Annotated in this window: 59 protein-coding genes (2 of these 59 running past the window's edge); 48 read left to right on the plus strand and 11 right to left on the minus strand. The window is 68.8% G+C overall.

The window, feature by feature from the left end; translation table 11 throughout:
- The 5 genes from MRBLWH11_RS09660 to MRBLWH11_RS09680 all read left to right on the plus strand — a co-directional run.
- Positions 1–625: the 3' end of a TOMM precursor leader peptide-binding protein gene (locus MRBLWH11_RS09660; RefSeq protein WP_341947725.1), read on the plus strand. Its footprint begins 1691 nt before the window's first position; the window shows 625 of its 2316 coding nt (coding positions 1692–2316); its start codon lies beyond the left edge, outside the window; the stop codon is at positions 623–625.
- Complete coding sequence (locus MRBLWH11_RS09665; RefSeq protein WP_341947726.1) at positions 622–2004, plus strand: SagB family peptide dehydrogenase; 1383 nt, start codon at positions 622–624, stop codon at positions 2002–2004. Before MRBLWH11_RS09660 ends, MRBLWH11_RS09665 begins: the two co-directional genes overlap by 4 nt.
- A 106-nt stretch (positions 2005–2110) precedes the next feature.
- A complete protein-coding gene (locus MRBLWH11_RS09670) occupies positions 2111–2929 on the plus strand; it encodes an HlyD family efflux transporter periplasmic adaptor subunit (RefSeq protein WP_341947727.1) in 819 nt (272 codons plus the stop codon).
- The gene (locus MRBLWH11_RS09675; RefSeq protein WP_341947728.1) at positions 2926–5124 is read left to right on the plus strand and encodes an NHLP family bacteriocin export ABC transporter peptidase/permease/ATPase subunit; all 2199 of its coding nucleotides are present in this window, start codon (positions 2926–2928) and stop codon (positions 5122–5124) included. Before MRBLWH11_RS09670 ends, MRBLWH11_RS09675 begins: the two co-directional genes overlap by 4 nt.
- Positions 5121–7736: an NHLP bacteriocin export ABC transporter permease/ATPase subunit gene (locus tag MRBLWH11_RS09680; RefSeq protein WP_341947730.1), complete on the plus strand. Its 2616-nt coding sequence runs from the start codon at positions 5121–5123 to the stop codon at positions 7734–7736. Before MRBLWH11_RS09675 ends, MRBLWH11_RS09680 begins: the two co-directional genes overlap by 4 nt.
- A gap of 47 nt (positions 7737–7783) precedes the next feature.
- Here MRBLWH11_RS09680 and MRBLWH11_RS09685 read toward each other — a convergent pair whose 3' ends face one another.
- Positions 7784–8449: a response regulator transcription factor gene (locus MRBLWH11_RS09685; protein ID WP_116635647.1), complete on the minus strand. Its 666-nt coding sequence runs from the start codon at positions 8447–8449 to the stop codon at positions 7784–7786.
- On the minus strand, positions 8437–10185 hold the full coding sequence (locus tag MRBLWH11_RS09690) for an ATP-binding protein (protein ID WP_341947731.1): 1749 nt from the start codon (positions 10183–10185) through the stop codon (positions 8437–8439). The genes MRBLWH11_RS09685 and MRBLWH11_RS09690 overlap by 13 nt, the downstream gene beginning before the upstream one ends.
- 247 nt (positions 10186–10432) lie before the next feature.
- On the opposite strand from MRBLWH11_RS09690, the gene MRBLWH11_RS09695 reads away from it, so the two are divergent.
- Positions 10433–12403 carry an LPXTG cell wall anchor domain-containing protein gene (locus tag MRBLWH11_RS09695; protein ID WP_341947732.1) on the plus strand — a complete coding sequence of 657 codons (1971 nt, stop codon included), beginning with the start codon at positions 10433–10435 and terminating at the stop codon, positions 12401–12403.
- 70 nt (positions 12404–12473) lie between these two features.
- On the opposite strand, the gene dacB is transcribed toward MRBLWH11_RS09695, so the two are convergent.
- Together dacB and MRBLWH11_RS09705 are read right to left on the minus strand one after the other, a co-directional pair.
- Complete coding sequence (gene dacB, locus MRBLWH11_RS09700; protein ID WP_116635649.1) at positions 12474–14051, minus strand: D-alanyl-D-alanine carboxypeptidase/D-alanyl-D-alanine-endopeptidase; 1578 nt, start codon at positions 14049–14051, stop codon at positions 12474–12476.
- The gene (locus tag MRBLWH11_RS09705) at positions 14048–15286 is read right to left on the minus strand and encodes a serine hydrolase domain-containing protein (protein WP_341947734.1); all 1239 of its coding nucleotides are present in this window, start codon (positions 15284–15286) and stop codon (positions 14048–14050) included. Before MRBLWH11_RS09705 ends, dacB begins: the two co-directional genes overlap by 4 nt.
- 191 nt (positions 15287–15477) lie before the next feature.
- On the opposite strand from MRBLWH11_RS09705, the gene MRBLWH11_RS09710 reads away from it, so the two are divergent.
- Positions 15478–16722, plus strand: coding sequence for a serine hydrolase domain-containing protein (locus MRBLWH11_RS09710; RefSeq protein ID WP_341947736.1), 1245 nt, complete (start codon positions 15478–15480; stop codon positions 16720–16722).
- Positions 16723–16755: 33 nt separating this feature from the next.
- Here MRBLWH11_RS09710 and MRBLWH11_RS09715 read toward each other — a convergent pair whose 3' ends face one another.
- The 3 genes from MRBLWH11_RS09715 to MRBLWH11_RS09725 form a co-directional block, all read right to left on the minus strand.
- Complete coding sequence (locus MRBLWH11_RS09715; protein WP_341947738.1) at positions 16756–17421, minus strand: response regulator transcription factor; 666 nt, start codon at positions 17419–17421, stop codon at positions 16756–16758.
- Positions 17409–19097, minus strand: coding sequence for an ATP-binding protein (locus MRBLWH11_RS09720; RefSeq protein WP_341947740.1), 1689 nt, complete (start codon positions 19095–19097; stop codon positions 17409–17411). Before MRBLWH11_RS09720 ends, MRBLWH11_RS09715 begins: the two co-directional genes overlap by 13 nt.
- A 138-nt stretch (positions 19098–19235) precedes the next feature.
- Entirely contained in the window at positions 19236–19862 is a 627-nt protein-coding gene (locus MRBLWH11_RS09725; RefSeq protein WP_341947741.1) for a TetR/AcrR family transcriptional regulator, read from the minus strand.
- Between the two features lie 70 nt (positions 19863–19932).
- On the opposite strand from MRBLWH11_RS09725, the gene MRBLWH11_RS09730 reads away from it, so the two are divergent.
- Complete coding sequence (locus MRBLWH11_RS09730; RefSeq protein WP_341947742.1) at positions 19933–21204, plus strand: MFS transporter; 1272 nt, start codon at positions 19933–19935, stop codon at positions 21202–21204.
- 55 nt (positions 21205–21259) lie between these two features.
- Positions 21260–21700 carry an alternative ribosome rescue aminoacyl-tRNA hydrolase ArfB gene (gene arfB, locus MRBLWH11_RS09735; protein ID WP_116635656.1) on the plus strand — a complete coding sequence of 147 codons (441 nt, stop codon included), beginning with the start codon at positions 21260–21262 and terminating at the stop codon, positions 21698–21700.
- Between the two features lie 29 nt (positions 21701–21729).
- Here the strand turns inward: arfB and MRBLWH11_RS09740 are convergent, their stop codons facing one another.
- Positions 21730–22482: a hypothetical protein gene (locus MRBLWH11_RS09740; RefSeq protein ID WP_116635657.1), complete on the minus strand. Its 753-nt coding sequence runs from the start codon at positions 22480–22482 to the stop codon at positions 21730–21732.
- A 99-nt stretch (positions 22483–22581) separates the two neighbouring features.
- On the opposite strand from MRBLWH11_RS09740, the gene MRBLWH11_RS09745 reads away from it, so the two are divergent.
- Genes MRBLWH11_RS09745 through MRBLWH11_RS09755 form a run of 3 tightly spaced genes read left to right on the plus strand, consistent with a single transcriptional unit; the run spans position 22582 to position 25455 of the window.
- The gene (locus tag MRBLWH11_RS09745; protein ID WP_116635658.1) at positions 22582–22932 is read left to right on the plus strand and encodes a PLD nuclease N-terminal domain-containing protein; all 351 of its coding nucleotides are present in this window, start codon (positions 22582–22584) and stop codon (positions 22930–22932) included.
- Positions 22929–24596, plus strand: a complete 1668-nt coding sequence (menD, locus tag MRBLWH11_RS09750; protein ID WP_341947744.1) for a 2-succinyl-5-enolpyruvyl-6-hydroxy-3-cyclohexene-1-carboxylic-acid synthase — start codon at positions 22929–22931, stop codon at positions 24594–24596. The genes MRBLWH11_RS09745 and menD overlap by 4 nt, the downstream gene beginning before the upstream one ends.
- A 16-nt stretch (positions 24597–24612) precedes the next feature.
- On the plus strand, positions 24613–25455 hold the full coding sequence (locus MRBLWH11_RS09755) for a polyphosphate kinase 2 family protein (RefSeq protein ID WP_341947745.1): 843 nt from the start codon (positions 24613–24615) through the stop codon (positions 25453–25455).
- Between the two features lie 47 nt (positions 25456–25502).
- On the opposite strand, the gene MRBLWH11_RS09760 is transcribed toward MRBLWH11_RS09755, so the two are convergent.
- Positions 25503–26753, minus strand: a complete 1251-nt coding sequence (locus MRBLWH11_RS09760) for an isochorismate synthase (RefSeq protein WP_341947746.1) — start codon at positions 26751–26753, stop codon at positions 25503–25505.
- Positions 26754–26808: 55 nt separating this feature from the next.
- On the opposite strand from MRBLWH11_RS09760, the gene MRBLWH11_RS09765 reads away from it, so the two are divergent.
- The 6 genes from MRBLWH11_RS09765 (at position 26809) to MRBLWH11_RS09790 (ending at position 32793) form a co-directional block, all read left to right on the plus strand.
- Positions 26809–27372, plus strand: coding sequence for a hypothetical protein (locus MRBLWH11_RS09765; protein ID WP_341947747.1), 564 nt, complete (start codon positions 26809–26811; stop codon positions 27370–27372).
- Positions 27369–28088: a class I SAM-dependent methyltransferase gene (locus MRBLWH11_RS09770; RefSeq protein WP_116635663.1), complete on the plus strand. Its 720-nt coding sequence runs from the start codon at positions 27369–27371 to the stop codon at positions 28086–28088. Before MRBLWH11_RS09765 ends, MRBLWH11_RS09770 begins: the two co-directional genes overlap by 4 nt.
- Positions 28089–28135: 47 nt before the next feature.
- A complete protein-coding gene (locus MRBLWH11_RS09775) occupies positions 28136–29197 on the plus strand; it encodes a polyprenyl synthetase family protein (protein WP_116635664.1) in 1062 nt (353 codons plus the stop codon).
- Between the two features lie 61 nt (positions 29198–29258).
- Entirely contained in the window at positions 29259–30632 is a 1374-nt protein-coding gene (locus MRBLWH11_RS09780) for an FAD-dependent oxidoreductase (protein WP_116635665.1), read from the plus strand.
- Between the two features lie 64 nt (positions 30633–30696).
- The gene (locus MRBLWH11_RS09785) at positions 30697–31734 is read left to right on the plus strand and encodes a hypothetical protein (protein WP_341947749.1); all 1038 of its coding nucleotides are present in this window, start codon (positions 30697–30699) and stop codon (positions 31732–31734) included.
- 36 nt (positions 31735–31770) lie between these two features.
- Positions 31771–32793: an alpha/beta hydrolase gene (locus MRBLWH11_RS09790; protein ID WP_341947750.1), complete on the plus strand. Its 1023-nt coding sequence runs from the start codon at positions 31771–31773 to the stop codon at positions 32791–32793.
- On the opposite strand, the gene MRBLWH11_RS09795 is transcribed toward MRBLWH11_RS09790, so the two are convergent.
- Positions 32784–33407 (minus strand): GntR family transcriptional regulator, encoded by a 624-nt coding sequence (locus MRBLWH11_RS09795; RefSeq protein WP_341947752.1) that lies wholly within the window; start codon positions 33405–33407, stop codon positions 32784–32786. The genes MRBLWH11_RS09790 and MRBLWH11_RS09795 overlap by 10 nt on opposite strands.
- Before the next feature lie 478 nt (positions 33408–33885).
- Positions 33886–34374 carry a YajQ family cyclic di-GMP-binding protein gene (locus tag MRBLWH11_RS09800; protein WP_116635669.1) on the minus strand — a complete coding sequence of 163 codons (489 nt, stop codon included), beginning with the start codon at positions 34372–34374 and terminating at the stop codon, positions 33886–33888.
- Positions 34375–34561: 187 nt separating this feature from the next.
- Here MRBLWH11_RS09800 and MRBLWH11_RS09805 point away from each other — a divergent pair, with 187 nt between their 5' ends.
- The 30 genes from MRBLWH11_RS09805 to rpsE all read left to right on the plus strand — a co-directional run.
- Positions 34562–35770 carry a maltose ABC transporter substrate-binding protein gene (locus MRBLWH11_RS09805; RefSeq protein ID WP_116635670.1) on the plus strand — a complete coding sequence of 403 codons (1209 nt, stop codon included), beginning with the start codon at positions 34562–34564 and terminating at the stop codon, positions 35768–35770.
- 69 nt (positions 35771–35839) lie between these two features.
- Positions 35840–37444: an ABC transporter permease subunit gene (locus MRBLWH11_RS09810; RefSeq protein WP_341947753.1), complete on the plus strand. Its 1605-nt coding sequence runs from the start codon at positions 35840–35842 to the stop codon at positions 37442–37444.
- Positions 37444–38331 (plus strand): sugar ABC transporter permease, encoded by an 888-nt coding sequence (locus MRBLWH11_RS09815; protein WP_341947754.1) that lies wholly within the window; start codon positions 37444–37446, stop codon positions 38329–38331. The genes MRBLWH11_RS09810 and MRBLWH11_RS09815 overlap by 1 nt, the downstream gene beginning before the upstream one ends.
- 75 nt (positions 38332–38406) lie before the next feature.
- Positions 38407–38559, plus strand: coding sequence for a hypothetical protein (locus tag MRBLWH11_RS09820; protein WP_165808066.1), 153 nt, complete (start codon positions 38407–38409; stop codon positions 38557–38559).
- A gap of 120 nt (positions 38560–38679) precedes the next feature.
- A complete protein-coding gene (locus MRBLWH11_RS09825) occupies positions 38680–39696 on the plus strand; it encodes an ABC transporter (RefSeq protein ID WP_341947755.1) in 1017 nt (338 codons plus the stop codon).
- Positions 39697–39815: 119 nt separating this feature from the next.
- Positions 39816–40196: a hypothetical protein gene (locus MRBLWH11_RS09830; RefSeq protein WP_341947756.1), complete on the plus strand. Its 381-nt coding sequence runs from the start codon at positions 39816–39818 to the stop codon at positions 40194–40196.
- 60 nt (positions 40197–40256) lie between these two features.
- Entirely contained in the window at positions 40257–40904 is a 648-nt protein-coding gene (locus MRBLWH11_RS09835) for a spermidine/putrescine ABC transporter substrate-binding protein (protein ID WP_207769970.1), read from the plus strand.
- A 213-nt stretch (positions 40905–41117) separates the two neighbouring features.
- Positions 41118–41486: a 30S ribosomal protein S12 gene (gene rpsL / locus MRBLWH11_RS09840; RefSeq protein WP_017201609.1), complete on the plus strand. Its 369-nt coding sequence runs from the start codon at positions 41118–41120 to the stop codon at positions 41484–41486.
- A gap of 5 nt (positions 41487–41491) precedes the next feature.
- Positions 41492–41965 carry a 30S ribosomal protein S7 gene (gene rpsG / locus MRBLWH11_RS09845; RefSeq protein WP_116635676.1) on the plus strand — a complete coding sequence of 158 codons (474 nt, stop codon included), beginning with the start codon at positions 41492–41494 and terminating at the stop codon, positions 41963–41965.
- Positions 41966–42056: 91 nt separating this feature from the next.
- A complete protein-coding gene (gene fusA / locus MRBLWH11_RS09850) occupies positions 42057–44174 on the plus strand; it encodes an elongation factor G (RefSeq protein ID WP_116635677.1) in 2118 nt (705 codons plus the stop codon).
- 148 nt (positions 44175–44322) lie between these two features.
- Positions 44323–45513, plus strand: a complete 1191-nt coding sequence (gene tuf, locus MRBLWH11_RS09855; RefSeq protein WP_116635678.1) for an elongation factor Tu — start codon at positions 44323–44325, stop codon at positions 45511–45513.
- Positions 45514–45663: 150 nt separating this feature from the next.
- Positions 45664–45876, plus strand: a complete 213-nt coding sequence (locus MRBLWH11_RS09860; RefSeq protein ID WP_116635679.1) for a hypothetical protein — start codon at positions 45664–45666, stop codon at positions 45874–45876.
- An 864-nt stretch (positions 45877–46740) separates the two neighbouring features.
- Positions 46741–47049, plus strand: a complete 309-nt coding sequence (gene rpsJ / locus MRBLWH11_RS09865) for a 30S ribosomal protein S10 (protein ID WP_017201594.1) — start codon at positions 46741–46743, stop codon at positions 47047–47049.
- A gap of 8 nt (positions 47050–47057) precedes the next feature.
- A complete protein-coding gene (gene rplC, locus MRBLWH11_RS09870) occupies positions 47058–47717 on the plus strand; it encodes a 50S ribosomal protein L3 (protein ID WP_341947758.1) in 660 nt (219 codons plus the stop codon).
- 2 nt (positions 47718–47719) lie between these two features.
- Positions 47720–48382: a 50S ribosomal protein L4 gene (gene rplD / locus MRBLWH11_RS09875; protein ID WP_116635681.1), complete on the plus strand. Its 663-nt coding sequence runs from the start codon at positions 47720–47722 to the stop codon at positions 48380–48382.
- Positions 48379–48702 (plus strand): 50S ribosomal protein L23, encoded by a 324-nt coding sequence (gene rplW / locus MRBLWH11_RS09880; RefSeq protein WP_017829206.1) that lies wholly within the window; start codon positions 48379–48381, stop codon positions 48700–48702. Before rplD ends, rplW begins: the two co-directional genes overlap by 4 nt.
- 20 nt (positions 48703–48722) lie before the next feature.
- A complete protein-coding gene (gene rplB / locus MRBLWH11_RS09885) occupies positions 48723–49562 on the plus strand; it encodes a 50S ribosomal protein L2 (RefSeq protein WP_116635682.1) in 840 nt (279 codons plus the stop codon).
- 12 nt (positions 49563–49574) lie between these two features.
- On the plus strand, positions 49575–49856 hold the full coding sequence (gene rpsS, locus MRBLWH11_RS09890) for a 30S ribosomal protein S19 (RefSeq protein ID WP_116635683.1): 282 nt from the start codon (positions 49575–49577) through the stop codon (positions 49854–49856).
- Positions 49856–50254 carry a 50S ribosomal protein L22 gene (gene rplV / locus MRBLWH11_RS09895; RefSeq protein WP_116635684.1) on the plus strand — a complete coding sequence of 133 codons (399 nt, stop codon included), beginning with the start codon at positions 49856–49858 and terminating at the stop codon, positions 50252–50254. Before rpsS ends, rplV begins: the two co-directional genes overlap by 1 nt.
- Positions 50254–51009, plus strand: a complete 756-nt coding sequence (gene rpsC, locus MRBLWH11_RS09900; RefSeq protein ID WP_017201587.1) for a 30S ribosomal protein S3 — start codon at positions 50254–50256, stop codon at positions 51007–51009. Before rplV ends, rpsC begins: the two co-directional genes overlap by 1 nt.
- Entirely contained in the window at positions 51009–51428 is a 420-nt protein-coding gene (gene rplP / locus MRBLWH11_RS09905) for a 50S ribosomal protein L16 (protein ID WP_045278748.1), read from the plus strand. Before rpsC ends, rplP begins: the two co-directional genes overlap by 1 nt.
- Positions 51428–51745 carry a 50S ribosomal protein L29 gene (gene rpmC, locus MRBLWH11_RS09910; protein ID WP_017829202.1) on the plus strand — a complete coding sequence of 106 codons (318 nt, stop codon included), beginning with the start codon at positions 51428–51430 and terminating at the stop codon, positions 51743–51745. The genes rplP and rpmC overlap by 1 nt, the downstream gene beginning before the upstream one ends.
- Complete coding sequence (rpsQ, locus tag MRBLWH11_RS09915) at positions 51745–52077, plus strand: 30S ribosomal protein S17 (protein WP_116635685.1); 333 nt, start codon at positions 51745–51747, stop codon at positions 52075–52077. Before rpmC ends, rpsQ begins: the two co-directional genes overlap by 1 nt.
- Positions 52074–52442: a 50S ribosomal protein L14 gene (rplN, locus tag MRBLWH11_RS09920; protein WP_116635686.1), complete on the plus strand. Its 369-nt coding sequence runs from the start codon at positions 52074–52076 to the stop codon at positions 52440–52442. Before rpsQ ends, rplN begins: the two co-directional genes overlap by 4 nt.
- Before the next feature lie 2 nt (positions 52443–52444).
- Complete coding sequence (gene rplX / locus MRBLWH11_RS09925; RefSeq protein WP_116635687.1) at positions 52445–52804, plus strand: 50S ribosomal protein L24; 360 nt, start codon at positions 52445–52447, stop codon at positions 52802–52804.
- Entirely contained in the window at positions 52804–53394 is a 591-nt protein-coding gene (gene rplE / locus MRBLWH11_RS09930) for a 50S ribosomal protein L5 (protein WP_116635688.1), read from the plus strand. The genes rplX and rplE overlap by 1 nt, the downstream gene beginning before the upstream one ends.
- Positions 53395–53525: 131 nt before the next feature.
- Positions 53526–53924, plus strand: a complete 399-nt coding sequence (gene rpsH / locus MRBLWH11_RS09935) for a 30S ribosomal protein S8 (RefSeq protein WP_046013414.1) — start codon at positions 53526–53528, stop codon at positions 53922–53924.
- A gap of 6 nt (positions 53925–53930) precedes the next feature.
- Entirely contained in the window at positions 53931–54467 is a 537-nt protein-coding gene (gene rplF / locus MRBLWH11_RS09940) for a 50S ribosomal protein L6 (protein WP_116635689.1), read from the plus strand.
- Between the two features lie 2 nt (positions 54468–54469).
- Positions 54470–54829 (plus strand): 50S ribosomal protein L18, encoded by a 360-nt coding sequence (gene rplR, locus MRBLWH11_RS09945; RefSeq protein WP_029260926.1) that lies wholly within the window; start codon positions 54470–54472, stop codon positions 54827–54829.
- Positions 54830–54849: 20 nt separating this feature from the next.
- On the plus strand, positions 54850–55151 hold the 5' portion of the coding sequence (gene rpsE, locus MRBLWH11_RS09950) for a 30S ribosomal protein S5 (RefSeq protein WP_279303210.1). Its footprint extends 376 nt past the window's final position; 302 of the gene's 678 nt are visible here — the first part of the coding sequence; it begins with the start codon at positions 54850–54852; the stop codon falls past the right edge of the window.

Genomic DNA, 55151 nt, shown 5'->3' on the forward strand with positions numbered 1-55151 from the left:
GAGCTTCGGGGATCCGTGGATCGACGGCGTGGTGCGCGAGTACGCCGGAAAGGGACGCGAGATCTGGGCCATCGACGTCACGACGGATCTCGGCATCCCGACCTTCGCAGCGATCTCGCGCCGCACCGCCGGCTCACCGGAGGCGCTGCTCATGGGGTTCGGCGCCCATCTCGATCCGCTGGTCGCGATCACGCGGGCGCTCGGTGAGATCGGGCAGATGTCGACGACCGACGAGCACCTCGAGGATGCCGCCTTCCTGGATGCCGATGAGGAGCTCGTCGCGTGGCTGCGGACGGCGACCATCGAGGATCAGCCGCACTTCGTGCCGGACCCGGGCGCGCCGCCCTGGCGGCTCGTGGACCATCCGAGTCTGATGGGCCCCGATCTCGCGGAGGACGTGCGCCTCTGCCGCGAGCGGGTCGAGCGCGCCGGGCTCTCGCTGCTCGTGCTCGATCAGACCCGACCCGACATCGGACTCCCGGTCGCGCGCGTGATCGTGCCGGGACTGCGGCCCTTCTGGTCGCGTCTCGCCGAGGGGCGGCTCTACGACGTTCCCGTCCAGCTGGGCTGGCTCGACCGGCCGAGGACCCCCGCCGAGCTCAACCCGATCCCCTTCTTCCTGTGAACGCGCGGGCGCTTCTCGCTGTGCGCGGCGAGGTGGTCGAGGTTCCGGCTGCGCACGGATCGGCATCCGTCCTCCGAGGATCGCGGTCCGCCCTCGCCGTGCCGCGGTCGGGGACGCCGGAACGCCGCGCATTCGATCGCCTCCGGGCAGGCCCGGCCGATGCGGCCGCGCTCGACGCCGTGGCGGAGGCCGGTGACCCGCTCGGACGGGCGCGGTGGCTGCTGTGGAGCCGACGGGCGATCGCTCAGGGGCTGATCGAGTTCCGCCACCTCGCCGCCGACGGGTCGCTCCTCGCGGTGTTCGTGCCGGTACACGCCGACGCTCCTGATCTCGCCCGCGAACCGCCGGCTCCCTGGGCGCGAGTGCGTCTGTCGCGTTTCGCCCACCTGGCTCGCCGGGGTGACGCTCTCGTGCTGGAATCGCCGATCGCGTCGATGCGCGTCGAGCTCTCGGCCGCGGCGGGGGCGACGGTCCTGTCCTTCGCCCACAGCCCGGTCGCGCGAGGCGATGACGATCCCCGGCTCGTGGCCGACCTGTGCGCCGCAGGCCTCCTCGTCGAGGTCGATCAGGACGGTACCGCGCGAGAGGATCGCGATCCCGCTATCGCGCCATGGGAGCCGCACGACCTGCAGCTGCACGCGCGCTCGAGAGGCGGCAGGGGGGACCATGCTCGCGGGGGCACCTTCCGCTTCGCGGAGCGGCGTCCGGCGCCGGCCGCCCTGCGGCATGCTGCGGGGCGGACGGGGATCGCCCTGCCCCGCCCCGATCTGGAGCGGCTCCTGGTCGATGACGTGCCGCTCGCGCGAGCCATGGAGGAGCGCGTATCCCGACGAGAGCTCGCACCGCTCGATCTCGCGCGACTGGGCGAGTTCCTCTTCCGCACGGTCCGGGTGCGCCGCGAGCTCGCCGCCGGAGCGGGTGCGCACGGATACCCGCGACTGGATCGCCCGCACGCCGCGGCGGGCGGGATCAGCGAGCTCATCACGTACCTCGCGATCTCGGCCTGCGACGGGGTCGGCGGCGGTCTCTACCGCTACGATCCGATCGGGCATCGGCTGGAGCTCGTGGCTCCCGACGGCCCCCTCGTCTCCCATCTCCTCGAGGAGGCCCGCCGCGCATCCGGCGCCGTCGCTGTCCCGCCCGTGCTCGTGATCCTCGCCGCTGACTTCGCCCGACTGTCGTGGAAGTACGAGAGCATCGCGTATGCGCTCCTCCTGAAGGACGTCGGCGTCGTCTACCAGACCATGCAGCTCGCGGCCACCGCGATGGGCCTCGGCAGCTGCCCGCTCGGCGGAGGCGACAGCGAGGCGTTCTCCCGCGCCGCCGGCACCGATCCGCTCGCGGAGACATCGGTCGGCGAGTTGATGCTCGGATCGTGAGCACCCAGGGGACCTGGGTCTATGGCTCCCGAACGCACCCGGTGCCATCGTGGGGGCTTCGGGGAGAGCGCGCCGGCAGGATCGGGGCGCAGGACAGGAGGCCATGGTGAGTTCGCCGGTGTACCGCGCGAGCGCAATGGCGCACCTCTCCAGTCCGGAGCAGCTCGACACCGAGGTGCGGCTGGTGCGGCCTGCCGGGTGGCTGGCGCTCGCCGCCGTCGGGCTCGTGCTGGTGGCCTTCATCGTGTGGTGCTTCCTCGGCACGGTCCTGACCACGATGCCGGCGGCCGGAGTGCTGGCCACGCAGTACGGCAGCTCGAACAGCCTGTCGCCCGAGGAGGGCGTGGTCGCCGAGATGCTCGTGTCGCCGGGAGACCAGGTGTCGCGGGGCGAGCCGGTCGCCGTGGTCGAGACCCCGTCCGGTGAGGTCGAGATCCCGGCGAGCGCGAGCGGTGAGGTGGTGGAGGTGCTCGCGTATCCCACCGATGCGGTGGCAGCGGGCGGGACCGTCGTCTCGATCCAGCCCGAGGATGAGCTCCGGTCGTTCGTGTACATCCCGGTGGCGGGCAGTCAGCCCATCAAGCCGGGGATGTCGGTGCAGATCGCGGTGACGACGGTCGCACCGGAGGACTACGGTCTGCTGCTCGGCACGGTGACGAGGGTCGGATCCCATCCGGCCACGCGCGCAGGCGTCGGAGCGCTCCTGAACAACGACGACATCACCAGCATCGTCGTCGGCGGCGCTCCGGTGTTCCAGGTCGAGGTGGCGCTGACTCCGGCGGATACGCCCAGCGGCTACGCCTGGACATCCGGTCAGGGCCCTGACGAACCGCTGAGCGCCGGAACGCTCGTCAACTCGACGGTGACGATCGCCGCGCAGACTCCGATCACCCTCCTGTTCCCGGCCGATCGCGCCGCAGGATGACCTCGAGCGCTCCGCCGACCGTGCGCACCGCGACGCTCATCCCGCGGGCGCGGCGCGAGCGCGTGCCCACCGTCATCCAGATGGAGGCCGCCGAGTGCGGAGCGGCGTCGCTGCGGATGGTCCTCGCCCATCACGGGCGCTGGGTCCCCCTCGACGAGCTCCGCGAGACGAGCGGTGTCTCGCGGGACGGGGTCAAGGCGAGCAACATCGTCAAGGCCGCGCGGCGATACGGCATGACGGCGACCGGCCACCGCCAGGAGCCGGACGAGCTCCGTGTCGGGGCGCTGCCGGCGATCGTGTTCTGGAACTTCAATCACTTCCTCGTGGTGGAGGGGTACGCGCCGGGCCGGTGGTTCCTGAAGGATCCGGCCGTCGGTTCGCGCACCGTCACGGAGGAGGAGTTCGACAAGAGCTTCACCGGAGTCGTCCTGCGCCTCGAGCCGGGCGAGGAGTTCGCGAAGGGCGGGAAGCCGCCACCGCTCCTGACGAGTCTCGGGCGGCGCCTCGGACACTCGCTCTCCGGACTGCTCTACGTGGTGCTGGCCGGACTCGCCCTGGTGATCCCGGGATTGGCGACAGCCGTGTTGATGAAGGCGTTCGTCGACCAGGTGCTCGTCGCCGAGACGCCGGGGGCGATCTGGCCGATCCTCGGCCTTCTCGCCGGAGCCGCCGCGACCATCGGCCTGCTCACGGCCCTTCGGCAGCATTACCTCCTCGCGCTCGAGACGAAGCTCTCGCTGCACAGTTCGAGCGCCTTCCTCTGGCATGTCCTGCGGCTGCCGATCCCGTTCCACGCCGCGCGCTCGCCCGGGGAGATCTCCGGGCGTGTTCCCCGCAACGACCGCGTCGCCGTGCTGTTGTCGAGCGAGGTGGCCACCGCGCTCATCGACTCGGTCGTCGTCATCTTCTACTTCGTCGTCATGTTCGGCTACAGCCCGGGTCTCGCGCTGCTGGGTGTCGTCGGGATCGCACTCAACGTGCTCATCCTCCGCGCGGTCGGAACCCGACGGCGCGATGAGGTGCTCCGGATGCTGCAGGACCAGGGTCTCCTGCTCGGAAGTGCGATGAGCGGCATCCGCTCGATCGAGTCGATCAAGGCGGCGGGTCGCGAATCCGACCTGTTCACGAAGATCATGGGCCTGCATGCGCGGACGGTCTCGGGCACGCAGCGGCTCGGACGCGCCTCTCTGCCACTGTCCGTCGCGCCGCCGCTGATCGCCGCGCTCACCACGGCGGCGATCCTCGGCTGGGGCGGGCGCGAGGTGATCGGGGGAGCGATGAGTCTCGGCACCCTCATCGCCTTCCAGACCCTCATGGGAAGAGCCACCGAGCCCATCGGGCGCTTCGTGCAGCTCGGCGGGACGCTGCAGGAGATCGGCGGAGACCTGGAGCGGCTCGACGACGTGCTGGCGAACCCGGTGGTCGACGACGACGAGCGCGGGGACGGGGACCCCGAGGTGCGGCTCGCGGGGATGCTGGAGCTGCGCGACGTCACCTTCGGCTACAGCCCGCTCGAGCCGCCGCTGCTGGATGCCGTGAACATCACGGTGCATCCGGGAAGCCGCGTCGCGCTCGTGGGCGGGTCGGGCAGCGGCAAGTCGACGATCAGCCGCCTGGTGGCGGGGCTCCACGCTCCGTGGAGCGGGGAGGTGCTGTTCGACGGACGCCCGCGCGACTCCTGGCCGACCGACACCATCACCGCGTCGGTCGCCCTCGTGGACCAGGACATCCGGCTGTTCAGCGGCTCGGTGCGCGACAATCTCACGCTGTGGGACGCGAGCATCCCGGCGGCGCGTGTCGTCGGCGCGGCGCAGGACGCCCTGATCCATGACCAGATCGCACGACGACCGGGCGGCTACTCGGCGGACGTGCACGAGAGCGGCGGCAACTTCAGCGGCGGAGAGGCGCAGCGGCTCGAGATCGCCCGCGCGCTCGTCGCGGAGCCGAGCATCCTGATCCTCGACGAGGCGACGAGCGCCCTCGACCCGACGACGGAGGAGCTCATCGACCGCAACATCCGCCGGCGCGGGTGCACGACGCTGATCGTCGCGCACCGGCTGAGCACGATCCGCGACTGCGACGAGATCATCGTCCTCGACCGCGGTCGCATCGTCGAGCGCGGGACCCATGAGGACATGATCGGCAGCGGCGGCCCATACAGCCTCCTCTTCTCGGCCGAGGCGGGTGTCCGATGAGCGGGGAGCGGGTCGCGAGCGGCACGGCGGTCGGGGCGAACACGCCGCTGCTGCTCTCGGGCGCCGACGGATCGTGGCTCGTCGTGCACGGCGCGCTCGAGGTGTTCGCCTCGTTCGACGCCGAGACCTCCGCACCTCGCATCCATCTCCTGACCGTCGGAGCAGGCGGTCGCGTGCACGGCATCCCGCGATCGGGCGCGCCGGAGGTCGATGTGCTCGCGGTCGGGTCGGCGGGCACGGTCGTCCGAGAGCTCGACGCGCCGAGCGCCTCGGAGCGCGATTCGTGGATCGAGGAGATGACCGCGGCGCACGAGGATCAGGCGCCCGAGGACGAGGCGCTCGACGAAGAGAAGCCCGAGGAGGAGGTGCCCGCGCCGGCGGATGCCGCCGAACGACTCCTCCGGGCGATCCGGACGCGACGCCGTGCCGTCGAGCTCGACGGCACGGCGCGCGTGCGTGCCCGGCGTATGGGACGGATGTCGTCGATGGCGAACGGCCTCGAGAGCCTTCGTTCCCTGGTCGGACGGCCCGATCCCGTCGCCGCGGGCGTGGCCGCCGGTGACCCTCTCGACGCCGCTTTCGCCGTGATCGCCCGGTCGCTCGGGGTGACCTCCGCGCCGGTGCCCGCAGAAGCCGGGATCACGGATCGACTCTCGACGCTGGCGCGCCGCGCGCGGGTGCGCACGCGAAGCGTGAGCCTGAGCCGCGGATGGTGGACGCACAGCACCGGCCCGATGCTCGCGCACCTCGTCGACGGCGGCGCACCCGTCGCGCTGCTGCCCCGCGGACTCACACGATACGAGTTGATCGATCCGCAGACGCGGGCGCGCGTGCTGGTCGACGAGAAGGTCGCTTCGACCATCGATGCGGATGCGGTCGTCGTGTACCGGCCCCTCCCCGAAGGCGCGGTGTCGCTGTCGGCACTGCTCGGCGATGCCCTGCTCCACTCCCGTCGCGACATCACCCGCCTGGTCGCTTTCGCGCTCGGCTCGGCCGTCGTGGCGCTCGCGGTTCCGATCGTGACCGGGCGGATCGTGGGGACCGTCATCCCCGAGGCCGACCTGCCGGATCTCCTGCAGCTGTCGCTCGCCCTGATCGTGGCGGCCGTGGCCGGTGCCCTGCTGCAGCTCACCACGGCGATCGCCGTGCTGCGCGTGCAGGGGAGGGTGAGCACGTTCCTCGCTGCGGCGGTCTGGAATCGGCTGCTCTCGTTGCCGGCCACGTTCTTCCGCCGCTACTCGTCCGGTGACCTCGCGGTGCGGATGCAGTCGGTGGAGACCATCGTGCAGGTGCTCGGGAGCGGTGCCGTCGTCGCCCTCCTCGGTGTCGCGACCACCGTGCTGAGTCTCGGTCTCATCTGGTTCTACAGTGTCGCGTTCGGGATGATCGCGACGCTGCTGCTCGCCGTGCTCGCCGCGTTCGTCGTCTTCTCGAGCCGGGCGCAGCTGCGGCGCTCGAGGGCCGTGGAGGACACGGCGGGGCAGCTGAGCGGACTCGTGATGGAGTTCGTGTCCGGCATCGGCAAGCTCCGGGTCGCGGGAGCCCACGAGAAGGCCTTCGAGCGCTGGGCCGAGCGGTTCCGCGCGCGGCGGGCGGCGCAGAACGGGGTCCGTCGTGCGCAGAACGTGTCGATCGTGGCGATGGCCGCGTTCCCCGTCATCGCGTCTCTCGTGCTGTTCGCCGCGGTCGGGCTCAGCGATCCGCCGCTCGCGGGGCCGGGCGAGTTCCTGGCGATCAACGCCGCCTTCGGGCAGGTGATCGGCGCGGTGCTCTCGATCATCGCCGTGGTGACGCAGCTCGTGCAGGCGGCACCCGGCATGACGCGCGTGCTGCCGGTGCTGCAGGAGCACCCGGAGGACGACGCCGACAAGGCCGAGCCGGGTGAGCTGCGCGGGGGTGTGCAGTTCAGCGGCGTCACCTTCCGCTACGACCCGGAGGGTCCGGCGGTGCTCGACGACGTGTCGATCAGCGTCCCTCCCGGCAGCGCGGTCGCCCTCGTCGGTCCCTCCGGCTCGGGCAAGTCGACCCTCGGACGTCTCCTGCTCGGATTCGAGACGCCCGAGGAGGGCGGCGTCTATCTCGACGACCAGGATCTCGCCGGCCTCGACCTGCGCGCCGTGCGGCGGCAGCTCGGGGTGGTGCTGCAGACGGTCGAACCCCTGCCCGGGTCGATCCTCACGAACATCCTCGGGGATGCCGTCGGTCTCGGGATCGATGCCGCCTGGCGCGCGGCGGAGCGGGCGGGGTTCGCCGACGATGTGCGCGCGATGCCCATGGGCATGCACACCGTCGTCTCGGAGGGCGGGTCGACGCTGTCCGGCGGACAGCGTCAACGGCTGCTCATCGCCCGAGCGCTCGCGGGGGACCCGCGCATCCTGCTCTTCGACGAGGCGACGAGCGCGCTGGACAACGTGACGCAGGCTGTCGTCGCCGAGAGCCTGGCCCGCCTCTCGGTGACGAGGATCGTGATCGCGCACCGACTGAGCACCGTGATGGATGCCGACCGCATCTACTACCTCGAGCGGGGGCGCGTCCTCGAATCAGGGACCTTCGACGAGCTCATGGCGCACGACGGAGCCTTCGCGGCGCAGGCCCGGCGCCAGCTCGCCTGAGGTTCGGATGCGATGCGTCCACGCCCGAACTGCGCCGGCAACCCGCCTCAGCGCGCAGGGGGAACGGCCGCTTGCAGGTGCCGGATGACGGCGAGCACACGGCGATGGTCGTCGGCGTCGACCGGCAGCCCGAGGGCGTCGTAGATGTTCGAGGTGTGCTGGACGACGGCCTTCTCGCTGAGGACCAGCTGGGCGGCGATGGCGGCGTTGCTGCGCCCCTCGGCCATCAGCCCGAGCACCTCGACCTGACGCGGCGTCAGACGGCCGATCGCCGAGGTGCCCCGACTCGCCCGCGCGACCAGCACCGACACCAGCTCGGGATCGAGCGCGGTGCCGCCGGCGGCGACGCGACGGATGTCGGTCGTGAACGTGTGGGCGTCGGCGATGCGCTGCTTGAGCAGATACCCGAAGCCTCCGCCCCCTCCTTCGAGGAGCTCGGTCGCGTAGCGGCGCTGCACGTGCTGCGACACGACGACCACGCCGATGTCGGGGTGGGTGCGACGGATGCGGAGCGCGGCCACGAGGCCCTCGTCCGTGTACGTCGGCGGCATCCGGATGTCGGTCACGACCAGGTCGGGCGCGTGACGCGCCACCTCTCGTTCGAGCTGCGCCGCGTCGCTGACGCTGGCGAGCACGTCGAGGCCGTCCCGCGCGAGGATGTGCGCGATCCCCTCGCGCAGCAGCACCTCGTCCTCGCCGATCACGACACGCATGGCAGCTCCACTCTCACATTCGTTCCGGCCGAGGGCTCGGACTGGATCTCGATCGTGCCCTTGAGCGCCTCGACCCGGTCGGCGAGACCACGGAGGCCGACTCCCGCGCCGATGCGCGCGCCGCCGATCCCGTCGTCCTCGATCTCGAGCCGCATGACACCGTCGCGCTGCGCCATCGTGACGCGCACGTTCGACGCCCGCGCGTGCTTGACCGTGTTCGAGAGCGCCTCGGCGACGATGAAGTACGCGGTGTGGGCGGTCGAGGTGGCGATCATCGTCTCGTCGAGTTCGGCGTGCAGGGTCGCGGGAACGGCGAGTCGATCCACGAGGTCCTCGGTCGCGGCCACGAGCCCCTGCTCGAGCAGCGCGGCCGGGAGGACGTTGTGCACGAGGTGTCGCAGGTCGGCGGCGGCCGCGTCGATGCCGTGGCGGAGGGCTTCGACTTCTCCGGTGACGGAGGAGTCCGAGGCCGAGTTGGCGATCGTCTGCGCCTCGATCGCGAGGAGGACGAGCTGCATCTGCAGGCCGTCGTGCAGGTCGCGGGCGATGCGGAAGCGCTCACGGTCGGCGGCCTCGACGATGCGGATGCGGGAGTGGGTGAGCGCCTCGTTGCTCGACAGGAGCTGCGTGGTCAGGCGCTCGCGGTCCAGGGCGATGGCGAGGACCTCGGCGGCCCGGCGCACGGGAGACGGGTCGGCGATGATCCGCGCGTCGTACTCGACGGCGCCGACGAGCTCCTCGTCGACGACGACCTGGAGCCAGCCGCGCTCGCCGTCGGTCTCGTCGATCGCGACCTCGGCGCCGTCCTCATCGACGAAACGATGCTGTGCGGCATCCCAGTAGACGACCCGCAACGAGCGATCGCCGAGCGTCGTGGCGAGCGCCTGCGCGACCGCCGGACGGCTCGCCCCGCGGATGGCGAGCCACTCGCTCAGCGCCTCGAGCGGCGTCGTCCGGATGAAGCTGCCGAGCAGCACGCCGAGGAGGAAGGCGATCGGGAGACCGGCAAGGAGCAGGATCTGCAGCGAGACGATCAGTACCGGTGAGGCGCCCAGTGGGAACAGGATGTTCGGAACGTTCGGCAGCCCGACGACGGCGATGATGCCGTAGACGAAGAGCGGGAGCAGCACACGTCGGTGGGCGGGGTCGGCGGCGCGCAGACGTCGCACCATCACGATCGCCGCCATGATCATCGCCGAGAGCCCGAGCCAGGTCTGCGCGAACGAGAGGGGGCCGAAGGCCGCCGTCCCCTCCGCGAGTGCTCGCGCGGTGCCGAATCCGATCGCGATGATGTAGACGTACACGACGATGAACGTCGAGAAGCGGCCGCGCAGCCGGCCGGAGGGGAAGGCGAGCAGCAGGTGCACCGCGACGGCGAGGGTGCTGCTGCCGAAGACCTTGTAGAGCGGGATCAGGGCCGGGGCGTCGAGGTACCCCGTCGCGACGAGCAGGATCGAGACGGCGCCGATGAGCAGGAGACCGCCCATCCCGTTCGTCGGTCGGCGCCACCAGGCGCAGATGCCCGCAGCAACCCAGATCCAGAAGAGCACCACGAACTCGACGACCTCGAACAGGCTGCCGCCGGCATTCGCCCCGACCGCGAGCACGATCACGCCGATGAGTCCGGAGAGCAGGCCGATGAAGATCAGGGCGAGCTCGAGCGAACCCACCCTCCCGCCCTGCAGCCGGCGCGGCGTCGGATCGGTGAGGGGGGAGATGGAGCGGTCTGAAGACAAGGGAGTCCCTCTCGAGAGAGCAGGGTGTGCAGTGCGATCAGATCTCACCCTCCTGCACGGCCCGGCACCGAACAAGCGACCTGAGTCCCCTTTCGGCGAGGACCCCGGTCCTGCCCGCGCACAGGCGCGACCCAGGTCCATGGTGTGCGCCTTGGGCGCCCCGGAGCATGGATCGGGAGTGCCGCGCCGCGTCACTCACCGTGCTCGGGTGCCTCGCACCGGAGCGACCGACTCCAGGGACGAGAACATGGGAATACGAAGAAAGGCCGCCGCGATCGTGACAGCCGGGATGCTGATCGCGTCATCGCTCGCCATGGGGAGTGCGCTCGCGCTTCCCGCCGCCGCCGACGACGGGTCGGCCGAACAGCCGATCGTCGAGGCGGTCGATCCGGCGGTGTCGCCGCCGGATGCCGAGGGAGAGCCGGATGCCGAGGGAACGCCGGATGCCGGTGTGCCGGAGGCGTCCGACGACGAGGGCGCCGCTCCTGAGCCGAGACTCGACGAGGTCGTGCCGGACGAGGAAGAGGCGCCGGTCGTCCCGCAGGACGACGCCGCTGATGACGCCGCTGAGGACGCGGGTGGCGTCGGCGCGCTCGCCGAGCAGCACGCCACGCTCTGGGCGAGCGTCGACCTGTACCGGGTCACGCTCGTGGAAGGGGCGCTCACCGGGACCACGAAGGGGCACGTCTCCGCTGTGCCCGGCAGCGTCTCGGCGACCGCGACGAACGTCTTCAACGTGACGGGGACCTACGCCGACGCCGCCGCGACGGGTATCGATGCGACGGTCGTCTACAAGGTCCGCATGGACATGCCGCACGCACCCGATGAGAGCACCTGGATCCAGGCGCGCATGCACGTCGAGGGCGGAACCAGCTACGCGGAGTGCGACGTCTTCACGGGCGACCCGCGTGCGGGCGGAGTGGTCGCGACCCCTGCGCCGTACACGTGCTTCCCGCACCGCACCCAGAGCTTCCCGAACGTGCGCTACACGTTCGCGATCGAGATGAATCGCTACGTCGAGTCGTCGGGAACGATCCACACCGTCGGCCCGGTGTCGCTCTCGGAGGGGAACTTCACCTTCGAGCAGCCGTTCCGGATCGCGGGGACGGAGAACGTCGTCGCGGGCGGCACCACCACCTTCTCGACGCTCCAGCGCGAGTCCGACACGAAGGCCTCGGTCGAACCCGACACGGCCAAGACGTGGTTCTCCTACCGGATCCAGGAGACGAAGGACGTCGCCGGGGTGCCCACCGTGGTCCCGTCGAAGTACTACATCGCCGGCATCGTGAGCCGGAACCGTTCGGGGAGCAACCAGACGTCGTGCTGGATCTTCGATGTGGATCCCACGGGCTCGACGCCGTGGCAGGACCTCAAGAGCCCGCGGGCCACGCCGTACACCTGCACGGCGACCGGCGATCGAGTCGACAGCGGTCATCTGGCGGCGACGATCATCGTGGCCAAGCGCGACATCATCGTCATCCCGGCGACGGAGCGCCCGCGTCAGAGCGAGCTCTACCGCGACGTGTGCACGAACCGGCCGGACGACTGCGACCTCTCGCTCGTGACCGTCGTGCAGCAGCCGGGGACCCATCGGGTGATGTCGCCCAAGTGGGGCAACATGGAGCACCCCGAGCCGATCAAGCACATCTTCAAGTTCACGTCGAAGCAGTCGACCACGACATCCTTCGGGACCGAGCTGACGCTCGGGATCGAGGGAGGGCTCGGTGTCAAGTACAAGGCCGAGATCAAGGCCTCGTTCGGCTACGAGATCGCGAACGAGACCTCGTACACCGATGAGCAGGAGGTCGAGATCAAGCCCGGTCGCAGCGCCTTCATCGTCGGCGCACCGCAGATGATCCACACCGAGGGCGACATCTACGTTCTGCATGGAGACAGGCTCTACATCCTGCAGAACGTGATCGCCGACTTCCCGCGGGTCGGACTCGACAACTGGAACTTCTGGGACGAGAGCGAGCCGATCCCCGGATGGACGCCGGGAGGCGTGGGAGGCGTGCAGAACCCGCCCCTCACGGATCTCGATCCGGCAGCTGCCGCGGCAGCAGCCGCAGCGGCGGGACGCGCGACGTCCGGAAAGGGCTCGCTGGCCCAGACGGGCGGAACCGCTGACGTGCTGACGTTCGCGTTGGCGGCGGGCCTCACGATCGCGGGCGGGCTGCTCCTGTTCGCACGGCGCCGTCGGCACCACCCGGCCGAGTAGTCGGCGACAGCACAGAAGAGGACGCCCGGGCTCAGGCCCGGGCGTCCTCTTCTGTGTCGGCGGAAGCCGATCAATACGCCTGCTGGATGATCGCGGCGACCGCGCCGACGTCGTCGTTCGCGTCGAGGATGCCGTTCGGATCGGGGAGGAACCCCTGCGTGACGATGATCGTGAACGCGAGGTCGCGACCGGAGGCCGTCTCCATCACGCCGCCGAGCGTCTTCGTGGAGAGGCGGAACCTCTGGTTGAACGGGTCGCTGTTGAGGAGGGTTCCGGTCTTCGCGAACACCTTGCCGGCAGCAGGGCCGTCGGCCTCGACCATGACGAGCGAGCCGTCGACACCGAGCACCGGCATCGTGGCCTTCCAGCGCTCCGCATCGGGACGCTCCGCCATCAGCGTCTGGATCTGCAGGGCGTTGGCGGGCGTGACGTAGTTGCCCTCCAGGCCCGAGCCGTCGATGAGCGACGCTCCGGTGACGTCGAGGCCCGCCTCCTTCCAGATCTCGCCGGCGATCGGTATGCCCTTGTCGCAGTCGGTCTCGCCGCGCTCCACGGCCAGGCGGCAGACGAGGGTCTGCGCACCGCGGTTGTAGCTGATCTTCATCACATACGTGACCTCCTCCTCGAGCGGGAGCGACTCCAGCTCGGCGACCGAGGGCAGCGCCTCGACGGCCGCGAAGTCGGCGAGGGTCTCGGTCGTGTTGGTGGCGAGGGGATCGGTGCCCACCGCCACGCCCGCGCGCCCGAGTGCCTCGATGAACGCCGTGCGCGCGAACGTGGCAGGGTCGTCGAACGCGTAGGACTTGAGCTGCGGCACGCTGTCGGCGGCGATCGTGCCCGAGACGACGACCTCGCCGTCGCGCGAGGAGTCCTCGAGGGTGATGGCGGTGACGCCGCCCGCCTCGACGGTCTCGACGGTCGATGTGACGATCCACGGCGAGACGACCGGCACCATCTCGGTGGTGGCAGGCTCACCGGGCTCGGACGGGTGCACCATGACGTCCACCAGGTTCTGGTTGACGATGATGGGGGTCACCGCCTGGCCGCCGAGCTTGCCGGTGAACAGACGGTCGTCCACCAGCACGTCTCCGGCGACGGAGTCGATGCCCGCCGCCTTCACCTGGGCCGCGAGGTCGTCGAGTCCGGTGAGAGGGTCCTGCGGGGTGAGACTCGAACCGGGCAGGAAGTTCGCGTCGTTGTGGTCGAGGTTCGCGAAGTCGACGGTCCCGTCGTCCTTCGTGCGCCCGCCCATCGTGAGATCGCCCATCCCGACGAGCACGAGGTCGCCGCCGAGGACTCCCGCGGTGATCTCGCCGGTGCGCTTGACGGGCGTCGTGATGGTGTGGTCCGGTCCCCATTCGAGCCACGCGGCGCCCGCGCTGTACGTCTTCACGAACGAGCCCGGCTCGACCATCCGGTTCGCGCCGAGATCGATGAGCTCCTCGCCGGTCTCGAGGTCGGTCACCGCGATCGACCAGGTGGCGTGCTCGTACCGTTCCTGGTTCATGACCGCGAGTGCGGCATCGGGCAGACCGTCGACGGAGTTCGGATCCGCGGCGTCCTCGGCGGTGCAGGCCGTCGTGCCGACCAGGAAGAGACCCGCCACGGCGGCGGCCGCCGCCCCCCGGCGGAGGGACCCCGGGGTCATTCTCCGCTCCCGGCGGCGAGGGCCTCGGCGATCCGACGGAAGGTCTGATCGGCCGGGTGGGCCTTGGGCACCACGTTGGAGGCGTTCATGAACACCGCGATGCTCGCACCGGTCTCGGGGTCGTGGAACACGGCAGCCGTGAATCCCAGTCCCTCGCCGTTGTGCCCCCACCAGCCGTTCGTCTCGCCGATACCCAGTGCGTACTGGTCATAGGGCGGTCCCTCCTCGAGGGGAGCGCCGCTCTGCCGCTCGGTCTGCGTCGACGGTTCGAGCAGGAGCCCCGATCCGAGCGCCTCGGCCCAGACGCGCGCGTCGTCGAGCGTGCTCACCATCGATCCCGCCGGTCCGTAGATCGACAGGTTGTCGTTCTGCACGACCTGCTCGCCGTCGAGCAGCACGTAGCCGTTCGGGTGATCCGTCCAGGTGGAGGCGTCCAGGGTGTAGCGGGTGCCGCTCTGGCCGAGGGGCTGCAGGATCCGCTCGTCGAGCGCGTCCGCGAACGGCTGACCGGTCACCTTCTCGACGACGGCGCCGAGGAGGTTGGTGTTCGCGTTCGTGTAGACCTTGCGCTCGCCGGGGGCGAATGCCGCCGGCTGGCCGACGAGGAAGTCGTTCAGCTCGGCGAGAGTGAAGATCCTCGCCTCGTCCGCGCTGTAGGCGGCGCCGAAGGCCTCCGTCGACGTGTAGTCGGCGTTGCCGCTCGACATGTCGGCGAGCTGGCGGATCGTGATGCTGTCGCCGTTCGCGATCCCGTCGACGTACTTGCCGATCGTGTCGTCGAGGCTGAGCTTCCCCTCGTCGACGAGCTGGAGGATGAGGGTCACGGTGTACGACTTCGTGACGCTGCGCAGCGGCCAGGTCATGTCGAGCGACACAGGCGTGTCGGCATCGATGTCGGCGAGGCCGACGGCCGAGGTCCACGATCCCTCGCCGGGAATCCACACGCCGACCGCGGCGCCCGACACGTCGTACTCGGCCATCGTCCGGTCGACGATCTCCTGCAGCTCCGTCTGGAGGTCGGCGGGCAGCTCGCCCTCGGGCGCCGCGGGCCGGAGCGAGTCCGTGGCCGTCGGCGTCGCGCTCCCCTCCGGAGCGGTGGAGCCCGCGCACCCTGCCAGCAGCAGGGAGATGACTCCGACGGCGGCGATGCCCGCCACGGTGCGCCGATCGGATCGGGGTGTTCGCGCGCGCTCGTGCGTGTGCGCGAGCAGCGGACGACGGATGCGGTGTGTCATGGGGTCTCCCAGCGTCGGATTCCGAGGGCGGTGGCCCATCATGCCCACTTTTCTCCCCGAGGGGTGTCGTCCGCAATGGACCCCGGTCCCTGATCGAGAGGGGACCCAGGTCCATAGCCCCCGCCTCTGCCGCACGGGAGACTGATCGAGGTTCTGCATGCCCGCAGACCCGAGGGGAAGGTGTCGAGGACATGGTGGGTTACGAGAGATCAGCGCTGCGGCGTGGAGCATCGCGGTCGCAGCGCCTGCTCGCGGTCGTCGCGACCGCGGCGGTCGCCGTGGGGCTCGCCGGGTGCGCGGCATCCGCGCCGGAGGCATCCGCGACGCCCTCGGCGGCGGCAGACGGCGCTGTGGAGTTCGATGCCGCGACGCTGACGGCGATGTTCGAAGAGCAGGCCGAGGAGATGATGCTGCCGGGCGCCGTGGTGATCGTGCGCACTCCTGACGGCGACATCGAGGTGCCGTACGGCGTGACGGAGTGGGGAGGCTCGACGCCCGTCACGCTCGACGACCACATCCGCATCGGGTCGAACACCAAGACCTGGACCGGCACCGTGATCCTGCAGCTGGTGGAGGACGGCAGGATCGCCCTCGAGGATCCCGTGTCGAAGTACCGTCCCGACGTGCCCAACGGCGACAACATCACGATCGAGCAGCTGCTGACGATGCGGAGCGGACTGTTCAACTACACGACGACTCTCGAGTTGAACGCGGCGCTGGATGAGACCCCCGACCGAGTGTGGGACCCGGAGGAGCTCGTGCGGATGGGGTTGGCGGGGGAGCCGTACTTCGCGCCAGGCGAGGGGTACATGTACTCCAACACGAACACGGTCCTGCTGGGGCTGATCGCGGAGCAGCTCGAGGGGAAGAAGCTGCCCGAGATCTATCAGGAGAGGCTGTTCGAGCCGCTGGGCCTCACCGAGACGTCGTTCCCGGCGCTCGCGGACGCGTCGATCGCCGAGCCGGTGGCCCACGGCTACATGTTCTCGAACAACGTCGACACGATGGAGGGCTCGGCTTTGCCGGCCGATGAGCTCGCGGCGGCGCAGGCGGGGGAGCTGCTGCCGACGGATCACACGGACGACAATCCGTCCTGGGCATGGTCCGCGGGCGCGGGCATCTCGACCGCGCCGGAGCTTGCGACGTGGGTCGAGGCACTCGGCGGGGGCGGAGTGCTGAGCGATGAGATGCAGCAGAAGCGCATCGAGAGCGTCCAGCCGTCCGACGGAGAGGGTGCGTACGGCTGGGGCGTGGCCGGCATGGGGTCGTTCTACGGGCACATCGGCGAGATGCCGGGATACAACTCGTTCATGGGGTACGACCCCGAGACCGACGTGACCGTGGTCGTCTGGGCCACGCTCGCGCCGAACATGGAGGGGAATCCGGCGGCTGCCCTCATCGCCCGGTCGCTGATCGAGAAGATGTACGGCCTCTGACGCGAGCCCGAGGTCCCGTCGGTGTCCTGCGAGTCAGGGCGCGGGCGGGACCGCGGCCTGCAGGTGGCGGATGACCGCGAGCACGCGACGGTGATCGTCCGCGTCGACCGGCAGGCCGAGCGCGTCGTAGATCCTCGAGGTGTGCTGCACCACGGCCTTCTCGCTCAGCACGAGCTGGGCCGCGATCGCGGCGTTGCTGCGGCCCTGCGCCATCAGGCCCAGCACCTCGACCTGTCGCGGGGTCAGGTGCGCCACGGCGGAGGTTCCGCGCCTCGCCCGCGCGACCAGCACCGAGACCACCTCGGGATCGAGCGCGGTGCCTCCGGCGGCGACACGGCGGATGTCCGCCGTGAACGTGCGGACATCCGAGATCCGCTGCTTGAGCAGATATCCGAACCCGCCGGCTCCGTCCTCGAGGAGCTCGGCCGCGTAACGGCGCTGCACATGCTGCGAGACGACGACCACGCCGATGCCCGGGTGGGCGCGACGGATCCGGAGCGCGGCGAGGAGCCCCTCGTCGGTGTGGGTGGGCGGCATCCGGATGTCGGTGAGCACCAGGTCGGGCAGATGGCGCTCGACCTCGCGTTCGAGCTCGACAGCGTCGCTGACGGCTGCCAGCACCTCGAATCCGTCATTCGTGAGGATGTGCGCGATGCCCTCCCGCAGCAGCACCTCGTCCTCGCCGATCACGACGCGCATGGCAGCTCCACCTCGATGTTGGTGCCGCGCAGCGGCTCCGACCGGATCGCGATGGTGCCCTGGAGGGCATCCACCCGGTCCGCGAGGCCCCGCAGCCCCACGCCGGCCCCGATCCGCGCGCCGCCGACGCCGTCGTCCTCGATCGCGATGGCGATCCGGCCGTCGCGCTGGCCCAGGGTCACGCGCACATGGGAGGCATCGGCATGCTTGACCGTGTTCGACAGCGCCTCGGCGATGATGAAGTAGGCCGTGTGGGCGGTCGACGTCGTGATGGCCGTCTCGTCGACCTGTGCGACGAGGGTGGCGGGCACCGACAGACGATCCACGAGGTCTTCGGTCGCGGCCACCAGCCCTCGCTCCAGCAGCGCCGCCGGCAGCACGTCGTGCACGAGCCGGCGCAGGTCCGCCGCCGCCAGGTCGATGCCGCGCCGCAGCTTCTCGATGTCTCCGGTCGTCGCCGATTCCGCGGCGGCGTCCGCGATGGTCTGGGCCTCGATCCCGAGGAGGACGAGCTGCATCTGCAGCCCGTCGTGCAGGTCGCGAGCGATGCGCGAGCGTTCGCGGTCGGCGGCGTCGACGATGCGCACACGGGATCGGGTGAGCGCCTCGTTGCTGACGAGCAGCTGCGTGGTCAGGCGCTCGCGGTCGAGGGCGATGGCGAGCACCTCGGCGGCGCGGCGCACCGGCCAGGGCTCGGCGATCATGCGCGCGTCGTACTCGATGCCGCCGACGAGCTCGTCGTCGACCCGCACCTGCAGCCAGGCCCGGTCGGGGTCGGCGGCATCCGGATCGACCGGTGCCCTCTCGCCGCGCTCGTCGATGTACTGACCGCGGGAGGCGTCCCAGTACGCGACACGGAGCGTGTCGTCACCGACGGTGGTCGCGAGCGCCTGGGCGACGGCGGGCCGGCTGGCCCCGCGGATCGCGAGCCATTCGCTCAGAGCCTCCAGCGGGGTGGTGCGTGTGAAGCCGCCGCGGAGCACGCCGAGGAGGAAGGCGATCGGGAGCCCGGCGAGCAGCAGACCCTGCAGGGAGACGACGACGTCGAATCCGACGCCCATCGGGAACAGGAGGTTCGGGAGCAGCGGCAGGCAGACGACGGCGAGGAGGCCGTAGGTGAACAGGGGGAGCAGCACCCGCCGATGGGCGGCGTCCGCCGCCCGCAGACGGCGCGCGAGCACGATCGCGGCCAGGGCCATCGACGTCAGGCCGAGCACGCTCTGCAGGAACGACAGCAGCTCGAATGCCGCGGTGCCCTCCGTGAGGGCGCGCGCCGTGTCGAACACGATGCAGGTCACGTAGCCGAGCACGACGGCGAGCACCGCCAGGCGTCCGCGCACGCGGCCGGACGGGAACGCCATGAGCAGGTGGATCGCCACACCCAGCGGGGTGGTCGCGAAGACGGCATTCACCCAGAAGAGCCCCGGAGCACCGACGTACCCCGTGCTGACGAGGAAGACCGAGACGGCGCCGATCAGAAGCAGCGGGCCGATCCCGTTGGTCGGTCTCCGCCACCAGGCGATGATCCCGGCGACCGCCCAGATCCACGCGAGCGCGACCAGACCGATGCCCGCGACCGGGTCACCGGCGCCCGTGGCGCCGACGGTGATCACGATCACGCCGGTCAGCGCGGCGAGGATGCCGATGAAGATCAGCGCGATCTCGAGGGATCCCATCCGACCGCCCTGCAGGCGTCTCGGTGTCGGTCGGGTGAGGGGCGAGACGGGGGCCTGTGATGACACGGATGGTCTCTCGTTGGGGATGCGGGTGAGGGTGGTTCCACACTGGCGGACGCCCGCCGGGAGAGCAACCGATCAGCGAGAGGCGGTGAGGCGTGTCTCTATCGGAGCCCACCCGCTCTCCAGCACCGCGAACCCGGCGTCGAGCGTGCCGAGCTGGTCGTCGTCCTCGTTGACGAGCAGTTGCATCTGCAGCACGAAGCGCGCGTAGACGCGGGTCTCGGCGGTGGGTCCCGGCAGGCCGAGCTCCTCGGCGATGGCGGCGGAGAGCGCGTCCTCGTGCCGCAGCCACATCTTCGCCGCGTAGTCGCGCAGTGCGGGAGTCTCGTTGAGGAAGCGCAGGAAGATGCGCGTGACGTCATTACCGTGCTCGTCGACGTTGGCACGGATCTCGGCGGCGTAGAAGTCGTGGATCGCCCGGTTGATCGTGCTGCCCTCCGGCCGGTCGCGCACGGCGGAGACGAGCCGGTCGCGCTGCTCGTCGTCCTCGTCGAAGACGAGCGCCTCCTTCTGCGGGAAGTGCGCGAACACGGTCGTGGGGGAGACGTCTGCGGCGTCTGCGACCTCGCGGATGCTCACGTTGTCGAATCCGCGCTCGAGGAACATCTTCGTCGCGACGTCGGAGATCGCCTTGCGCGTCGCGGCCTTCTTCCGCTCTCTGCGCCCGATCGGCGCGGCGGACGGCTGCTCGGTGGATGCCATGCGCTCAGCCTACCGCGCATTCGATACAAAACTGGCTTGACACCAAAACTGGTATCGATACACTTTCGGTATGACTTCACCAATTCTCCCCGTCCGAGGTGCGAAGCGCGCCTGGGTCATGCTCATCGTTCTCACGATGCTCACCGTCATCGGGATGACGGTCGTCCTCCCCGTTCTTCCCTTCGTCGTCCTGCAGTACGTGTCGGAGGAGAAGGACCTGGCCATCTGGGTCGGCATCCTCGAGGCCGTCAACGGACTCTGCGCCTTCCTCATCGCGCCGTTCCTCGGACGCCTCTCCGATCGCTTCGGTCGCCGGCCCGTCATCATCGCCGCCGCATTCGGCGCGGCGTTCTCCATGGCGCTGTTCGGCATCGGCGGTGCCCTCTGGGTCCTCGTGCTCGCGCGTGTCATACAGGGGATGACGGCGGGCGACCTGCCGGCGCTCTTCGCGTACCTCGCCGACATCACCCCGCCCGAGAAGCGCGCGCAGCGATTCGGCCTCCTCGGTGCGCTCTCCGGGATCGGCATGATGATCGGCCCGGCGATCGGCGGACTCCTGGCGGCGATCAGCATCCAGCTCCCCGTCTTCCTCACCGCCGCCGTGGCGCTGACCATCGCGATCCTCAGCATCTTCCTGCTCCCCGAGAGCCTCAAGCCCGAGAACCGCATCGGCGCGATCGCCCTGCGCGACGTCCAGCCGTTCGCCGTGTTCAAGAACGCTTTCGGCCGTCGGGAGCTCCGTGGACTGATGATCGGCTTCGGAATCCTGGCCCTGCCGTTCGGCTTCTTCGTGAACAACTTCAGCGTGCTCGCGCTCGACTCGATCCAGTGGGGGCCGACCCAGATCGGGCTGATGACGGCGGCGGTCGGCATCATCGACATCCTGATCCAGGGCGTCCTGCTCGGCATCCTGCTTCCGCGGATGGGCGAGCGCGGCGTCATCGTGAGCGGCATCGTCGCCCAGATGGTCGGACTCATCGGGCTCGCCGTCGTGGCCTCGATCTTCGCGCAGCCGTGGCTGTTCATCGTCGGCGCGCTCCTGCTCGCCGCAGGGCAGGGGGCCTCGCAGGCGGCGATGGACGGTGCCATGTCGAACGCGGTCGGCGACGACGAGCAGGGCTGGCTCGGCGGCGCGACGCAGTCCCTCAACGCGGCGATGGGCACGGTGGCGCCGCTCATCGCCGGCGCCCTCTACGTCACGATCAGTCACGCCGCGCCGTACTGGCTCGGCGCCGCGCTCATGATCGTCGCCGTGATCGTCGTGAGTCGTGCGCACATCGCGAACACGGCGAAGAGGTCGCCGAGCGCAGAGCCGGTCGAGCAGGCTCCGGTCGTCGCCTGAGATCGGATGCCGCGCCGGGTCGCCCGCCCTCGTGCGGGGGGAGGATGATGGTCTCATGGCCGCTCCTCATCGACCCGGCCTCCGGGTCACGGCGGGGGTCACGATCCCGGAGTCGGAGCTGTCCTGGCGGTTCTCCCGGTCATCCGGGCCCGGCGGGCAGGGCGTGAACACGGCCGACTCCCGCGCCGAGCTGGTCTGGGACGCCGCCGGCTCCTCGGCGCTGACCCCGGCGCAGCGCGAGCGTCTCCTCGAGCGTCTCAGTGGTCGCCTCGTCGACGGGGTCCTGACGATCGCGGCATCCGAGCACCGCGCCCAGCTGCGCAATCGGGATGCCGCTCGCGCCCGTCTCGCCGCCCTGGTCGCCGAGGCGCTGCGGCCGCCGCCGCCGTCGCGCCGACCGACGAAGCCGAGCCGGGGGTCGAAGGAACGGCGGCTGAAGGCCAAGCAGCGCCGCACCGACGTCAAGCAGCTGCGTCAACGCCCCCGCGATTCCTGATCATCGGCCGGCCGACGCGCGGTCCGGGATCAGCGCTGTGACCGCGGCGTCGGTGCGGGCGTGCTGCGGCGTGGCACGTAGTTCTTCCAGGCGGAGCGGAACCCCACGCCGCCGAACGTCATGAACCCGGCGGCGAAGACCGCTCCGACGGCGATCCCGACGCCGACGGCCCACTCGAACGTCCCGCCGCCCGCGACGATGGCCGAGCCGACGAGGAGCCCCGTCACGCAGGCGTTGACCACGATCAGCAGCATCACGGAGCTGCCGAGCAGGATGCTGACGCTGCGGCGCCGCAGGAACGAGTAGGTCAGCTTCATGCCGTCCTGATCGTCGTACGTCGAGGCGAGGAAGATCTCCTCGACGTGCGGGTCGAGGTCGACGTACGCGCCGCGGAGCCGGTTCATGGCGACCACGTACATCATGTCCTCCTCCGAGACGTTCATGACCCGCACCTGCGTCATGAAGCCGATGAGGCTCAGGAACGCCAGGATCGCTATCGATGCGCCGCCGAACCATCCGGAGAACCCCGAGGCCTGCCCCAGGACCCCGATCGTCACGAGTCCCGCCGACACGAGGGTGAGGAAGATCGTGATGCGGGTCAGCACCTCGCTCTGGGCGGTGCTGCGCGCGGCGAGCAGCCCCCAGTGCTCGGTCGCCAGGATCTGCGCGCGCCGAGCGAGCGCCGCATCCGACTCCGTCGCCGGTGCGGTGCGCTCTACCTCGGATGCCGTGCCCTCGCTGCCGTCCGCGGACGAGGACCCCGGCGAGGAGCGCTCGCCCATACCGACATCATGCACCCGCCCGCGGCGGGACGGAACGGCACTTCCGGTGAGCGCCCGGCCCCGGGGCCGGGCGCCTGCCGACGCGCCTACACTGTAAGGGTGGCGAGACTACTGATCGTCGGGGGCTTCCTGGCCGCCGTGTTCTGGGTGTTCAGCATCGTCGACTGCGCTGTGCAGCCGGCGACGCGGCACCGTGGTGTGCCCAAGGCCGCCTGGATCGCCATCGTGGTGCTGATCCCCGTCATCGGCGGCATCCTCTGGTTCACGATCGGCCGCCGTCGCGCGAACGATCAGGGCCAGCGTCGTGTGCTCGCACCCGACGACGACCCCACGTTCCTCCAGAGCATCGGCAAGACCGAGCAGGATGCCCGCATCAAGCGCCTCGAAGAGGAGCTCGCCCGCCTCGACGAGGAGACCGACGAGCCTCCCGCCGCGGATCCGCGCCCGTGACCTCATCGCCGGCGACCGATGCTGCGGCATCGCTGCTCGCCGATCTCGTCGCGCACGGCGTGCGCGACGTCGTGCTCTCGCCGGGTTCCCGGTCGCAGGCGCTCGCGCTCGCGGCGGTGCGCGTCGCCGACGAGGGGCTCCTGCGGGTGCACGTGCGCATCGACGAGCGCGTGGCCGGATTCACCGCGCTCGGAATCAGTCGTGAGACCGGCGTGCCCGTGGCTGTGCTGTGCACGTCGGGCACGGCCGTCGCCAATCTGCTCCCGGCGACGATGGAAGCCTTCCACTCCGGGGTGCCACTGCTGCTGCTGACGGCCGACCGCCCGCCCGAGCTCCGGGGCGTCGGGGCGAATCAGGCGACCCGGCAGGATGGACTCTTCCAGCGTTGGGTGCGCGACCAGATCGACGCGCCCGTCCCCGGCGACGGTGACTGGTCGGGCCTTGCCGCACGCGCGGTCGCGGCGGCGATGGGCGGCTCGGACTCCCCGCCCGGTCTCCCCGGTGTCGCCGGACCCGTGCATCTGAACCTGCCGTCCCGCGAGCCGCTCTCCGGGCTGCCACCGGAGCTCTCGATCGTCTCCGGCGACGCCCCTCGCCCCATCCCCGCCGAGTCCTTCGTGCTCGAGCGCGGACCTCGCACCGTGGTCGTCGCGGGCGCCGACGCGGGAGCCGCCGCCGAGGAGATCGCGCACGCCGGCAGCTGGCCCCTGATCGCCGAGATCGTCAGCGGATCCCGCTTCGGCCGCCAGCTCGTCCACGGCTACCGGGCGCTCCTGCGGCGCGACGACCTCGGCGGCCGCATCGAGCGGGTGGTCGTCCTGGGCCATCCGACGCTGAGCCGCGAGGTGACCGCGCTCCTGTCGCGGGACGGCGTCGACGTCGTCGCCGTGCGCCGGGGTGGCGAGGAGCTCAACCTCAACGGCCGCACTCTCGCCGTCGGTGCCGTCGCCGTCGCGGACGGCGACGCCGACCGCGCCTGGCTCGGAGAATGGCTCGCGGCCTCCGCGGCCGAAGTCGTCGACCTGAGCGAGCATGCCCCGGATCCCGAGGGACTCGCCTCGAAGGACTTCGCCGCCCGCCGCGAGGCCGTGAAGGCCGAGCTCGACGCCGTCCGCCGTCCTCTCGACCGGGAGCTCCTCGTCGACGCCGTGTGGCGGGCGACATGGCCGCACGATCGGCTGATGTTCGGGTCGTCGCGGCTCGTGCGCGTCGCAGACGCGGTGCTCGCCGGCAAGAAGGTCCCGGTGCACGCCAACCGCGGGCTGGCCGGCATCGACGGCACGATCGCCACCGCCACGGGCATCGCCCTCGCCAGTCAGGCCGCCGGCGCCCCGGGGATCACCCGCGTGCTGCTCGGCGACCTCGCCTTCCTGCACGATGTCGGCGCGCTGCTGCTCCCTCCCGACGAGACCGAACCCCGGCTGCAGGTGATCGTGGGCAACGACGGCGGCGGCACGATCTTCGATGCGCTCGAGGTCGCGGCATCCGCCCGTCCGAACGATCTCGACCGGGCCTTCTACACGCCGCACACCGTGCGGCTCGAGCACCTCGCACTCGCCTACGGCTGGGAGTACCAGCGGGTGACGACGCGCACTGCGCTCGACCAGGCGCTCACCTCGCCACGCGGCGGTCGTCAGATCATCGAGGTCCCGCTGGCCCGCTGACTGGCAGGATGTGCGTATGAACGCGCACACCTGGACGAACCTGCTGCGAGTCGGCGACGGTTTCCGCCTCGCTGACGTGGATCCCGACAGCAAGCCCGGCTACGACGAGGGCAAGGCGCAGGGGGCGAAGGATCTCGCCGCCGGGCTCGTGCGACTCAACGACCTGCAGGAGAGGCTCTTCGCCGAGAGCCGGGTCGGCACAGCCCAGGACTCCGTGCTCCTGGTGCTGCAGGCCATGGACTCGGCCGGCAAGGGCGGGATCGTGCGGCACGTCGTCGGCGGCGTCGACCCGCAGGGCGTCTCGCTCGCGGCCTTCAAGGCGCCGACGGCCGAGGAGCGTACGCACGACTTCCTCTGGCGCATCGAGAAGCGCCTGCCGGAACCCGGATTCATCGGCGTCTTCGACCGGTCCCACTACGAGGACGTGCTGATCGGACGCGTGCGCCAGCTCGCGGACGGGCCCGAGATCGAGCGCCGCTACGCCGCGATCAACGAGTTCGAGGCACGGGTCGCAGCGTCCGGCACCCGCATCGTCAAGGTCATGCTGCACATCTCTCCCGAGGAGCAGAAGGCCCGGCTGATGGAGCGCCTCGAACGACCGGACAAGCACTGGAAGTACAACCCGGGCGATGTGGACGAGCGACTGCTGTGGCCGAAGTACATGGAGGCCTACCAGACCGTTTTCGACCGCACGTCCACCGAGGCCGCACCCTGGTACGTCGTTCCGGCGAACTCCAAGTGGTTCGCGCGTCTGGCTGTGCAGGAGCTGCTGCTCGCGGCTCTCGAGGACATCGATCCGCAATGGCCGAGGGCCGACTTCGACGTCGAGGCGGAGAAGAAGCGTCTCGCCGCGAGCTGACCCCTACCGGTCGTTGAGCGAGGAGCGCAGCGACGAGACGAAACGCGTCAGGCGAGGGCGTCGACCAGCGGGCGGAACTTGACCCTGGTCTCGAGCAGCTCCGACTCCGGGTCGGAACCGGCGACGATGCCCGCGCCCGCATAGGCGATCACCCGGATGTCGTCGGCGGCCGCGGTGAACTGCGCGCAGCGCAGCGCGATGCCCCACTCGCCGTTGCCCGCAGCATCCACCCACCCCACCGGCCCCGCATAGCGGCCGCGGTCGAAGGGCTCGAGGTCGCGGATCGCGGCGATCGCGGCCGCCGTCGGCGTCCCGGCGACCGCCGCGGTCGGATGCAGCGCCCGCACGAGATCGAGCGCCGACTCGCCGTTTCCGAGCTCGCCCTCGACGTCGGTCGCCAGGTGGAACAGATTCGGCAGCTTGAGCAGGAACGGCTGCTCGCTCGCAGCGAGCGCCCGTGTGTGCGGGCGGAGCGAGGCGAGCACGCTCTGCACGGCGTACTGATGCTCGTCGAGATCCTTCGTGCTCGAGGCGAGATGAGCGGATGCCGCGGTGTCGGCATCCGCGTCGGCCCCGCGCCCGATCGTGCCGGCGAGGACCCGGGCCGTGACGGTGCCGTTCTGCACGGTCACCAGCGTCTCGGGGCTCGCGCCGATCAGCCCGTCGACCGCGAACGCCCAGGTGTCGGGGTAGCCCGTCGACAGGGCGCGGACCAGGCGGCGCAGATCGGAGCCGGCCGGGATGCTGCCGGTGAGGTCTCGGGCCAGCACGACCTTGCTCAGCTCGCCGCCGGCGATGCGCGCGAGCGCGGCGCGGACGGAGTCCTGGTAGCCCTGCGGGCTCTGCGCACCGGGGCCGACAGTGCCCGCCCAGTGGGGTCCGTACGGGTGGGTGGCGAACTCCTCGTCGGGATCCGATGCTCCGGCGACGCGGATGCGGGTCTCCCAGAACCGGTCGCCGTGGCGACCGAGCACCTTCGTGGGCACCACGAGCACGCTGTCGGCGGCCGACTCCTCGTCGAAGGCGAAGGCGCCGAAGGCCACCAGCCCCGTGCCGGGGAGGCCGACGGCGTCATCGATCTCCGCCTGGGCGGCCATGCCGCGCCAGAACGTGGCGAGGGCTGCGCTGCGCGGCTCGTCTCCGGCGGGCGGGCGGATCGCGGCGAGGGGCTCGCCGACCGACACGATGCCATCGCCGCGGCGCAGCCAGGCGAGCGGGCGGGCGGGATCCGCGTAGGCCAGGAGGTCCTCGACCGGGTCGATCTCGCGGGTCTCCACGACCAGGTGGGTGGTGTGCACGTCTCCAGCCTATGCCGCGCGGATGACCGGAACCGCGCCATCGTAGGGTGGGCGCATGAGCGATGCACGTCCTGCCACAGGTGCCGAGATGATCTTCCAGTGGCGCAAGTGGGACGGCGCGCCGCACTGGCGCCACGAGTGCGTGTACCTCGGCTCAGACGAGTGGGGCGACTGGATCGGGCAGCCGGTCGGGTGGAGCAGCGCCCGTCCCGGCGCGCAGTTCGTCGCCGCCGGCCCGAACGTCACGCTCGTGCCGCGGCAGACCGACTTCGCGCTCACGGTCAACCGCGATCACCCGAACGGCATGCGCATCTACATCGACCTCGGATGGGATGTCCGGTGGTCGGCGGAGCCGCTTCTCGCGACCGGCATCGACATGGACCTCGATGTCGTGCGCGTCGAGGGCGAGCGTGGCACCTGGGTCGACGATCGCGACGAGTGGGCGGAGCACAGCCTGCAGTACGGGTACCCGGCGGAGATCATGACACGGCTCGAGGCGCTCGCGCTCGATCTCGAAGAGCGGGTCCGCGCGCAGATCGCGCCGTTCGACGATGCCACCGCCGATGCCTGGCTCGATCGCCTCGAAGCCCTGGACCTCGCGCCTAGACTGAACGCGTGACCCCGAACGAGAAGAACCGCGCCGATCTCGGCAAGGACCCCGCCCGCGTCAGCGGCATGTTCGACCAGGTCGCCGCCGGCTACGACCGCACCAACACGGCGATGACCTTCGGCAACGACGCGCTCTGGCGCGCGGCGACGACGAGGGCCGTGGCGCCGAAGCCGGGGGAGCGCATCCTCGACCTCGGGGCGGGCACCGCATCGTCGTCGGCATCCCTCGCCCGCAGCGGCGCAGAGGTGGTCGCCGCCGACTTCTCACCGGGGATGCTGGCCGAGGGACAGCGCCGACACGGCGCGATGCGCAACCTCTCCTTCGTCCAGGCCGACGCGACCGACCTTCCCTTCGCGGATGCCGAGTTCGACGCGGTCACGATGTCGTACGCCCTGCGCAACGTCAGCGATCCGAAGAAGGCGCTCCGCGAGCTGCTCCGCGTGACGAAGCCGGGAGGCCGCCTCGTCATCAACGAGTTCTCCACGCCTCCGGGCAAGCTCTTCCGCGGCGCCTACCGGTTCTACAACGACCAGGTGCTGCCCCGGGTCGCCCGTGTCGCGGGGACGAACGGCGACGCCTACGACTACCTCAACGAGTCGATCCGGGAGTGGCCCGACCAGAAGAAGCTCTCCGCCTGGATCCGCGAGGCGGGCTGGGCCGAGGTGGCCTATCGCAACCTCTCCTTCGGCATCGTGGCCCTCCACAGAGCGCGCAAGCCCGAGTGAGAATCCCGGGCGCAATCCGCCGCACCCGACGAAGGTAGGCTGGGACCGTGACTTCGAGCCCCATCGCCCCGGGGTCGCGACTGGCGAGCCGTCTCGGCTTCAGCGATCGCGTCTTCATCGGCCCCGCCGCCCGCCGCGTCGCGCGCGCCATCGAAGACGGTCTGGAGCGCGTCGAGACCGGACTCGCCGAAGACGTGCGCGTCGCCGATCCGCTCGCCGACGCCGCCAGCCGCTATCTCTACGAGGCCGGTGGCAAGCGCATCCGTCCCGTGCTGACCCTTCTCGCCGCGCAGCTCGGCGACGGCAACACCGACGAGGTGATCGACGTCGCCAAGGCGCTCGAGATCACGCATCTCGGCTCGCTGTACCACGACGACGTCATGGACGGCGCCGATCGCCGCCGCGGGGTCCCCGCCGCGCATGCGGTCTGGGGCAACAGCATCGCGATCCTCACCGGCGACATCCTGTTCTCCCGCGCCAGCCAGCTCATGTCGCGACTGGGCGAGCGCGCCATCCGTCTCCAGGCCGACACGTTCGAACGACTCGTGCTCGGCCAGATGCACGAGACCATCGGCGCGCAGCCCGACGACGATCCGATCCAGTTCTACATCCAGGTGCTCGCCGACAAGACGGGTTCGCTGATCGCCGCCGCGACGCAGGGCGGTGTGATCTTCTCGAACGCTCCCGTGGAGTACGAAGAGCCGATGCGCGTCTACGGTGAGAAGATCGGCGTCGCTTTCCAGCTCATGGACGACGTGATCGACCTCTCGGCGAAGCCCGAGGACACCGGCAAGGTCCCGGGCACCGATCTGCGTGCCGGCGTGCCCACCATGCCGTACCTGCTGCTCAAGGCCGAGACGGACGCGACATCGATCGACCTCGGCGCGCGTATCGATGCCGGTGTGGCGCTCATCGCCGACGGCGCCGATCCGGCGATCCTCGACGGACCGCTCGACGAGCTGCGCGATCACGCCGTGACGACGAAGACCCTGGAACTCGCCCACGCCTGGACGCAGGACGCGATCGACGCGCTCGGACCGCTCCCGCGAGGCACGGTGCGTGAGGCGCTGACCCGATTCGCAGAGACCCTCGCCGATCGCTCCAGCTGAATCCGGCGATGCGACCCACGCGGTCGCACGACGGGCGCGACGGCACACGAAAGGACCTCCCATGACCAAGCTCAGACTGGCCATCGTCGGTGCGGGCCCCGCAGGCATCTACGCCGCGGACATCCTGCTGAAGGCCGAGCGCAAGTTCGACGTCTCCATCGACCTGTTCGAGCAGCTTCCGGCGCCCTACGGCCTCGTCCGCTACGGCGTCGCCCCCGATCACCCCCGCATCAAGGGCATCATCACGGCCCTCCGCGATGTGCTCGACCGCGGCGACATCCGCCTGTTCGGGAACGTCCGCTTCGGCGAGGACATCACGCTCGAAGACCTCAAGCACCACTACAACGCCGTGATCTTCGCGACCGGCGCCATCAGGGACACGTCGATGGACATCCCCGGTGTCGACGCCGTCGCCTCCTACGGCGCCGCCGACTACGTCAGCTGGTTCGACGGCCACCCCGACGTGCCGCGCGAGTGGCCGCTGGATGCCGAATCGGTCGCCGTGATCGGCAACGGCAACGTGGCGCTCGACGTCGCGCGGATGCTGGCCAAGCATGCCGAGGATCTGCTCGTCACCGAGGTTCCGGCGAACGTCTACGAGGGCCTGCAGGCGAGCGCGGTCACCGACGTGCACGTGTTCGGGCGCCGCGGCCCCGCGCAGGTGAAGTTCACGCCGCTGGAGCTGCGCGAGCTCGGCGAGCTCCGCGACGTCGACATGGTCGTCTACGACGAGGACTTCGACTACGACGACGCCTCCAAGGAGGCGGTCGCCAGCAACAAGCAGGTCATGGTCATCGACCGCGTCCTGCAGTCGTGGCGCAAGCGCGACTCGGTGAACAACGCGGGCGGCACCGCATCGCGACGCCTGCACCTGCACTTCTGGGCGCGGCCCGTCGAGGTCCGCAAGGACGAGAGCGGCCGCGTCGCGGCGCTCGTGTACGAGCGCACCCAGCCGGACGGCGAGGGCGGCGCGGTCGGCACCGGTGAGCTGCGCGAGGTCCCGATCCAGGCGCTGTACCGCGCGATCGGCTACTTCGGCTCGCCGCTGCCCGGAGTGCCGTTCGACAAGAAGCACGGCGTGATCCCGAACCGCGAGGGACAGGTGCTCGCGAAGGACTCGAACCAGCGGGTGCCCGGCATCTACGCGACGGGCTGGATCAAGCGCGGACCGGTCGGCCTGATCGGTCACACCAAGTCCGACGCCATGGAGACCGTCCGGCACATCATCAACGACCAGGGGTCGTGGTGGCAGCCGGAGGACCCCTCGGAGGAGTCGATCCCCGCTCTCCTGCAGGAGCGCGGCGTGAAGTGGACCGACCTCGAGGGATGGCACCGCCTGGACGAACACGAGATCGGTCTCGGCGCACCGCACGAGCGCGCTCGCGTGAAGGTCGTCCCGCGCGACGAGATGGTGCGGGTCTCGCGCGGCGAGTAGCACCGTCATCCGATCGTTGCGAGCCGATCCCCTCGTGTCGGGGCTGTCCTCCTAGGCTGAGAGCATGCGACGGCGACCTCTCCTCATCCTCGGCGCGGTGGCGCTGCTCCTCGTGTCGGGATGTGCACCGACGCCGGAGCCCACTCCCACGGCATCCGTGGAGCCGTCGCCCAGCCCGACACCGACGCCGACCTCGGATCCGATCGTCGCGCCGACGCCCGCGTTCGACGTGACGTGCGACGACGTCGCGGCGGAGATGTCCGCTCTCGTCGGCGCGCCGGCGGGGGCGGTGGAGGAGACGCTCTCGCGCGTCTCGATGCCCAACTGGTACCCCGGACCCGCGCTGTACGCGTTCCAGCGCGCCGGCGGCATCGCCTGCTCGACGGGAGACGACTCGCGCAGCTGGGAGGTCACGGTCGTTCCCCGGGCGCAGACCGTGATCACGGGTGCGGAGTCCCGCGGCGGATGGTGGGGCGAGGAGTCGCGCTGCGAAGACAACGGGATCTGCGTCTTCCAGGTGCTCGACGGAGACGTGCTCGTCTCCGCTCAGATGATGGAGCCGGAGGTCGGCTCCGGCGATGCCGCGCGCATCGACGAGGGCCTTCGCCGCATCGCCGCCGCGGCCGTCGCGACGAGCAAGGACGTCGAGCTCGCCCCCAGCGACATCGTCGGCGTGGAGTGCGCGCAGTTCCTGACCAAGGACGAACTCGCCGAGGAACTCGGCACAGAGGTGTTCCTCATCGACTCCTTCGGGGGCTGGGGCATCCCGTCGGAGATCTACCAGGCCGTCAACGGCTCGCGCATCTGCTACTACGCCTCCAGTGAGAGCGAGTACGAGTCGCAGGGATACCTGACGATCACCACGCTCCCCGGCGGCGCGTGGGCCTTCGAGCTGATCGAGGGCGGCACGGCCGTCGAGATCGAGGGAGCAGATGCCGCGCTCCGCGGCGTCGACGAGTTCGATCGCCCTGTCCTCGATGTGCGCGTAGGCTCCGACTGGATCCGCCTCACCACCTTCGAGGGCTCCGGGATCTCCGACCTGACGCAGGTCGCCGAGCACGTCGTGCAGAACTTCACGGTCGGGCGTCCGGCGCCGCAGTAGCGTCCTCGGCTAGCCTGGCCGCAGGGGGTGGAGCGCATGGCCGACTGGATCGCAGACGTTCTCGGCGAGGAGTTCGAGCAGCTCACCCTCGAGCTCGGCGACGACGACCAGGGCCCGGTCGTGGCGACTCTCGTGCGGGCGCTGCCGCCCGTGCAGGGGTGGTGGGATCGGCTGCGGGGGAGGCGCCCCCTGCTGGATGACGTCGACGTGCTGTACGTGCACGGGTGGTCCGACTACTTCTTCCAGAAGCGCCTCGCCCGCTTCTGGACGGCGAGGGGAGCGCGCTTCTTCGCGCTCGACCTGCGCAAATACGGTCGCAGTCTCCGCGACGGCCAGACGCCGGGATACGTCGCCGATCTCGCGACCTACGACGAGGACATCGCCGCAGCGCTCGGTGCGATGGGGCACGCGATCGACGGGAGCGACAGCCGACGGCTCGTGCTCCTCGGTCACTCGACGGGCGGACTGACCCTGAGCCTGTGGGCATCGCGTCATCCGGATGCCGCGGACGCGGTGATCCTGAACAGCCCGTGGCTGGAGTTCCAGATCGCCCCGGTGCGTGCGGCGATCGCGCCGATGGTCGAGCTGCAGGCACGGCTCCGTCCGCGGGAGGTGGCCCCTCAGGTCGATCTGGGCTTCTACTCGAGGGCGCAGCAGGAGGTCGCCGATCCGGACGATCCCATGGAGGTGAATCCGCTCTGGCGCCCCACCCAGACGATGGCGGTGTATGCCGGCTGGCTGCACGCGATCCTCTCGGGCCATCGCACCGTCGCGTCGGGACTCTCGATCCCCGTTCCGGTGTGCGTGCTCCTCTCGGCCCGTTCGGCCGTGCCCACCCGCTGGTCGGAAGAGCTCACCGCGGCCGACTCCGTGCTGGTGGTCGACGACATCGCGCGCGCGGCCCTGCGCCTCGGCTCGTCCGTGACCGTCGAGCGGATCGACGGGGCGCTGCACGACGTCTTCCTCTCACGGCGCGAGGCGAGGGAAGACGCCTATCGGCGCCTCGAGCGCTGGGTCACCGGCTGGCAGGCGTCCGGCGGAGCGCTCGTTCAGAGATAGTGCATCGCCCGGGTGAGGCGCTCCGCCTCATCCCCGTCGCCGCGGAGGACGGCGTCATGGAACTCGACGTAGACCTGCAGCATCCGCTCCCGGTCGTCGACGGGCACGGTCCAGTGACGGAGATTGCGCAGGAGCGCGACCGTCGTCTCCTCGATGACCGTGCAGTGCTGGGCGTTCTGGCTGTGCGCGCCGAGGTAGGCGAACACGTCCCAGCGGGTGTCTACGGTCAGCGTGCTGTCATGGAGCGAGTCGTACATCGCCTCCACGAGTCCGGCGACATGCGCGCGCTGCGCGGCGCTGAGCTGCGGGACGGCGAGGCGGGCGGCGATACCCGCCTGGTACCCCGCGAACGCGAGCGACTGTGCCACGGTGTCGGTCGTGACCTCGGTGACCTCGGTGTACCGACTCGGGTACATCGTCACCATCCCCAGGCGCTCCAGGCGCTGCAGCGCTTCCCGCACCGGCGTCCGGGAGACGTGCATCCGCTCGGCCACGTCGAGATCGCGGATGCGCTGCCCCGGGGCCAGTGTGCCGTCGACGATCTGCCGGCCGATGTGCTGGAAGACCTCCTCCGCCAGCAGTTGCTTGTTCTCGCCCACGTTCTTCGTTCCCATGCTGCCCATGGACCCCCGCCCCCAATTGCTCTTCCTTCTCCTGCTACGTGATGCGCCCGGGTGGGCCTCTCATCACAGATCGCGCAGGATGCCAACACACTACGCGCATAACTCCTCGCGCACGGAACATGACGCACGGGCACCACGGCGGCTCTCGAGGATGCTGACGGAGTTCTCTGCGGCCGACGGACGCGGAGCGCCCGCCGGCCGCATCCGACGCGGTCGCGCGGAACCGCCGCGAACCCCGTCCCCACGGGGGGAGGCCCGCGATTCCGAGAGCGCGGGGCCGTTCGACGACAGTACGTCACGCGGCTGGCGCGTCGTGGGTCGCATCGAGAAGCGACCCCTCTCAGTCTCAGCCACGCATTCCGATATATCGGTATGCGATCCGGATATGACGAAACGATTCATCCGATGCCACGGCATCCGATGAATCGTCTCGTCGCGCTGCACCCGGGCGTCGCGCCCGGTGAGAGGGTCAGCGGTAGTTGATGAACTGCAGGTCGACCTCGAGGTCGGAGCCCTTGAGCAGGCTGATCACGGTCTGGAGGTCGTCACGGCTCTTGGACTGCACGCGCAGCTCGTCGCCCTGGATCTGGCTCTTCACGCCCTTCGGACCCTCGTCGCGGATGATCTTGTTGATCTTCTTCGCGTTCTCGGAGGAGATGCCGTCCTTGAGGCTCGAGACGATGCGGAACTCCTTGCCGCTCGCGAAGGGCTCCCCGGCGTCGAGGCTCTTCAGGGAGATCCCGCGCTTGATGAGCTTGGACTGGAACACGTCGAGCACGGCCTTCGCGCGCTCCTCGGAGTTGGCGATGATGAGGATCTGCTCGCCGCTCCACGCGATGGATGCCCCGGTGCCCTTGAAGTCGTAGCGCTGCTCGACCTCCTTGCGGGCCTGGTTGAGAGCGTTCTCGGCCTCCTGGTGATCCACTTTCGAGACGATGTCAAAGGAACTGTCAGCCATAGGAGAAGTGTATCGAGACTGCGGTTTGTGCGAGCTCGTGGAAGCGTTTTCATCTCGTCCTCCGCCACGAAGCCGGGTCACAGGTTGATATCAACGCCTTCTTGCATTGTGAATCCACTCGATCTCGATGCATACTGTAAGCGCTTGCAGTACTGCAGGCCATCAGCACCGAGAGAGGCACACACCAATGAAGGTGAACAAGAGGGGCATCGTCGCCGCGGGCGCGATCGCCATCGTTTCGACTCTGACGCTCGCCGGCTGCGCCACGGGGACCAGCGGCGACGACTCGTCCGGCGGCGACAAGGGCAGCGCGCTGACCGTGTGGGTCGACGCGGAGCGCGTCGACGCGCTGCAGGGCGCCGCGGACTCGTACGAGGAGAAGACCGGCGTCAAGGTCGAGCTCGTCGGCAAGTCCGTCGACGACATGAAGGACGACTTCATCCAGCAGGTGCCGACCGGAAAGGGCCCTGACGTCGTCATGGGCGCGCACGACTGGCTCGGCGAGCTCTCCACGAACGGCGTCGTCGCGCCGCTCGAGCTCGGCGACAGCTCCGCCGACTACCTGCCGGTCGCACTTCAGGCCGCCACCTATGACGGCACCGTCTACATGCTCCCGTACGCGGTCGAGAACATCGCCGTGCTGCGCAACGCCGACCTCGTTCCCGCGGCAGCCACCAGCTTCGACGACATGATCGCCAAGGGCGCGTTCGTGGTGGAGCAGGGCGCCGAGGGCAACCCGTACCACCTCTACCCGTTCCAGACCGCCTTCGGCGCTCCGGTCTTCGGCACCGACGAGTCGGGCAGCTACGACCCGACCGACCTGCAGCTCGGCAGCGCAGGCGGCACGGCATTCGCCGACTGGCTCGCCGCGCAGGGGGCCGCGGGCACGCTGAACACCGACATCGACGGCGAGATCGCCAAGCAGCAGTTCCTCGACGGCACCGCGGCCTTCTGGCTGACCGGCCCGTGGAACGTCGGTGCGGCCGTCGACGCCGGCATCAACGTCGCGATCGACCCCGTTCCCAGCCCCACGGGTGAGACGGCCTCGCCGTTCGCCGGTGTGAAGGGGTTCTTCGTGAGCTCCGAGTCGAAGAACAAGGTCGCGGCCAACGACTTCCTCGTGAACTACATCGGCACGGAGGAGGTTCAGCTCGCGCTGTTCGAGGCCGGCAACATCCTGCCCGCGCTCACCGCTGCAGCCGACTCCGCGGCATCCGATCCGATCATCGCCGGCTTCCAGGCCGTCGGTGCCGACGCCGTCCCGATGCCGGCCATCCCGGCCATGGGCTCGGTCTGGCAGTTCTGGGGCGTCGCCGAGGCGGCCATCATCAACGGCGAGGACCCGGCGACGACGTGGCAGAAGCTCGTCGACGACGTGACCGCCGCGATCAAGTAACCGCTGGAAACCGACTCTGCCGGGGCGGGCGTCCTTCGCCCGCCCCGGCAGGATCATGACGAGGACGACATGACAGAGACCGTCGAGCCCACGACTCCGCCCACCACGCGTCAGCGACAGGCAGCGAGGATCGCCGAGGCGGCATCCGGCCCGATCGGCTGGCTGCTGCTGAAGATCCTGCTCCTCGCGGTCGTCGATGCGATCGCGCTCTACGCGGCGTTCGTGCTCTTCACGCACCAGGAGTGGCTGATCCTCGGGATCGTCGTCGCGGTCGCCGTCCTCGTCAACTACCTCTACTTCTCCCGCAAGCGCATCGCGGCGAAGTATCTGACCCCCGGCATCATCTTCCTGGTGGTCTTCCAGGTCTTCACGCTCCTCTACACGGGCTACATCGGGTTCACGAACTACGGCACCGGTCACAACGGCACCAAGGATCAGGCCATCTCCTCGCTCCTCGCTGCCGCGCAGGAGCGGGTCGAGGACTCGCCCACGTACCCGGTGACCGTCGTCGAGCAGTTCGGCGGATACGGGCTGCTGGTCACCGACCCCGACACCGGGGACGCGCTCCTCGGCACCGCCGAGCAGCCGCTGCAGGAGGTCGAGGCCGACTTCGAGGGCGGCCGGGCCGTCTCGGTCGAGGGCTGGACCACCCTGCCGCTGGCGACCGTCTTCACGCTCTCGGAGGAGCTCGAGAAGCTCTCCGTCCCGTTCAGCGACGACCCGAACGACGGCAGCCTGCGAGCCCCGGACGGGCAGAAGGGCTACCTCTACGTCTCGACGCTCGAGTACGACGCGGATGCCGACGCGATCACCGACACCCGCACCGGGACCGTCTACTCCGACACCGGCGCCGGGGCGTTCACCTCCGACGCGGGGGAGGAGCTCCTGCCCGGCTGGCAGACGACGGTCGGCTTCGACAACTTCGTCCGCGCCGTCACCGACGCGTCGATCCGCGGTCCGCTCATCTCCGTCACGATCTGGACGTTCGCGTTCGCCCTGATCTCGGTCGCGTCCACCTTCTTCCTCGGGCTGCTCCTCGCCCTGGTGTTCAACAACACCCGGATGCGGTTCCGTAACGGCTACCGCATCATCCTGATCCTCCCGTACGCGTTCCCCGCGTTCCTCTCGGCGCTCGTGTGGGCCGGCATGATGAACGAGAGCTTCGGGTTCATCAACCAGGTCATCTTCGGCGGAGCGTCCATCCCGTGGCTCACCGACCCGGCCCTGGCGAAGGTCTCGGTGCTGCTGGTGAACCTGTGGCTCGGCTTCCCCTACATGTTCCTCGTCTGCATGGGCGCGCTGCAGGGCATCCCCGAGGATGTGAACGAGGCAGCCGTCATGGACGGCGCGAACCCGTGGCAGGTCTTCCGTCGCATCAAGCTGCCGCTGCTGCTGGTGACGGTCGCCCCGCTGCTGATCTCGTCGTTCGCGTTCAACTTCAACAACTTCAACCTCATCTACATGCTCACCAAGGGCGGGCCGCGCTTCAGCGACGTCTCGATCCCGGTCGGGCACACCGACATCCTGATCTCGATGGTCTACAAGGTGGCGTTCACCGGCCAGGCGCGCGACTACGGCCTGGCATCCGCCTTCACGATCCTCATCTTCATCGTGGTGGCGACGATCTCGATCGTCAGCTTCCGCAAGACCAAGGCCCTCGAGGAGCTGAACTGATGAGCACCGACATCATCGCCCCGCGCCGCCGCAGCTTCGGCGCCTGGTTCGCCGACACCGGATGGCGCCACCTCGTCGCGATCGTCGTGAGCGCCTTCGCGCTCTTCCCGCTGCTGTACGTCGTCTCGGCCTCATTGAATCCGAAGGGCACGCTCACCGGTTCGAATCGGCTCTTCTCCGCCGTCGGCATCGACAGCTATGTGCGCATCCTCAGCGATCCGCAGAATCCGTACGGGCTGTGGTTCCTGAACACGCTGCTCGTCGCCGTCGTCACCGGAGCGGTCACCGTGTTCATCGGCGCCTGCGCGGCCTATGCCTTCTCGCGCATGCGATTCGCCGGACGCCGGGTCGGACTGGTCACGATCGTCGTGGTGCAGATGTTCCCGCAGCTGCTCGCCGTGGTGGCGATCTTCCTGCTGATGTCGACGCTGGGGGACTGGTTCCCCGCGATCGGTCTGAACACGCACACCGGGCTCATCCTCGTGTACCTCGGCGGTGCGCTGGGGGTGAACACCTACCTGATGTACGGCTTCTTCAACACGATCCCGAAGGAGATCGACGAGGCGGCCCGCATCGACGGCGCCGGCCACGCCCGCATCTTCTTCACGATCATCCTGCGCCTGGTCGCGCCCATCCTCGCGGTCGTCGGACTCCTGTCCTTCATCGGCACCGTCAACGAGTACGTGATCGCCAGCGTGATGCTCGTCGACGTCGAGCAGCAGACGCTCGTCGTCGGGCTCACGAAGCTCGTCGCGAATCCGCGCTACGCGGACTGGTCGGCGTTCTCGGCGGGCGCCGTGATGGCGGCGATCCCGGTGATGATCCTGTTCCTCTTCCTGCAGAAGTACATCGTGGGCGGGCTCACCGCCGGGGCCACGAAGGGCTGAGTCGGTGGGTCCCGCGGCGCCCGCTGATCGGCGTTGCGGCCGGTGCGACCGCCCGCGCGGGCCTACCGTGGAGACATGGCACGGGTCGGTGGACGCAACCTCGCGATGAGCTGGGTGGCCGGCGTGATGTGCGCCGGGATCATCGGCGCCCTCGTGTGGTTCTCGATCCCCATCCTCCCGGTCCTCGCCGAGTTCGCCGGGGATGCGCTGCGCAGCGCGCTCCCCTGACGGCTACCCGACCGAAACCCGGGAATCCAGCGGTATGCCGACACGTCGGCACGCCTCCGTGAGCGGCCGCCCGCGCGGCGGTAGCCTCGCACTGCACACATCCGATGAGAGGCGCATCCCATGAGCGACCCTGAGGTTCACAAGCCCGAGAAGCCGGCTGACGTCGACGACGTCGTCGGCAGCGCGAACGCCGGGCTCGACGCCGCCGCCGCGGCGGGTGCGGACGTTCCCGGAACCGCGCCCGATTCGACGGAGAGCAAGCCCGTCGACCCCGACCTCGCCGCGTTCGAGGAAGCGGAGCGCGAGCACCCCGGCCTGTTCTCGTCGCCGACTCCCGCGGAGTCCGGATCGACGTCGGCAGGCGCCACGGACTACTCCGACGCGGATACGACCGCGGCGTTCGTCCCGCCGGTCTCGCGGCACGACGACGCCACCGCCTCGTACGACCGCGTGTCGTCCTACGACCGCGAGGACACGGCCGTCGCCGACACGGCCTACGCGCCGTCCGCAGATCTGACCGAGACCCGCATCGTCCCCTCGGAGCCGCTGGTCGCCGCGTCGGCGCAGGCTCCGCAGCCGATCTTCGTGCAGGCTCCCGAGCCTCCGCGCGACCGCGGCAACCGCGGCACGGCCGGTGCGATCGGCCTGCTCGCGACCGTCGCCTTCGCCGTCCTCTACCTCGGCGCCACGATCGGCTTCGGCGCGATCGCCGGCGACGTGACCGGACAGAACATCGGCGAGGCCCTCGTCGCGCCGCTGCTCACCTGGGGGTACTGGACGCCGGTCGTGGTGTTCTTCCTCGGCTTCTGGCTGCTGGGAGCCATCATCAACCGCGGACGCTGGGGACTCTGGGTGGTCTTCGGCATCGTCGTCGGTGTGATCGCCTACGCCGGGCACATCCTCGGCCAGCTCTTCGAGGCCCCGTTCTGGAAGCTCACGGCATCCGGGGGACTCGATCTCGTCGGCTCGCAGCTCCTCGCGCCGCTCGCGATCGCCGCCTTCGTGTTCGCCCGCGAGCTGACGATCTGGTTCGGTGCCTGGGTCGCGCGCAGCGGAGCACGCAAGACCGAGTACAACGCCGAGGCGCAGCGCGAGTACGAGCGCACCCTCGAAGCCGGTCCGACGCTCGCGAGGTAATCACGGACTCCACCACGCCGAACCCCCGCGGACCCGAGTCCGCGGGGGTTCCGGCCGTCCTGGCGCTCGTCTTCGCCACCATCGGCTTCTTCGCCCTCGCCGTGTGCGGATTGGGCGCCGTGAGCCTGCTGGCGGATGCCGACGTCATCGCGGTGCCGGGGCTCGGCCCCGTCCCCGGCGTCACCGGGATGCTGGCGGCGGTCGTCGCCTTCGCGGTCGCGCTGTGGTCGACACTCCGTCGACAGCATCCGTCCTTCGTCGCGACGATCGCGATCGCCCTCGTCGCCGGGCTCGCCCATCTCGTCGGCGTCTGGGCGGCGGTGCTCATCGGCGTCGGCAACGTCATCCTCGCCACGGCGGTGGCGGGAGACCTCGTCCGCGGGGGAGCGAGCGCGGTGCTGCTGCTGGCGGCCGCGATCGCCGCGTGGGGCGGCATCGCCCTGCGCCGCACCCGCTCCGCACGACCGCGCTGGCCCTGGGAGGGCGACGACGACGAGTGACGCCCCGCCGTGACGCGGGAAATCGCGGCGCTGCCGCGCGACGCGCCGTACGCTGGAGGGGTGGAGCGCTCATTGGAGACGCAGGTGGACCAGGCCGTCGAGGCCTGGTTGCGCTGGGTGCCGCGCTGGGAACCGGCGACTCATCGCGGACGCGTCGCGCCCTGCCGCCGCTGCCTGGGATCGCCGATCCTGTCGGCCGCCGGCATCGGCGCCAACACGCCGCACGGCGTGCAGCACGGTCTCTCCACCCGGATGAAGACGATCGTCGATCACGCGGTCGCCGACTACACGTCCCGGAATCTCCCGATGCTGCAGCGCGAGCTCGACGATCAGGCCGCCCGCAACCGCGCGCGCAGCTATCGGCCGTCCGAGGACCTCGACCCCGAGTTCGACGGCCTCCCGCTCGATCCGGAGCCGGTGCCGGGCGCCCCCTTCCTGTTCACGATCGCCGGGCTCGCCGATGACGCCGCCGATCAGCTGCCGCCCCTCCCGCCCCTGACGGAAGAGGCCAAGATCGCGCTGCGCCAGGAGGTCGCGCTCGCCGACGAGTACGCCAACATGGTCGGACGCGAGATCTGCGGCATCCTCCTGCGCCATCGGCTGCACATCCAAGCCGCCATCTCGCAGCACGTCGAGCCGCAGATCGAGGCGCTGCTGGCCGAGCTGACCCAGTCGCTGGACTCGCCGTTCGACCCCGACGGCGCCTAGCCGCGGGGCCGCGCTCATTTGACCGTCAGGTTACGCGGCATTACACTTGATCAGGTGTGTGCACGTCTTGACGTGCGCACCGGGCGTCGGCACCTGCCGGTCCGCCTCCACGGCATACCCACCACACCACAAAGCCCGCCGGTTCCGGCGTGCCGGTGGGTCATGATGTGAAACCCATCACGCTGTCACCGTGCAGCACTATGAGGAGAGAACGTGCCAACCATTCAGCAGTTGGTTCGCAAGGGTCGCTCGCCCAAGGTCACCAAGACCAAGGCGCCCGCCCTGAAGTCGAACCCGCAGCAGGCCGGGGTCTGCACCCGCGTCTACACCACCACCCCGAAGAAGCCGAACTCGGCGATGCGCAAGGTCGCTCGTGTGAAGCTCCGCAACGGGACCGAGGTCACCGCGTACATCCCCGGTGAGGGCCACAACCTGCAGGAGCACTCGCTGGTGCTCGTCCGCGGCGGTCGTGTCAAGGACCTCCCCGGTGTGCGTTACAAGATCGTCCGTGGCGCCCTGGACACCCAGGCAGTCAAGAACCGTAAGCAGGCTCGTTCCCGCTACGGCGCGAAGAAGGGTTGAGTTAGATGCCTCGTAAGGGTCCCGCCCCCAAGCGCCCCGTCGTCAACGACCCGGTATACGGCGCTCCGATCGTCACCTCGCTGGTGAACAAGATCCTCGTCGACGGCAAGAAGTCGCTCGCCGAGTCGATCGTCTACGGCGCCCTCCGCGGCGTCGAGGCGAAGAACGGCGGCCAGGACGCCGTCGCCACCCTCAAGAAGGCGCTCGACAACGTGCGCCCCACCCTCGAGGTCCGCAGCCGCCGTGTCGGTGGCTCGACCTACCAGGTGCCGGTCGAGGTCAAGCCGCACCGCGCGAACACCCTCGCGCTGCGCTGGCTCGTGAGCTACGCCAAGGGTCGTCGTGAGAAGACGATGACCGAGCGTCTCCAGAACGAGATCCTGGACGCGTCGAACGGCCTCGGTGCCGCGGTCAAGCGCCGTGAGGACACGCACAAGATGGCCGAGTCGAACCGCGCGTTCGCTCACTACCGCTGGTAAACCTTCGGCAGGCTCAGGGACCCATCCGCGTCCCTGAGCCTGTCAAAACCCTCCGCGCAGTACGACTGCACGAAAAGATAAGGACACTCCTGTGGCACAAGACGTGCTCACCGACCTGAGCAAGGTCCGCAACATCGGCATCATGGCGCACATCGATGCCGGCAAGACGACGACGACCGAGCGCATCCTGTTCTACACGGGCGTCAACCACAAGCTCGGCGAGACGCACGATGGCGCCTCGACCACCGACTGGATGGAACAGGAGAAGGAGCGCGGCATCACGATCACGTCTGCCGCCGTGACCTGCTACTGGAACAAGAACCAGATCAACATCATCGACACCCCCGGTCACGTGGACTTCACGGTCGAGGTGGAGCGCTCGCTCCGCGTCCTCGACGGTGCCGTCGCCGTCTTCGACGGCAAGGAGGGCGTCGAGCCCCAGTCCGAGACCGTGTGGCGTCAGGCCGACAAGTACAACGTCCCGCGCATCTGCTTCGTCAACAAGATGGACAAGCTCGGCGCCGACTTCTACTTCACGGTCGACACGATCATCAACCGCCTCGGTGCGAAGCCGCTGGTCATCCAGCTGCCCATCGGCGCCGAGAACGACTTCATCGGCGTCGTCGACCTGGTCGAGATGCGCGCACTGGTCTGGGCGGGCGACTCCAAGGGTGACGTCACCATGGGTGCCTCCTACGAGATCCAGGAGATCCCGGCCGACCTCAAGGAGAAGGCGGACGAGTACCGTCAGCAGCTCCTCGAGACCGTCGCCGAGACCGACGACGCGCTGCTCGAGAAGTTCTTCGGCGGCGAGGAGCTCACGGTCGCCGAGATCAAGGGCGCGATCCGCAAGCTCACCGTGGCTTCCGAGATCTACCCGGTCCTCTGCGGCTCGGCCTTCAAGAACCGCGGCGTCCAGCCGATGCTCGACGCGGTCGTCGACTACCTCCCGAACCCGCTCGACGTGGGTTCGATCGAGGCTCACGACCCGAAGGACTACGACACGATCATCGAGCGTCACCCCGACGCCAACGACCCGTTCGCGGCCCTGGCCTTCAAGGTCGCCGTGCACCCGTTCTTCGGTCGCCTCACCTACGTGCGCGTCTACTCGGGTCACCTCGACTCCGGCTCCGCGGTCGTCAACTCGACCAAGGGCAAGAAGGAGCGCATCGGCAAGATCTTCCAGATGCACGCCAACAAGGAGATCCCCGTCGCCTCGGTGACCGCCGGGAACATCTACGCGGTCATCGGTCTGAAGGACACCACCACCGGTGACACCCTGACCGACCCGGCCTCGCCGGTCGTCCTCGAGTCGATGACGTTCCCCGAGCCCGTCATCGAGGTCGCCATCGAGCCGAAGACCAAGGCCGACCAGGAGAAGCTGGGTGTCGCCATCCAGAAGCTCGCTGAGGAGGACCCGACCTTCCGCACGGAGCTCAACCCCGAGACCGGTCAGACGACCATCAAGGGCATGGGCGAGCTGCACCTCGACATCCTCGTGGATCGCATGAAGCGCGAGTTCAACGTCGAGGCGAACGTCGGCAAGCCCCAGGTGGCGTACCGCGAGACGATCCGCAAGGCCGTCGAGAAGCACGACTACACCCACAAGAAGCAGACGGGTGGATCGGGCCAGTTCGCCAAGATCCAGTTCAACATCGAGCCCCTCGATCTGGACGACGAGAAGACGTACGAGTTCGTGAACGCCGTCACCGGTGGTCGCATCCCGCGCGAGTACATCGGCTCGATCGACGCCGGTTTCCAGGACGCCATGAACGTCGGAGTCCTCGCGGGCTACCCGATCGTCGGCGTCAAGGCGACCATCGTCGATGGTGCGGCGCACGACGTCGACTCCTCGGAGATGGCGTTCAAGATCGCCGGTTCCATGGGCTTCAAGGAGGCTCTGCGCCGGGCGAGCCCCGTGCTGCTCGAGCCGCTGATGGCCGTCGAGGTCCGCACGCCCGAGGAGTACATGGGCGACGTTATCGGCGACCTGAACTCCCGTCGTGGTCAGATCCAGTCGATGGAGGATGCCGCCGGCGTCAAGGTCGTGCGTGCACACGTGCCGCTGTCCGAGATGTTCGGCTACATCGGCGACCTGCGCTCGAAGACCTCGGGTCGCGCCGTCTACTCGATGGAGTTCAACAGCTACGCTGAGGTTCCCCGCAACGTGGCCGACGAGATCGTCCAGAAGCACCAGGGCGGCGAGTAGTCATCTTCCTGGGAGCCGGTTAAGCCCCGGCTCCCAGGTCTCCTACAACTTCACATTCCCTCTCTACTAAACTGAGATTCACACCCGTAGAGAACCGGTCGCAAACCAGTGCCCGGCAACCTCTACACGACGTCCTGAGGAGGACCCAGTGGCTAAGGCCAAGTTCGAGCGGACCAAGCCGCACGTCAACATCGGAACCATCGGTCACGTTGACCACGGCAAGACCACGCTCTCCGCAGCGATCTCGAAGGTGCTTGCTGACAAGTTCCCGTCTGACACCAACGTGCAGCGCGACTTCGCTTCCATCGACTCGGCGCCGGAAGAGCGCCAGCGTGGTATCACCATCAACATCTCGCACATCGAGTACGAGACCCCCAAGCGCCACTACGCGCACGTTGACGCTCCCGGCCACGCCGACTACGTCAAGAACATGATCACCGGTGCGGCTCAGATGGACGGCGCGATCCTCGTGGTCGCCGCCACCGACGGCCCGATGGCTCAGACGCGTGAGCACGTGCTGCTCGCCAAGCAGGTCGGCGTGCCGTACCTGCTGGTCGCGCTGAACAAGTCCGACATGGTCGACGACGAGGAGATCCTGGAGCTCGTCGAGCTCGAGGTCTCCGAGCTGCTCGCCTCGCAGGGCTTCGCCGAGGACGCTCCTGTCGTGCGCGTCTCCGCTCTCAAGGCCCTCGAGGGCGACGAGAAGTGGACGCAGTCGATCCTCGACCTCATGGAGGCCGTCGACGAGCACGTTCCGGACCCGGTGCGCGACAAGGACAAGCCGTTCCTGATGCCCGTCGAGGACGTCTTCACGATCACCGGTCGTGGAACCGTCGTCACGGGTCGCGCCGAGCGTGGCACGCTGGCCATCAACTCCGAGGTCGAGATCGTCGGACTCCGTCCGACCGTCAAGACCACGGTCACGGGTATCGAGATGTTCCACAAGCAGCTCGACGAGGCATGGGCCGGCGAGAACTGCGGTCTCCTGCTCCGTGGCACGAAGCGTGAGGACGTGGAGCGCGGTCAGGTCATCGTCAAGCCGGGTTCGGTCACGCCGCACACCGACTTCGCGGGCACCGCGTACATCCTGTCCAAGGACGAGGGTGGGCGTCACAACCCCTTCTACACGAACTACCGCCCGCAGTTCTACTTCCGCACCACCGACGTCACCGGCGTCATCACGCTGCCCGAGGGCACCGAGATGGTCATGCCCGGCGACACCACGGACGTGACGGTCGAGCTGATCCAGCCGATCGCCATGGAAGAGGGCCTCGGCTTCGCCATCCGTGAGGGTGGACGCACCGTCGGCGCCGGTACGGTCACGAAGATCATCAAGTAAGCATCTGCTTCCTCGCAGAGGGGTCGGGCCTTCGGGTCCGGCCCCTCTGTCGTTAACCGACGACGCGAGGGTTCCCTTTTGCGGTGGCGTGCGGGCACAATGAGTGGTGTCGGCCCGCAAGCGGTCGGCAACACACCTGAGAGGGAGATCATGGGTATCGAGGACGCCGTCAACAAGGGCAAGGACCTGTACGAGCAGAACAAGGACAAGATCGCCGAGGCCGTCAAGAGCGAGCAGGCCGAGGACATCAGCGACAAGGTCCTCGACGGCGTCGCGGACTTCGCCAAGAAGGTCGCCCCCGGTGCAGCCGACAAGATCGACGAGATCCGCGACAGCGCGGACAAGGCTGTCGGCAACGAGTAGCACTCGACGCGAGCTCTGAAGCGGCGGTCCACCACGGCGGTGGGCCGCCGCTTTCGCATCCCACCGGTATTCTCGGCCTGTCGGACTCGCGTCCAGGCCGCCGGACCCCGTATGATGTTCGAGACCGCCTGGGGATCTTGCGGTCGGGGCAGCCGAAGGGGTTCGGCTCCCGAAACTCGCGTTCTTCGCGAACAAACTGGGGATAAGCGATCTTGGGGATCATCGTACGACGCGCGCACTCTGTGCGCCTGAGCGTCTCCCTGCCTGCGCGGCGGGTACTCCGCCGCGCCCTCGATCGAGGATTCCGGCGTCCCTTCACGTCGGCATCCTCGCGTTCGGTGTGCCCCCTCGCACTGAACGTCCTCCCCAAGCGGGGCGAGGCATGGGGATGCCTCGCCCCGCTCTCCTCCCTGATCTGACCCGTTCCGGACCCGTTTCCGACCCGTTCCGGGGTCGGCGGGACAGGCGCGACACGCCCGGGTTTGCAGAAGTGAAATCGGGCATGGCAGAATAGACAGGTTCGATATTCCGTCGCCGCTGTGCGTGCGTCGGATCACTGCCAGGGCAGTGCATAGACGGCGCCTCCTCCGGGATGGTGCAGGGTTCTAGGCCGCGGGTAGCAGAACAAATCCCCGACACCCTCTTCCGAGAGGGTTCGCCGTGCGCGGCGAAGGTCGGCATCCGCATGTCGGAAGACAGGCGGCTGACATGAGAACAGTGGTGCAGCCCTTCGACAGGCACAGGAACCCCGGTCCCTGGCCCGAGAAGACGAGTGCCGAAGGCGCGAACAGCGCCGACGTGCGTCCAATGCCCCAGGGTCACCCGGCCCAGGACGGTACGACGCCTAAAGAGAGAGAGCAGACAATGGCGGGACAGAAGATCCGCATTCGCCTGAAGTCGTATGACCACGAGGTCATCGACACGTCCGCACGCAAGATCGTCGACACCGTGACCCGTGCGGGCGCGACCGTCGTCGGCCCCGTGCCCCTTCCGACCGAGAAGAACGTCGTGTGCGTCATCCGGTCGCCGCACAAGTACAAGGACAGCCGCGAGCACTTCGAGATGCGCACCCACAAGCGTCTGATCGACATCGTCGACCCGACGCCCAAGGCCGTCGACTCGCTGATGCGTCTCGACCTCCCGGCCGATGTCAACATCGAGATCAAGCTCTGAGGTTCGACATGGCTGACATCAACTCCAAGGTTTCCAAGGGCATGCTGGGCACGAAGCTCGGCATGACCCAGGTGTGGAACGAGAGCGGCAAGCTCGTTCCCGTCACCGTCATCGAACTCGCGCCGAACGTGGTCACCCAGGTCCGCACGCCCGAGAAGGACGGCTACAACGCCGTCCAGATCGCGTACGGCCAGATCGACCCGCGCAAGGTCAACAAGCCCCTCACGGCTCACTTCGAGGCGGCCGGCGTCACGCCGCGTCGTCACGTCACCGAGATCCGCACCGCGGATGCTGCCGAGTACTCGCTCGGTCAGGAGCTCACGGTCGACGGCACCTTCGAAGCCGGCCAGCTCGTCGACGTCGTCGGCACGAGCAAGGGCAAGGGCACCGCGGGTGTCATGAAGCGCCACAACTTCAAGGGCGTCTCGGCATCCCACGGTTCGCACCGCAACCACCGCAAGCCCGGCTCCATCGGCGCATCGTCGACTCCGAGCCGCGTCTTCAAGGGCATGCGCATGGCCGGCCGTATGGGTGGCGAGCGCGTGACCGTCCTCAACCTCACGGTGCACGCCGTCGACATCGAGAAGGGTCTGCTGCTCGTCAAGGGCGCCGTCCCCGGTGCTCGTGGCCGCATCGTCTACGTCCGCAACGCAGTGAAGGGTGCCTGATCATGGCTGACTCCACTCTCGCGCTCGACGTCCTCAAGGCAGACGGCAAGAAGGCAGGCTCCATCGAGCTTCCCGCCGCTCTGTTCGACGTCAAGACGAACATCCCGCTCATCCACCAGGTCGTCGTCGCGCAGCTCGCGGCGGCTCGCCAGGGCACCCACTCGACCAAGCGTCGCGGTGAGGTCTCCGGTGCCGGCCGCAAGCCCTTCAAGCAGAAGGGCACGGGTAACGCCCGTCAGGGCTCGATCCGCGCGCCGCACATGACCGGCGGTGGCATCGTCCACGGCCCGAAGCCGCGCGACTACTCGCAGCGCACGCCCAAGAAGATGATCGCCGCCGCCCTCCTGGGCGCGCTCAGCGACCGCTTCCGCGGCGACCGCATCCACGCCATCGAGTCCTTCGGGATCGACGGCACGCCTTCGACCAAGACCGCCGTGAACTTCCTCACGAACGTCGTGTCGTCGAAGAACGTGCTCGTCGTGATCGAGCGCAACGACGACGTGACGCTGAAGAGCATCCGCAACCTGTCGAACCTGCACGTGCTGACGTTCGACCAGCTCAACGCCTACGACGTGCTCGTCTCTGACGACATCGTCTTCACCCAGGCCGCGCTCGAGGGCTTCATCGCCTCCAAGTCCGGCGCCAACCAGGAGGTCTCCGCATGAGCGAGCAGGCATCTGTTCTCCAGACGGCCCTGAACAAGGACCCGCGCGACATCATCCTGAAGCCGGTCGTGTCCGAGAAGAGCTACGGGCTCATCGATGAAGGCAAGTACACCTTCCTCGTCGACCCGCGCGCTTCGAAGACCGAGATCAAGCTCGCCATCGAGAAGATCTTCGGCGTCAAGGTCGCTGGGGTCAACACTCTCAACCGCGTCGGCAAGGCTCGCCGCACCCGCTTCGGAACCGGCAAGCGCAAGGACACCAAGCGCGCCATCGTCACCCTGAAGTCGGGCACCATCGACATCTTCACGGCAATCGGCTGATCCGGGGGATAAGGACAATCATGGCTATTCGCAAGTACAAGCCCACGACCCCGGGCCGTCGCGGCTCGTCGGTGGCTGACTTCGCCGAGATCACCCGATCGACGCCGGAGAAGTCGCTGCTGCGCCCGCTCTCGAAGACCGGTGGTCGCAACAACCAGGGCCGCATCACGACCCGTCACATCGGTGGTGGCCACAAGCGCCAGTACCGCGTCATCGACTTCCGTCGCAATGACAAGGACGGCGTCGATGCCCGTGTCGCTCACATCGAGTACGACCCCAACCGCACCGCGCGCATCGCGCTGCTGCACTACTTCGACGGCGAGAAGCGCTACATCCTCGCGCCGGCGAAGCTGAAGCAGGGCGACGTCGTCGAGTCGGGCGCCGGGGCGGACATCAAGCCGGGCAACAACCTCCCGCTGAAGAACATCCCGACGGGTACCGTCATCCACGCGATCGAGCTCCGCCCCGGAGGCGGCGCGAAGATGGCTCGCTCGGCGGGCGCATCCGTGCGTCTCGTCGCGAAGGACGGCCCCTACGCCCAGCTGCGTCTGCCCTCGGGCGAGATCCGCAACGTCGATGCGCGCTGCCGCGCGACCATCGGCGAGGTCGGCAACGCCGAGCAGTCGAACATCAACTGGGGCAAGGCCGGCCGCATGCGCTGGAAGGGCGTCCGCCCGACCGTGCGTGGTGTCGCGATGAACCCGGTCGACCACCCGCACGGTGGTGGAGAGGGCAAGACGTCCGGTGGACGTCACCCCGTCACCCCCTGGGGCCAGGCTGAGGGTCGTACCCGTCACGCCAACAAGGAAAGCGACAAGTACATCGTGCGTCGTCGTAACGCCGGCAAGAAGCGCAAGTAGGAGTAAGAGAAGATGCCTCGCAGTCTTAAGAAGGGCCCCTTCGTCGACGATCACCTGCTTCGCAAGGTCATCGTGCAGAACGAAGCCGGCACCAAGAACGTCATCAAGACCTGGTCCCGTCGGTCCATGATCATCCCGGCCATGCTGGGTCACACGATCGCGGTCCACGACGGACGCAAGCACATCCCTGTGTTCGTGTCCGAGACCATGGTCGGTCACAAGCTGGGCGAGTTCGCGCCCACCCGCACCTTCCGCGGCCACGAGAAGGACGACAAGAAGGGGCGGCGCCGCTAATGGTCGAATCGATCGCACGCGTGCGACACATCCGCGTGACCCCTCAGAAGGCTCGTCGTGTCGTCGCGCTCATCAAGGGCAAGCAGGCCCAGGAGGCTCTGGCGATCCTGAAGTTCGCACAGCAGAGCGCCAGTGAGCCGATCTACAAGCTTGTCGCGTCGGCCATGGCCAACGCGCAGGTCAAGGCGGATCGCGACGGGGAGTTCCTCGACGAGCAGGACCTGTACGTGGCCAACGCGTACGTGGACGAGGGCACGACGCTCAAGCGTTTCCAGCCCCGTGCACAGGGTCGCGCTTTCCAGATCAAGAAGCGCACGAGCCACATCACGGTCGTGCTCTCGACGCCTGAGGCGGCTCCGGCCGCTGCGGGCGACAGCAAGAAGAAGGCGAGCAAGTAATGGGACAGAAGGTAAACCCGTACGGCTTCCGCCTCGGCATCACGACGGACCACGTCTCGCGCTGGTTCTCTGATTCGACGAAGCCGGGTCAGCGTTACGCCGACTACGTGGCCGAGGACATCAAGATCCGCAACCTGCTGAAGACGCAGCTCGACCGTGCCGGTGTCTCGAACATCGAGATCGAGCGCACCCGTGACCGCGTCCGCGTCGACATCCACACCGCCCGTCCGGGCATCGTGATCGGTCGTCGTGGCGCCGAGGCCGAGCGCATCCGCGGCGACCTCGAGAAGCTCTCGGGCAAGCAGATCCAGCTGAACATCCTCGAGGTCAAGAACCCCGAGGCCGACGCTCAGCTCGTCGCACAAGGCATCGCCGAGCAGCTCTCTGCTCGCGTGGCGTTCCGTCGTGCGATGCGCAAGGGTCTGCAGGGCGCTCAGCGCGCCGGCGCCAAGGGCATCCGCATCCAGGTCTCCGGCCGCCTCGGCGGCGCCGAGATGAGCCGTTCGGAGTTCTACCGCGAGGGTCGTGTGCCGCTGCACACGCTGCGCGCGAACATCGACTACGGCTTCTACGAGGCGAAGACCACCTTCGGCCGCATCGGCGTGAAGGTCTGGATCTACAAGGGTGACCTGACCGCAAAGGAGCTCGCTCGCGAGCAGGCCAATGCACCCAAGGCCCGTCGTGACGACCGTGGTGGCGACCGCCGCCGCGCGCCGCGCAACGAGGCACCTGTCGCAGAAGGAGCGTCGGCATAATGCTCATCCCCCGTAAGGTCAAGTTCCGCAAGCAGCACCACCCGGGTCGTTCGGGTCAGGCCACCGGCGGCACGAAGGTCTCGTTCGGCGAGTTCGGCATCCAGGCGCTCACGCCTGCGTATGTCACGAACCGTCAGATCGAGTCCGCTCGTATCGCGGTCACCCGTCACATCAAGCGTGGCGGCAAGGTGTGGATCAACATCTACCCGGACCGTCCGCTCACGAAGAAGCCTGCCGAGACCCGCATGGGTTCCGGTAAGGGTTCCCCCGAGTGGTGGGTCGCCAACGTCAAGCCGGGTCGCGTCCTCTTCGAGGTCGGCGGTGTGAGCGAAGAGCTCGCCCGCGAGGCACTGACCCGTGCCATTCACAAGCTGCCTCTCAAGGCACGCATCATCAAGCGCGAGGAGGGCGACGCGTAATGGCGATCGGCACCAAGGAGCTCGCTCCGGCAGAGCTCGACACGTTCGAAGACCAGCGCCTCGTTGAGGAGCTGCGCAAGGCCAAGGAGGAGCTGTTCAACCTCCGTTTCCAGTCGGCCACCGGCCAGCTGGAGAGCCACGGCCGCATCCGCGCCGTCAAGCGCGACATCGCGCGTCTCTACACCGTGATCCGCGAACGCGAGCTGGGCATCCGTGCGACGCCCGCTCCGGTCGAGGCTCCGGCGAAGAAGGCGACCAAGTCGAAGGCGAAGAAGGCGGACTCCGCCGACGACGCCGTGAAGGAAGAGGCTGAGTGATGGCCACCAAGAAGGAAGCGACTGCGGAGACGCAGGCCGCCGGACACGAGTCGTCCGAGCACGACGTCCGCGACGCCGCAGCCCGCGGTTACCGCAAGACGCGTCGTGGCTACGTCGTCAGCGACAAGATGGACAAGACCATCGTGGTCGAGGTCGAGGACCGCGTGAAGCACCCGCTTTACGGCAAGGTCATCCGCCGCACCTCGAAGGTCAAGGCGCACGATGAGGCGAACACCGCCGGCATCGGCGACCTGGTCCTCATCAACGAGACCCGCCCGCTGAGCGCCACCAAGCGCTGGCGCCTGGTGGAGATTCTGGAGAAGGCCAAGTGATCCAGCAGGAGTCCCGCCTCAAGGTCGCCGACAACACCGGCGCCAAGGAGCTGCTCACGATTCGCGTGCTCGGCGGATCGAAGCGTCGTTACGCCGGTCTCGGCGACACCATCGTCGCGACCGTCAAGGACGCGATCCCCGGTGGCAACGTGAAGAAGGGCGACGTCGTCAAGGCGGTCATCGTCCGCACCAAGAAGGAGACGCGCCGTCCCGACGGCTCGTACATCAAGTTCGACGAGAACGCCGCCGTCATCCTGAAGGCAGACGGGGAGCCCCGCGGCACCCGTATCTTCGGACCGGTCGGTCGTGAGCTTCGCGACAAGAAGTTCATGAAGATCGTCTCGCTCGCGCCGGAGGTTATTTAGTCATGGCGAAGATCAAGAAGGGTGACCTGGTTCAGGTCATCACCGGAGCCACGCAGGAGCGTGGCGGCGATCGCGGTAAGCAGGGCAAGGTCCTCGAGGTCCTCGCCGAGAAGAACCGCGTCATCGTCGAAGGCGTGAACTACGTCACCAAGCACACGCGCGTCGGCCAGACGCAGCGTGGCACGAAGACCGGTGGCCTCGAGACCGTCGAGGCCTCCATCCACATCTCGAACGTCGCCGTCGTCGACCCTTCGACCAAGAAGCCGACCAAGGTCGGCCACCGGGTCGAGGAGAAGACCAAGGACGGCGTCAAGCGCACCGTCCGCGTGCGCTTCGCGAAGAAGAGCGGTAAGGACCTCTGATGAGCACCGACACTGCCGCGCCGGCTGGCAAGATCCAGCCGCGCCTGAAGCAGAAGTACAACGCCGAGATCAAGAAGGCGCTGCAGGACGAGTTCGGTTACGCGAACGTCATGCAGATCCCCGGCCTGGTCAAGGTCGTCGTGAACACCGGTGTCGGCGAGGCAGCTCGCGACAGCAAGGTGATCGACGGCGCGGTCGACGATCTCACCAAGATCACCGGCCAGAAGCCGATCGTCACGAAGGCCCGCAAGTCCATCGCGCAGTTCAAGCTGCGTGAGGGCCAGGCCATCGGTGCGCACGTCACCCTCCGCGGTGACCGCGCGTGGGAGTTCGTCGACCGCCTCGTCTCGCTCGCACTGCCCCGTATCCGCGACTTCCGCGGCCTCTCGGGCAAGCAGTTCGACGGGAACGGCAACTACACCTTCGGTCTCCAGGAGCAGAGCGTGTTCCACGAGATCGATCAGGACAAGATCGACCGGGTTCGCGGTTTCGACATCACCGTCGTCACCACCGCGAAGACGGATGAAGAGGGTCGGGCTCTGCTCCGTCACCTCGGCTTCCCGTTCCGCTCGGAAGACGCACAGGCGTGATCATTCGACAGGCTCAGTGACCATCGGTCACTGAGCCTGTCGAACTGCACGTACAATTGAAGATTGCGTGTCATCGCAGGCCGTCTGTCGTGTAACGGCAGCCGGAACCTCATGAACAAAGGAAAACAACAATGACAATGACAGACCCGGTCGCAGATCTGCTGACCCGTCTGCGCAACGCGAACTCGGCGCACCACGATTCCGTGACCCTGCCGTCGAGCAAGCTCAAGACGCACATCGCCGAGATCCTCCAGCAGGAGGGCTACATCGCCGGCTGGGAGACCTCTGACGCCCGCGTCGGGAAGAACCTCACGCTGTCGCTGAAGTACGGCCCGAACCGCGAGCGCTCGATCGCTGGCATCAAGCGCGTGTCGAAGCCCGGTCTTCGCGTGTACGCGAAGTCGACGGAGCTCCCCAAGGTGCTCGGCGGCCTCGGCGTGGCCATCCTGTCCACTTCCTCCGGTCTTCTCACCGACCGTCAGGCTGAGCAGAAGGGCGTGGGCGGAGAAGTTCTCGCCTACGTGTGGTAATCCCTCATGTCGCGTATTGGACGACTTCCCATCGACGTGCCTGCGGGCGTCACCGTTTCGGTCGACGGCCGTGAGGTCGCGGTGAAGGGCCCCAAGGGTGAACTCACCCTCACGGTGGCCAGCCCCATCGAGGTCGCGGTCGAGGAGAACCAGGTTCTGGTCTCCCGCCCCGACGACGAGCGCGAGTCGCGGTCGCTTCACGGCCTGACCCGCACGCTCATCAATAACAACATCATCGGCGTGACCCAGGGCTACACCAAGGGTCTCGAGGTCGTCGGCACCGGTTACCGCGTGGCGCAGAAGGGCAGCTCGGTCGAGTTCGCCCTCGGCTTCTCGCACCCGGTCCTCATCGACCCGCCCGCCGGCATCACGCTCACGGTCGAGGGCACCAACAAGCTCACCGTCAGCGGGATCGACAAGCAGGCTGTCGGCGAGGCAGCTGCCAACATCCGCAAGATCCGCAAGCCCGAGCCGTACAAGGGCAAGGGTGTGCGCTACGCCGGCGAGAACGTGCGTCGCAAGGCCGGAAAGAGTGGTAAGTAACCATGGCTCTCAAGTCAAAGTCTGACGCCCGCGCGCGTCGTCACGCCCGCCTTCGCAAGAAGGTCGTCGGCACCGAGGTGCGTCCGCGCCTCGTCGTCAACCGTTCGGCTCGCCACGTCTTCGTGCAGCTTGTCGACGACAGCAAGGGTCACACCGTCGCGTCGGCTTCGACGCTCGAGACCGACCTGCGCTCGCTCGAGGGTGACAAGACCGCCAAGGCCCGCAAGGTCGGCGAGCTCCTCGCCGAGCGTGCGAAGGCTGCCGGCGTTTCCGAGGCAGTGTTCGACCGTGGCGGCAACCGCTACGCCGGTCGTGTCGCCGCCATCGCCGACGGCGCCCGCGAGGGGGGTCTGGCACTGTGAGTGACAACAAGGAGAACGAAGTGACCGAAGCGGCTGCTGCCACTTCCGAGACGGCTGCCGGCACCACGCAGGCTGAGCCGGCTCGCGATCAGCGCGACGGCCGCCGCGGCGGCCGTGGTGACCGCAACCAGGGTGGCCGCGACCGCAACTCGCGCGACCGTGGTGACAACCAGTTCCTGGAGCGCGTCGTCACCATCAACCGCGTCTCGAAGGTCGTGAAGGGTGGTCGTCGCTTCAGCTTCACCGCCCTCGTGGTCGTCGGTGACGGCAACGGTCTGGTCGGCGTCGGCTACGGCAAGGCCCGTGAGGTCCCCCTGGCGAT

It is taken from the genome of Microbacterium sp. LWH11-1.2 (genome assembly GCF_038397745.1).
Lineage (GTDB): Bacteria > Actinomycetota > Actinomycetes > Actinomycetales > Microbacteriaceae > Microbacterium.

Bases quoted from the DNA above. Each gene is read 5' to 3' on its own strand.
- MRBLWH11_RS09675 (WP_341947728.1), top strand. From the start codon at position 2,926: ATGACCTCGAGCGCTCCGCCGACCGTGCGCACCGCGACGCTCATCCCG.
- MRBLWH11_RS09680 (WP_341947730.1), top strand. From the start codon at position 5,121: ATGAGCGGGGAGCGGGTCGCGAGCGGCACGGCGGTCGGGGCGAACACG.
- MRBLWH11_RS09685 (WP_116635647.1), bottom strand. From the start codon at position 8,449: ATGCGTGTCGTGATCGGCGAGGACGAGGTGCTGCTGCGCGAGGGGATC.
- MRBLWH11_RS09695 (WP_341947732.1), top strand. From the start codon at position 10,433: ATGGGAATACGAAGAAAGGCCGCCGCGATCGTGACAGCCGGGATGCTG.
- dacB (WP_116635649.1), bottom strand. From the start codon at position 14,051: ATGACCCCGGGGTCCCTCCGCCGGGGGGCGGCGGCCGCCGCCGTGGCG.
- MRBLWH11_RS09705 (WP_341947734.1), bottom strand. From the start codon at position 15,286: ATGACACACCGCATCCGTCGTCCGCTGCTCGCGCACACGCACGAGCGC.
- MRBLWH11_RS09710 (WP_341947736.1), top strand. From the start codon at position 15,478: ATGGTGGGTTACGAGAGATCAGCGCTGCGGCGTGGAGCATCGCGGTCG.
- MRBLWH11_RS09715 (WP_341947738.1), bottom strand. From the start codon at position 17,421: ATGCGCGTCGTGATCGGCGAGGACGAGGTGCTGCTGCGGGAGGGCATC.
- MRBLWH11_RS09720 (WP_341947740.1), bottom strand. From the start codon at position 19,097: ATGGGATCCCTCGAGATCGCGCTGATCTTCATCGGCATCCTCGCCGCG.
- MRBLWH11_RS09725 (WP_341947741.1), bottom strand. From the start codon at position 19,862: ATGGCATCCACCGAGCAGCCGTCCGCCGCGCCGATCGGGCGCAGAGAG.
- MRBLWH11_RS09730 (WP_341947742.1), top strand. From the start codon at position 19,933: ATGACTTCACCAATTCTCCCCGTCCGAGGTGCGAAGCGCGCCTGGGTC.
- arfB (WP_116635656.1), top strand. From the start codon at position 21,260: ATGGCCGCTCCTCATCGACCCGGCCTCCGGGTCACGGCGGGGGTCACG.
- MRBLWH11_RS09740 (WP_116635657.1), bottom strand. From the start codon at position 22,482: ATGGGCGAGCGCTCCTCGCCGGGGTCCTCGTCCGCGGACGGCAGCGAG.
- MRBLWH11_RS09755 (WP_341947745.1), top strand. From the start codon at position 24,613: ATGAACGCGCACACCTGGACGAACCTGCTGCGAGTCGGCGACGGTTTC.
- MRBLWH11_RS09765 (WP_341947747.1), top strand. From the start codon at position 26,809: ATGAGCGATGCACGTCCTGCCACAGGTGCCGAGATGATCTTCCAGTGG.
- MRBLWH11_RS09780 (WP_116635665.1), top strand. From the start codon at position 29,259: ATGACCAAGCTCAGACTGGCCATCGTCGGTGCGGGCCCCGCAGGCATC.
- MRBLWH11_RS09785 (WP_341947749.1), top strand. From the start codon at position 30,697: ATGCGACGGCGACCTCTCCTCATCCTCGGCGCGGTGGCGCTGCTCCTC.
- MRBLWH11_RS09790 (WP_341947750.1), top strand. From the start codon at position 31,771: ATGGCCGACTGGATCGCAGACGTTCTCGGCGAGGAGTTCGAGCAGCTC.
- MRBLWH11_RS09795 (WP_341947752.1), bottom strand. From the start codon at position 33,407: ATGGGAACGAAGAACGTGGGCGAGAACAAGCAACTGCTGGCGGAGGAG.
- MRBLWH11_RS09800 (WP_116635669.1), bottom strand. From the start codon at position 34,374: ATGGCTGACAGTTCCTTTGACATCGTCTCGAAAGTGGATCACCAGGAG.
- MRBLWH11_RS09805 (WP_116635670.1), top strand. From the start codon at position 34,562: ATGAAGGTGAACAAGAGGGGCATCGTCGCCGCGGGCGCGATCGCCATC.
- MRBLWH11_RS09810 (WP_341947753.1), top strand. From the start codon at position 35,840: ATGACAGAGACCGTCGAGCCCACGACTCCGCCCACCACGCGTCAGCGA.
- MRBLWH11_RS09815 (WP_341947754.1), top strand. From the start codon at position 37,444: ATGAGCACCGACATCATCGCCCCGCGCCGCCGCAGCTTCGGCGCCTGG.
- MRBLWH11_RS09820 (WP_165808066.1), top strand. From the start codon at position 38,407: ATGGCACGGGTCGGTGGACGCAACCTCGCGATGAGCTGGGTGGCCGGC.
- MRBLWH11_RS09825 (WP_341947755.1), top strand. From the start codon at position 38,680: ATGAGCGACCCTGAGGTTCACAAGCCCGAGAAGCCGGCTGACGTCGAC.
- rpsG (WP_116635676.1), top strand. From the start codon at position 41,492: ATGCCTCGTAAGGGTCCCGCCCCCAAGCGCCCCGTCGTCAACGACCCG.
- MRBLWH11_RS09860 (WP_116635679.1), top strand. From the start codon at position 45,664: ATGGGTATCGAGGACGCCGTCAACAAGGGCAAGGACCTGTACGAGCAG.
- rpsJ (WP_017201594.1), top strand. From the start codon at position 46,741: ATGGCGGGACAGAAGATCCGCATTCGCCTGAAGTCGTATGACCACGAG.
- rplC (WP_341947758.1), top strand. From the start codon at position 47,058: ATGGCTGACATCAACTCCAAGGTTTCCAAGGGCATGCTGGGCACGAAG.
- rplD (WP_116635681.1), top strand. From the start codon at position 47,720: ATGGCTGACTCCACTCTCGCGCTCGACGTCCTCAAGGCAGACGGCAAG.
- rplW (WP_017829206.1), top strand. From the start codon at position 48,379: ATGAGCGAGCAGGCATCTGTTCTCCAGACGGCCCTGAACAAGGACCCG.
- rplB (WP_116635682.1), top strand. From the start codon at position 48,723: ATGGCTATTCGCAAGTACAAGCCCACGACCCCGGGCCGTCGCGGCTCG.
- rpsS (WP_116635683.1), top strand. From the start codon at position 49,575: ATGCCTCGCAGTCTTAAGAAGGGCCCCTTCGTCGACGATCACCTGCTT.
- rplV (WP_116635684.1), top strand. From the start codon at position 49,856: ATGGTCGAATCGATCGCACGCGTGCGACACATCCGCGTGACCCCTCAG.
- rpsC (WP_017201587.1), top strand. From the start codon at position 50,254: ATGGGACAGAAGGTAAACCCGTACGGCTTCCGCCTCGGCATCACGACG.
- rplP (WP_045278748.1), top strand. From the start codon at position 51,009: ATGCTCATCCCCCGTAAGGTCAAGTTCCGCAAGCAGCACCACCCGGGT.
- rpmC (WP_017829202.1), top strand. From the start codon at position 51,428: ATGGCGATCGGCACCAAGGAGCTCGCTCCGGCAGAGCTCGACACGTTC.
- rpsQ (WP_116635685.1), top strand. From the start codon at position 51,745: ATGGCCACCAAGAAGGAAGCGACTGCGGAGACGCAGGCCGCCGGACAC.
- rplX (WP_116635687.1), top strand. From the start codon at position 52,445: ATGGCGAAGATCAAGAAGGGTGACCTGGTTCAGGTCATCACCGGAGCC.
- rplE (WP_116635688.1), top strand. From the start codon at position 52,804: ATGAGCACCGACACTGCCGCGCCGGCTGGCAAGATCCAGCCGCGCCTG.
- rpsH (WP_046013414.1), top strand. From the start codon at position 53,526: ATGACAATGACAGACCCGGTCGCAGATCTGCTGACCCGTCTGCGCAAC.
- rplF (WP_116635689.1), top strand. From the start codon at position 53,931: ATGTCGCGTATTGGACGACTTCCCATCGACGTGCCTGCGGGCGTCACC.
- rplR (WP_029260926.1), top strand. From the start codon at position 54,470: ATGGCTCTCAAGTCAAAGTCTGACGCCCGCGCGCGTCGTCACGCCCGC.